Here is a 53,674-nt window from a genome sequence, read left to right as displayed (position 1 = left end):
CGTAGGGGGGGGGGGGGGGGGGGGGGGGGGGGGGGGGGGGGGGGGGGGGGGGGGGGGGGGGGGGGGGGGGGGGGGGGGGGGGGGGGGGGGGTTTCCCCCCCCCCCCCCCCACGGCAGCCCGGACACGCGACCGCCCGGGCCCCGGCGGCCCGCGAACGGGCGGCCGGTCCCGGGCGGACACGGAACCTGCGGACGGGCGGCGGACCGGTCCCGAAGACGGGCACCCGGACCGCCGGGACCCGCCGGACGGGCTCGCCGGCCGGGAAACCCGTGTCGCCGGTCACGGAGGCCGTGGCAGCGAAGGCCCTGTCCGGCAGCCCTGCCGACGAAGACCCTGTCGGCGAAGCCCCGCCGACGAAAGGCCCGCCGGCGAAAGGCCCGTCAGACGGTGGACCCGTCAGACGAACACCGCGAGCGACTTCGCCTTGCCGCCCTTGCTCTCGACCAGGGCCAGCAGCCGCCCGCCGGGACCGAAGACCGCGACCGGCCCGGAGGTGTACTCGTCCGGCATCTCCAGCCGCACCCCGTTCCCGAGCAGCCGGGCCCGCTTCTCGTCGAGGTCCCAGCGCGGGTAGGCCGCGGCGGCCGCCTCGCCGATCGGCATGACGGTCAGCTCCTCCTGGAGCTGGTCCAGGGTGCGGGCCTTGTCCAGCTTGTACGGGCCCACCCGGGTGCGCCGCAGCGCCGTCAGGTGGCCGCCCACGCCCAGGTCCGCGCCGAGGTCGCGCGCGATGGCCCGGATGTAGGTGCCGCTGGAGCAGACCACGGAGACCACGAGGTCGACGACCTTGGTGCCGTCCTCGGCCTCGGCCTCGCGCATGTCGTAGACGTGGAACGAGGAGATCGTGACCGGCCGCGCCGGGATCTCGAAGTCCTCGCCGTCCCGCGCCCGCTTGTACGAGCGCACGCCGTCGATCTTGATGGCGCTGACCTTGGACGGGACCTGCATGATCTCGCCGGTCAGCTTCGCGATCCCCGCGTCCACGGCCTCGCGGGTGATCCCGGAGGCGTCGGCGGACGAGGTGATCTCGCCCTCGGCGTCGTCGGTCAGCGTGTTCTGGCCGAGCCGGATCGTGCCGAGGTACTCCTTCTCGGTCAGCGCGAGGTGGCCGAGGAGCTTGGTGGCCTTCTCGACGCCGAGCACGAGCACGCCCGTGGCCATGGGGTCGAGGGTGCCCGCGTGGCCGACGCGGCGGGTCTTGGCGATCCCGCGCATCTTGGCCACCACGTCGTGCGAAGTGAAGCCGGACGGCTTGTCGACGATGACAAGGCCGTCCGGAGTCTTCGTCCTGTCGGTGCTCATTCTGCGGTGTCGTCCTCGCCCGGCTTCTTGTACGGGTCGGCTTCGCCGGCGTACGTGGCGCCCGAGGAGGCCTGCCGCACCTGGGCGTCGGAGGCGCGCGCCTGGTCGAGGAGGTCCTCGATGGTCTTCGCGGTCTCCGGGAGGGCGTCCGCGACGAAGGTCAGGGTGGGCGTGAACTTGATGCCCGCCGCCTGGCCGACCGCCGAGCGCAGCATGCCCTTGGCGCTCTCCAGGCCCTTGGCCGCGGCCGCCCGCTCCTCGTCGTCGCCGTAGACCGTGTAGAAGACCGTGGCCTCCCGCAGGTCGCCGGTGACGCGGGTGTCCGTGATCGTCACGTGGGAGCCGAGACGCGGGTCCTTGATACCGCGCTGCAGCTTCTGGGCGACCACCTCCCGGATGAGGTCCGCCAGCTTCTTCGCCCGCGCGTTGTCGGCCACTGGTCCGTCTCCTTCTTTCCTTGCATTCAGTCTTCATCACCGTGGAGCCGCCGTCGCACCGACAGCAGTTCCACTTCCGGACGCGCCGCGACCAGCCGCTCGCAGCGGTCCAGCACGTCCGATACAAACCCGGCGTCCCCCGAGACCAGCGCGACCCCCAGCCGGGTCCTGCGATGGAGGTCCTGGTCGCCCACCTCGGCCGCGCTCACAGAGAACTTGCGCTGGAGCTCGGCGACGATGGGCCGCACGACGGAGCGTTTCTCCTTCAACGAATGGACGTCGCCGAGGAGCAGATCGAAGGACAGAGTCCCCACGTACATGCAGTTCCGGATGTCCCGCCGGTTCGGGTTCGGTGGCCTGCCAGCCAGCGCGTGGCAGGGACACCAGAACCGTACACGCAACGGCCGGGGCCGATCGACGGAAATTCCGCCGACCGGCCCCGGTCACGACACGGTACGAACCGCCACGCGTCAGCCGCGCGGCTTCTCGCGCATCTCGTACGTCGCGATGACGTCGTCGATCTTGATGTCGTTGAAGTTTCCGAGGTTGATACCGCCCTCGAAGCCTTCGCGGATCTCGGTGACGTCGTCCTTGAAGCGGCGCAGACCGGAGATGGTGAGGTTCTCGGCGACGACCTTGCCGTCGCGGAGCAGGCGCGCCTTGGTGTTGCGCTTGACCTCGCCCGACCGGACCAGGACACCGGCGATGTTGCCCAGCTTGGACGAGCGGAAGACCTCGCGGATCTCCGCCGTGCCGAGCTCGACCTCTTCGTACTCCGGCTTGAGCATGCCCTTGAGGGCCGCCTCGATCTCCTCGATGGCCTGGTAGATCACCGAGTAGTACCGGACGTCGACGCCCTCGCGCTCCGCCATCTGCGCGGCACGGCCGGCCGCACGGACGTTGTAGCCGATGACGATGGCGTCGGAGCCCATGGCCAGGTCGATGTCCGACTCCGTGACCGCACCGACACCGCGGTGCAGGACGCGGATGTCGACCTCTTCGCCGACGTCCAGCTGGAGCAGGGACGACTCCAGGGCCTCGACCGCACCGGACGCGTCGCCCTTGATGATGAGGTTGAGTTCCTGGACCAGACCGGCCTTGAGCACCTTGTCGAGGTCCTCGAGGGACACCCGGCGGGTGCGCTTGGCGAAGTTGGCGTTGCGCTCGCGCGCCGCGCGCTTCTCGGCGATCTGGCGGGCCGTGCGGTCCTCGTCCACGACGAGGAAGTTGTCGCCGGCGCCGGGGACGTTGGTGAGACCCAGGACCAGGACGGGGGTCGACGGACCCGCTTCCTCGACGTTGTTGCCCTTGTCGTCGAGCATCGCGCGGACGCGGCCGTACGCGTCGCCGACGACCATCGTGTCGCCGATGCGGAGGGTACCGCGCTGCACCAGGACGGTGGAGACGGCACCGCGGCCGCGGTCGAGGTGGGACTCGATCGCAATACCCTGCGCGTCCTGCTCCGGGTTGGCCCGCAGGTCGAGCGAGGCGTCGGCGGTGAGGACCACGGCCTCCAGCAGGGAGTCGATGTGCAGACCCTGCTTGGCGGAGATGTCGACGAACATGGTGTCGCCGCCGTACTCCTCGGCCACCAGGCCGTACTCGGTCAGCTGACCGCGCACCTTGACCGGGTCGGCGCCCTCGACGTCGATCTTGTTGACCGCGACCACGATCGGCACGTCGGCCGCCTTGGCGTGGTTCAGGGCCTCGATCGTCTGCGGCATGACACCGTCGTTGGCCGCCACCACGAGGATCGCGATGTCGGTCGACTTGGCACCGCGGGCACGCATGGCGGTGAACGCCTCGTGACCCGGGGTGTCGATGAAGGTGATGCGGCGCTCTTCGTCGTTGACCTGGGTGGAGACCTGGTAGGCACCGATGTGCTGGGTGATGCCGCCGGCCTCGCCCGCGACCACGTTGGTCTTGCGGATCGCGTCGAGGAGTCGGGTCTTTCCGTGGTCGACGTGACCCATGACGGTCACGACCGGCGGACGCGGCACGAGGAACTCCTCGCCGCCCTCGTCCTCGCCGAACTCGATGTCGAAGGACTCGAGCAGCTCGCGGTCCTCCTCCTCCGGGCTGACGATCTGAACTTCGTAGTTCATCTCGCCCGCGAGGAGCTGGAGGGTCTCGTCGGAGACGGACTGCGTGGCAGTGACCATCTCGCCGAGGTTCATCATGACCGCGACCAGCGACGCCGGGTTGGCGTTGATCTTCTCCGCGAAGTCGGTGAGGGACGCACCGCGCGACAGGCGAACGGTCTCGCCGTTGCCGCGGGGCAGCATCACGCCGCCCACGGACGGGGCCTGCATGGCCTCGTACTCCTGGCGCCTCTGACGCTTCGACTTGCGGCCGCGACGGGCCGGACCGCCGGGACGGCCGAAGGCACCCTGCGTGCCGCCACGGGCACCCGGGCCGCCGGGACGGCCGCCGAAGCCGGGACGGCCACCGCCGCCGGCACCCGCCGGACCGCCGCCGAAGCCGCCGCCGCCGGGACGCGGGCCGCCGAAGCCGCCACCGCCGCCGGGACGGGCGCCCGGACCGGCCGGACGGCCGGCGAAGCCGCCGCCGGGACGACCGGCACCGCCGGGACGGCCGGCACCCGCGGGACCGCGGCCGCCGCCACCGGGGCCACCGCCGGGGCGGGGGCCGGCAGCCGGACGCTGCGGCATCATGCCGGGGTTCGGACGGTTGCCGCCGGGGGCACCGCCGGGACGCGGGGCACCGCCCTGCGGACGCGGCATGCCGGCCGGCGAGGGACGGGGACCGCCCTGGCCGGGACCCTGCGGACGGGGACCGCCCTGGCCGGCGCCCTGCGGACGCGGACCGCCCTGGCCGGCGCCGGGGGCGCCGGGGCGCGGCGCGCCGCCGGGACGGGGCGCCTGCGGGCGCGCCATGCCGGTGGAGCCGCCGGACGTGAAGGGGTTGTTGCCCGGACGCGGGCCCGCGGGACGGGCACCGGGACGCGGAGCCTGGGCGCCACCCGGACGGGGGGCCTGGGCGCCGGGGGTCGCACCGCCGGCCGGACGCGGAGCGCCGGGACGGGCACCGGGCTGGCCGGGAGCCGCGGGACGCGGACCCGGGGTGGCACCGGCCGGACGCGGGGCCGCGGGGGCCGCCGGGGGCGCGGTGAACTGGGGCGCGGCCGGAGCCGGAGCCGCCGGGGCGGGCTTCGGGGCCGGAGCCTTCGGGCCGGGACGCGGGCCGGGGGCGGCCGGGGTCACCGGGGCGGCTGCGGGGGCCTCGGCAGCGGCCGGCTTGGGGGCCGGGGCGCCGGGCTTCGGGGCAGCGGGACGTGCCGCGGCGGCCGGGGAGGGCGCCGCGGGCTTGGCGGGCGCGGCCTTGCGGGGCGCGCCGGGCTTTGCAGCGGACTTGCCGGCGGTGCCGGGCCCCTGCAGTGCGTCAGTCAACTTGCGTACAACCGGCGCCTCGATCGTCGAGGACGCCGAACGGACAAATTCACCGAGTTCTTGGAGCTTGGCCATGACGACCTTGCTCTCAACCCCGAACTCCTTGGCGAGTTCGTATACCCGGACCTTAGCCACTTCGCTCCTTTTAGGTCCGGGTTACGCCGGACCGTCGCTACTTCATGGGCGTACTCATCGCGTACTCATCGAGTGCTCATCGCAATCTCGACCTACTTCCAACTCGCGAGGTACCTGACCGCACGGTGTTCCGTGCCGTACTTCTTCTTACGGTGTCGCCTCGACGGCCTTGCGCAGTTCCGCGGTGTCGAGCGCTCCCGGGCTCCTGAGGGCCCGGGTGAACGCCCGGCGGCGGACCGCCAGGTCGAGGCAGACCTCGGCGGGGTGTACGTACGCACCCCGGCCGGGCAGCGTACCGCGATGATCCGGGACACACTCGTCCTCGATCGCCACGATCCGCAGCAGGTCGCTCTTGGCCGCTCGCTTCCGGCACCCCACACAGGTGCGTTCAGGGCATGCGCGGGCTTGCGTCCGGCCAGACACGCTTAAGTCTACCTCCCCGCACCGACCTCACCCCTTCGGGCGAGAAATCGAACGGATGTCGTCTCTTCTTGTGTACCCGGCGGGAACCTCCGACGGGTACCGGTTTATTCCCGGACCCGGCTCCGGCCCGGGCGGCGGGCTGCCGCTGCCGGGCCGGAACCGGTCTGCTTCCGGGCTTGCGGGGCGGTCCGCCCCGGGCCTCAGGCCTGGCCCTCGCCCGGCTCGGTGTCCGGCCGGATGTCGATGCGCCAGCCGGTGAGGCGGGCGGCGAGGCGGGCGTTCTGGCCCTCCTTGCCGATCGCCAGCGACAGCTGGTAGTCGGGCACGGTCACCCGCGCGGAGCGCTGGGCCATGTCGACGATCTCGACCTTGCTCACCCGGGCGGGTGACAGGGCGTTGGCCACCATCTCCGCCGGGTCGTCCGACCAGTCGACGATGTCGATCTTCTCGCCGTGCAGCTCGGCCATGACGTTGCGCACGCGGCCGCCCATCGGGCCGATGCAGGCGCCCTTCGGGTTCAGGCCCGAACGGGTGGACCGCACCGCGATCTTGGTGCGGTGGCCGGCCTCGCGGGCGATCGCGGCGATCTCGACGCTGCCGTCGGCGATCTCCGGGACCTCCAGGGCGAAGAGCTTCTTCACCAGGTTGGGGTGGGTGCGCGACAGGGTCACGGACGGACCGCGGACGCCCTTCGCCACCCGGACCACGTACGTGCGCAGGCGCAGGCCGTGGGTGTACTCCTCACCGGGGACCTGCTCCTGCACCGGCAGGATGGCCTCCAGCTTGCCGATGTCCACCAGCACGTTCTTCGGGTCCTTGCCCTGCTGGACCACGCCGGCGATGACATCGCCCTCACGGCCGGCGAACTCGCCGAACGTCAGGTCGTCCTCGGCGTCGCGCAGGCGCTGCAGGATGACCTGCTTGGCGGTGGTGGCGGCGATCCGGCCGAAGCCCGACGGGGTGTCGTCGAACTCCTTGGCCTCCTGCCCCTCCTCCAGGTCCTGCGGGTCCTCCTTCGCCCACACGGTCACGTGGCCGTTGGTGCGGTCCAGCTCGACGCGTGCGCGGCGGCGGCTTCCCTCGGTGCGGTGGTAGGCGATGAGGAGGGCCGACTCGATCGCCTCGACCAGCAGGTCGAAGGAGATCTCCTTCTCCCGGACCAGACCCCGCAGGGCGCTCATGTCGATGTCCACGGCTACGCCTCCTCTTCCTTCGTGTCGTTCTTGCGGTTGAACTCGATCTCGACACGCGCCTTGGCGACGTCCGTGAAGGCGATGCGGCGGGCGGTGGCCTTGCGGCCCTTCACGCCCGGGACCTCCAGGTCGAGGCCCTCGTCGTCCACGCCGAGGATGCGGGCGATCAGCTCGCCGCCCTCGGCCAGCTGGAACTTCACGAGGCGGCCTTCGGCCCGTACGTAGTGGCGGTGCTCGGTCAGCGGGCGGTCCGCGCCCGGGGAGCTGACTTCGAGGTTGTACTCGCCCTCGCCCATCGCGTCGGTTTCGTCGAGCAGGTCGGAGATCTCACGGCTCAGCTCGGCACACAGGTCCAGATCCAGGCCCTCGTCGGAGTCCACGATGATCCGGAGCATCCGCCGCTTCCCCGCCCGGGACACCTCGATGTCCTCGAGGTCCAGGTGCTTCGCGGCGACAAGCGGTTCCAGCAGTCCGCGCAGCCTGTCGCTCTGGGTGGTGCTCATCCGGGTGACTCCTCGGCCGCGTGTGCTGTTGTGGTTTCCGTCGCGTGTCAGGTCAAAGGGTATCCGGTCCCGGGGGGTGTTGCCGTCCGCCCCGGGGGCGGCGCCCCCGGGTACGGTGATCACCTGCCTGCCGCCCGTCACCACGAGGACCCCACGTGCCGCTCACCCTGCCTTCCCGGAGAAGCCTGCTCGCCGGTACCGCCGCCGGTGCGGCGGCCGCGCTGCTGACCGGCTGTACGGACGACGGCGGGACCACCCGGGCGGAGCAGCGGGCCCGGTCCCTCGAACTGCGGCTGCGGGAGGCGGCCGTCCGCGACAGCCGGGGACTGCTGGCCCGGTACGAGGCCGCCGCCGCGGCCCACCCCTCCCTGGCGGGCCGGCTCGCCCCGCTGCGGGCCGCGGTGGCCGCCCACGCCCGCGCGCTGGCCCCGGCCGGTGCCCGGACCCCGTCCGCCGCCCCGGCGGCGTCCGGGGCCTCCGCGGCAGCCGCCTCCGGAGCGTCCGCGCCGGCCGGCACCCCGGCCGCCGCTCCCCCGGTCCCGGCCTCCCCGCAGGCCGCCCTCGGGGCCCTCGCCGACGCCGAGCGCAGCCTGTCCGCGGCCCGCGGCGCCGCCCTCGCCGGGGCGCCCGGGGAGCTGGCCCGGCTGCTGGCCTCGGTCGCCGCCGCCGGAGCCGTCCACGCCTACCTCCTCGGCGGACGGGCCGAGCCGGCCCCGGCCCCCGCCCCCGAGTCCGCCCCGGCCGCCGCGGAGGGCGGCGCCGCCCTCCCCGCCGTGCAGGCGGCCCTGGCCGCCGAGCACGCGGCCGTCTACGGCTACGGGGTGGTGGGCGCCCGCACCGCCGAGGACCGCCGCCCCGAAGCCCGGCAGGCGTACGCCGCGCACCTTTCCCGGCGCGACTCCCTCACCCGTGCGGTGCGCTCCCTGGGCGGTGCGCCCCGGCCCGCGGAGGCGGCGTACGCCCTGCCCGCGCCGGTGCGCACGCCCGCGGACGCGACCGCGCTGGCCGCCGGGATCGAGGACCGGATCGCCGGGGTGTACTCCGATCTGGTGCGGGCCGCGCAGGGCCCGCTGCGCCGCTCCGCCTCCGACGCGATGCGCGAGGCGGCCGTGCGGTCGGCACGCTGGCGCGGTGTCGGCGTAGCCTTCCCTGGGCTCGCGGAACGATCGGAACGAGCCGACAAAAGCTGAGAAAAGCTGAAAGGGACCTTGCACGCATGGCTTTCGAACCGCCGGAGCGGCTTGTACGGGCGCTCGGCGAGATGCCCGGGGCCCCTGGAGAGCGCACCGCCGAGTGGCTGGCCGCCCTGCCCGCCCTGACCGAGCAGGCGCTGGAGCGGCGCGCGCTGACGGCCCAGCGGGTCCAGGCCCCCGGGGGCCGCAGCAGCCTGGTGGTGCTGGTCCGGTACGCCGACGGCACGCCCGCCACCCTCAAGCTCGCCCCGCCCTGCGCCGCCCCGGACCGGGAGCTGGCCGCGCTGGCGCACTGGGCGGGCTTCGGCGCCGTACGGGTCCTCGACACCCGCCACCGGGACGGGGCGCTGCTGCTGGAGCGGCTCCAGCCGGAGGTCTCGCTGCGCTCGCTGCCCGAGGCGAAGGCGCTGCTGGAGGCCTCGGGCACGATCCGCCGGCTGTGGGTGCGGCCCCCGCAGGCGCACCCGTTCGAGACGGTGGCCGAGCGCACCGGCCGGGAGGCGGAGCGGCTGCGGCAGGCTCCGGAGGCGCTGCGGCCGCTGGCCTCGGCGGCGCTGGCGGCCCGGGAGGAGCTGGTGGCCGGGTCCGGCGAGGAACTGCTGCTGCACGGCGCCTTCCGGCAGGGGAAGGTGCTGGCGGGCGAGCGGGCGCCGTGGCTGGCGGTGGGCCCGGACCCGCTGGTGGGCGAGCGGGCGTACGACCTGGCGCGACTGGTGCGCGACCGGCTGGACGACCAGGTCGCGGCCACGACGGGGGCCGCCGGGGTGCGGCGCCGGGTGGGCCGGCTGGCCGAGTCCCTGGACGTGGACCCGGTGCGGCTGCGGGGCTGGACCCTGTACCGGGCCGTGGAGTCGGGGCTGCGCGCGGTGGCCGCCGGGCGCCGGCGCGAGGCCGAACTGCTGCTGGAGTTCGCGGCCTGGCTGTAGGCGCCCCGGGTGCCGCGGGCCGCCGCGGCCCGGCGGGCATACCGTGGAGGTAGGCACGCCTGGCAGGGGGCCGTCATGGTCGAGGAACTGCTGACAGCGGCGGTGGCCGGGGCCACCGGCATCGCGGTGTATGTCGGAGCGGCCGCCCGGGTGGTGAAGCAGTACGAGCGGGGCGTGGTCTTCCGCTTCGGCCGGCTGCGGGAGGGGGTCCGGCCCCCGGGGTTCACGATGGTGGTGCCGGGCGTGGACCGGCTGCGCAAGGTGAACATGCAGATCGTGACCCTGCCGGTGCCGGCGCAGGAGGGCATCACCCGGGACAACGTGACGGTGCGGGTGGACGCGGTCGTGTACTTCAAGGTCATCGACCCGGCGAACGCGATCATCGAGGTGGAGGACTACCGCTTCGCGGTCTCCCAGATGGCCCAGACCTCGCTGCGGTCGATCATCGGCAAGAGCGACCTGGACGACCTGCTCTCCAACCGGGAGAAGCTCAACCAGGGCCTGGAGCTCATGATCGACAGCCCGGCCGTGGGCTGGGGGGTGCAGATCGACCGGGTGGAGATCAAGGACGTGTCCCTGCCGGAGACCATGAAGCGCTCGATGGCACGGCAGGCGGAGGCGGACCGGGAGCGGCGGGCCCGGGTGATCAACGCGGACGCGGAGCTCCAGGCCTCGCGGAAGCTGGCCGAGGCGGCCGCGGTGATGTCCGACCAGCCCGCGGCGCTCCAGCTGCGGCTGCTGCAGACGGTGGTGGCGGTGGCGGCGGAGAAGAACTCCACGCTGGTGCTGCCGTTCCCGGTGGAGCTGCTGCGCTTCCTGGAGCGGGCGGCCCAGCAGCAGGGGCAGCCGGATCCGACCGCGGCGCGGCCCGCGGCGCCCCCGCCCACGGCCCCCGCTGCGGACGCCGGACCGGGGATCAGTCCTGCGGACGGCGGCGCAGCGGCAGCGGAGCGCCCATGACGGCGTACGGCTGGGCGGCGCTCGGGAAGTGCACCCGGCGGGCAAGGTCGGTGTAGCCGAGCGAGCGGTAGAGCCCGCGGGCCGGGCTCTCGATGTCGATGGCGGAGAGGATCGAGCGGGGCCGGCCGGACCCGTCCGTGATCCGGGTGATCAGCGCGCGGCCCACCCCGCGGCCCTGGAAGCCGGGGTGCACGTGCAGTTCGGTGATCACGAAGGAGTCGTCGAGCCAGTCCTCGTGCCCGCAGGCGCGCAGGTACGGCTCGACCACGCCGGACCACCAGTGGGACCGGTCGTTGGGCATGCCGTAGACGAACCCGACGAGGGCCCCGTCCTCGGCGTGGGCCCCGAGCGCGCGGGCGCCGGGGCAGGTCATGTGGCGCTGCACGATGTACCGGCGGATGGCGATCTCGTCCTCCGTCAGGCCGAAGGCCAGGGCCTGGACTTCGAGGGCCTCGTCGACCCGCGCGGCCAGGTCCAGCGGCCCGATCGCGACTCCGGCGGGGAGGCGGGGGGTGCCCCCGGGTGCATGCGGCATGCCGTGACCTTACTTCGCCGGTTGCGGCGCCGGTATCGGAAAGTGCGGGCCCGGCCGGGCGCGGCGGGAGCGCCGGGAGGGGCGGCGCACGGAGCTCAGAAGAGCACGCTCATGAAGGCGCCGACCTCGCGGAAGCCGACGCGGCGGTACGCGGCGCGGGCGGCGGTGTTGTAGTCGTTGACGTAGAGGCTGACCACCGGGGCCACGTCGCGCAGCGCGTAGTCGACGACGGCCGCCATGCCGGTCTCGGAGTGGCCCCGGCCGCGGAACTCGGGGTCCACCCAGACCCCCTGGATCTGGCAGGCCCGGGCGGTGGCGGCGCCGATCTCGGCCTTGAAGACCACCTTGCCGTCCTCGAAGCGGGCGAAGGAGCGGCCGGTGCCGACGAGTTCCGCCACCCGCGCCTGGTAGAGCAGCCCGCCGTCGCCGGCGAGCGGGGAGACGCCGACCTCCTCCGTGAACATGGCCACGCAGGCGGGCATGATCAGGTCCATCTCGTTCTTGCGGACCCGGCGGACCAGCGGGTCGGGGGCCACCTCGGCGGAGGACTCCTCGGTGACCATCAGCGGCTGGCAGCCGCGGACCTCGCGGGCCGGGCCCCAGCTGGGCTCCAGGAGCCGCCACAGCCGGGCCGTGGCTTCGGCGGGCCCGACGATGGAGGAGCAGCGGCGGCCGGTGCGCCGGGCCCGGTCGGCGAAGGCGCGTACGGCCTCGGGGGTGGCGCAGACGGGGACCAGGTTGGCCCCGGCGTAGCAGAGCGAGAGCAGCTCGCCGTTCGCGTACCAGCCCCACATCTCGCCGCCCAGGCGCCACGGGTCGAGCCCGGCCACCTGGACCCGCGAGGTGACGAAGGCGTTCGCGACGGGATCGCGGTCCAGCACCTCGAGCGCGGCGTCGAGATCGCTGGGCTCGAGGACCCGGGTGGTGGTCTGCGTCAACACTGTCGGGGCCTCACCATGCAAGTCTGCTGATCTCCGCACTGTACCCGGCGACACGCCGGAGCGCCGCCCCGCCCTGAGCCGGGAAACGCGCCGGCCCCGTCCGCGAGCTGCGCGAACGGGGCCGGCGGGGTGCCGGAAGCCGGCCGGGCGGCCGGCGGCGGATCAGCCCGCGACGGAGACCTGCGGCTCGCCGCTGGGGATGCCGTCCTTCTCCATCTGCTCGGCGATCTTCATCGCCTCTTCGATGAGGGTCTCCACGATCTTGGACTCGGGCACGGTCTTGATGACCTCGCCCTTGACGAAGATCTGGCCCTTGCCGTTGCCGGAGGCCACGCCGAGGTCCGCCTCGCGGGCCTCGCCGGGGCCGTTGACGACACAGCCCATGACGGCGACGCGCAGCGGGACCTCCATGCCCTCCAGGCCCGCGGTGACCTCCTCGGCCAGCTTGTAGACGTCGACCTGGGCGCGTCCGCAGGACGGGCAGGAGACGATCTCCAGGCGGCGCTGGCGCAGGTTGAGCGACTCCAGGATCTGGATGCCGACCTTGATCTCCTCGGCCGGCGGGGCGGAGAGGGAGACGCGGATGGTGTCGCCGATGCCCTGGGAGAGGAGGGCGCCGAAGGCCACGGCGGACTTGATGGTGCCCTGGAAGGCGGGGCCGGCCTCGGTGACGCCGAGGTGCAGCGGGTAGTCGCACTGCGCGGCGAGCTGGCGGTAGGCCTCGACCATCACGACCGGGTCGTTGTGCTTGACCGAGATCTTGATGTCACGGAAGTCGTGCTCCTCGAAGAGGGAGGCCTCCCACAGCGCGGACTCGACCAGCGCCTCGGGGGTGGCCTTGCCGTACTTCTTCAGCAGGCGGGCGTCGAGGGAGCCGGCGTTGACGCCGATGCGGATCGGGGTGCCCGCGTCCTTGGCGGCGCGCGCGATCTCCTTGACCTTGTCGTCGAACTGCTTGATGTTGCCCGGGTTCACGCGGACGGCGGCGCAGCCCGCGTCGATCGCGGCGAAGACGTACTTCGGCTGGAAGTGGATGTCGGCGATGACCGGGATCTGCGACTTCTTCGCGATGACCGCGAGGGCGTCGGCGTCGTCCTGGGTCGGGCAGGCCACCCGGACGATCTGGCAGCCGGAGGCGGTCAGCTCGGCGATCTGCTGCAGGGTGGCGCCGATGTCCGAGGTCCGCGTGGTGGTCATGGACTGCACCGAAACGGGTGCGTCGCCGCCGACGGCCACGGAACCGACCTGAATCTTGCGGCTGACCCGACGGTCGGCGAGCTTCGTCGGCACGGCGGGCATTCCGAGAGAAATCGCAGTCATCTGCTGTGCAACCCCAAGGTGTGGATCAAGGTCCCGATATCGGCGGGCTCCAGCCTTCGAGATTACGCCAATCAGCGCCCGCCCCGTGCAGCCCCCCGCCCGGGCCACCCGAACGCAGGGGGCCGGGCACGAAGCGTGCCCGGCCCCCGGCCCGACGGTGTATGCGCCCGTCCGGACTACGAGATCTTGATCGGGTTGACCACGTCCGCGACCATCACCAGCACCGTGAAGCAGACGAACACGCCGGCCACGACGTACGCGACGGGCATCAGCTTCGCCACGTCGAAGGGGCCCGGGTCGGGGCGGCGGAACAGCCGGGCGGTGTGCCGGCGCACCGACTCCCACAGGGCGCCCGCGATGTGCCCGCCGTCCAGCGGGAGCAGCGGCAGCATGTTGAACAGGAACAGCGACAGGTTGAAGCCGGCCAGCAGCTTCAGGAAGAACTCCAGCTGGTACTGCGGCGGGATGTCGAGGCTGAAGATCTCCCCGCTGACGCGGGCCGCGCCGACGATGCCCATCGGGGAGTCCTGCTCGCGCTCGGCCCCGTTGAAGGCGGCGTCCCACAGGGCGGGCACCTTGCCGGGCAGGGCGACCAGCGAGTCCACGCCCGCCTGGAACATCTCCCCCATCTGGTCGACGGCCTGTCCGAAGGACTGGTCGACGTACCCGACGGCCGGGGCGAAGCCGAGGAATCCGGCGGTGACGTACTGGTCCTTGACGTAGCGGCCGCTGCCGTCGGTCTTGGCGACCTTGTTCTCGATCAGGTTCGCGTGCAGGTCCAGGCGCTGCCCGGCCCGCTCGACCGTGATGGTGGCGGGGCCGATGGTGCTGCGGATGTCCTTCTGGAGCGAGGACCAGTCCTCCACCGCGCGCCCGTTGAAGGCGACGATCTTGTCCCCGGCCTTGAGCCCGGCGGCCTTGGCGGGGGCCTCGCGGTCCTTCGCGGTGCACTCGGTGCGCTTCTCGCTCTGCTGGATCACGCAGGCGGAGACGGAGCTGACGGTGGTGGTCTGGGTGTTGAGGCCGAAGGTCATCAGCACCCCGATGAAGATCACCACGGCCAGGACCAGGTTCATGAACGGTCCGGCGAACATGACGATGACGCGCTTCCACGGCTTGCGCGTGTAGAAGAGCCGCTGCTCGTCACCCGGCTGGAGCTCCTCGTACGCCGCCGAGCGGGCGTCCTCGATCATCGTGCGGAACGGGGAGGTGGAGCGGACGGTGACCTTGCCGTCCTCGCCGGGCGGGAACATCCCGATCATGCGGATGTAGCCGCCCATCGGGATGGCCTTGATCCCGTACTCGGTCTCGCCCTTCTTCCGCGACCATATGGTCGGGCCGAAGCCCACCATGTACTGCGGCACCCGGATCCCGAACATCTTGGCCGTGGACAGGTGCCCCAGCTCGTGCCAGGCGATGGAGACGAGCAGGCCGATCGCGAAGACGACGATCCCGAGGACCGTCATGAGAAGGGTCATGCGCGCGCCTCCACTGCGGCCTTCGCCGCCAGCTCCCTGGCCCGGGCCCGGGCCCAGGTCTCCGCTTCGAGGACGTCCGCGAGGGTGAGCGAAGTTCCCGTACGCGGAATCCCGTGGTCTTCGACCACTGCGGTGACCGTATCCGTGATTGCTGTGAACGGCAGCCGACCGGCGAGGAAGGCGTCCACGCATTCCTCGTTCGCCGCATTGAAGACGGCGGGGGCGGTGCCGCCGAGCGCGCCCACGTGCCGGGCCAGGCCCACGGACGGGAAGGCCTCGGTGTCCAGGGGGAAGAACTCCCAGGTGGAGGCCTTGCTCCAGTCGAAGGCGGGGGCCGCGTCCGGGACCCGCTCGGGCCAGCCGATGCCGAGGGCGATGGGGCCGCGCATGTCGGGCGGGGTCGCCTGGGCCAGCGTGGAGCCGTCCGTGAACTCGACCATGGAGTGGACGTACGACTGGGGGTGGACCACCACCTCGATCCGCTCGAAGGGGATGTCGTAGAGGAGGTGCGCCTCGATCACCTCCAGGCCCTTGTTGACGAGGGTGGCCGAGTTCACGGTGATCACCGGGCCCATCGCCCAGGTCGGGTGGGCGAGCGCGTCCTCGACGGTGACCTGCGCCAGCTCGGCGCGGGTGCGGCCGCGGAACGGGCCGCCGGAGGCGGTGACCACGAGCTTGCGGACGTCGGCGCGGGTGCCCGCGGCGAGGGCCTGGAAGAGGGCCGCGTGCTCGGAGTCCACCGGAATGATCTGGCCGGGCTTGGCCAGGGCCTTCACCAGCGGGCCGCCGACGATCAGCGACTCCTTGTTGGCGAGGGCGAGGGTCCGCCCGGCTTCCAGGGCCGCCAGGGTGGGCGCGAGGCCGATGGAACCGGTGATGCCGTTGAGGACGGTGTGGCACTCGGAGGCGGCGAGCTCGGCGGCCGCTCCGGGCCCGGCGAGGATCTCGGGCAGCGGCTCGCCGGCGTACTGCGCGGCGAGGGCCTCGCGCAGGGCCGGCACGGCCGCCTCGTCGGCCACGGCCACCGTGGCGACGCGCAGCAGGCGGGCCTGCTCGGCGAGCAGGCCCACCCGGCCGCCGGCCGCGGACAGACCGGTCACCCGGAAGCGGTCGGGGTTGCGCAGGACCAGGTCCACGGCCTGGGTCCCGATGGACCCGGTGGAGCCGAGGACCACGATGTCCCGGCGGCCGTCCGCGGCGTCGAAGAGGAGGTGCGGGTCGGCGAGGGGGGCTGGGCTGTCGCTCATCCCCCCATTGTTGCCGGTGCCCGCACTCCTCGTGACCGGGCCTCCCCGGGTTCAGCGGATCGGGCGGTGGACGTTCTTGTGGCGGGACGGGCCGGGGGTGGCGTCGGCGATCCACGGGCCCTCGCCCGAGGGGTCGATGACGCCCTGTTCGAGCCAGGCGTACGTGCCCGACAGCACCCCGTCGACCACCTTGCGGTCGAGGTCGTCGGTGTTCGCCCAGAGCCGCCCGAAGAGCTCCTCCACCCGCAGCCGGGACTGCCGGCAGAAGGCGTCCGCGAGCTGGTAGGCCTCCCGGCCGTGGTCCCCGGAGGCCCGCAGGTGCTCGGCCCGCACGCAGGCCGCGCTCATCGCGAACAGCTCGGCCCCGATGTCCACGATCCGGCCGAGGAAGCCCTGCTTGGTCTCCATGCGGCCCTGCCAGCGGGACATCGCGTAGAAGGTGGAGCGGGCGAGCCGGCGGGAGCTGCGCTCGACGTAGCGCAGGTGCGGGGAGAGGTCGGTGTGCCCGCGCGGGTGGAACTCGCGGAAGGTGCCGGGCAGCTGCCCGGGGCCGGCGGCCAGCTTCGGCAGCCAGCGGGCGTAGAAGCCCGCGGCCCGGGCCCCCGCCTTCGCCTTGTCCCCCAGGTCCTTGTCCGGGTCGATGAGGTCCCCGGCCACCGAGAGGTGCGCGTCCACGGCCTCGCGGGCGATCAGCAGGTGCATGATCTCGGTGGAGCCCTCGAAGATCCGGTTGATGCGCAGGTCGCGGAGCATCTGCTCGGCAGGTACGGCCCGCTCCCCGCGGGCGGCGAGGGACTCGGCGGTCTCGAAGCCCCGGCCGCCGCGGATCTGGACCAGTTCGTCGGCCATCAGGCAGGCCATCTCGCTGCCGTAGAGCTTGGCGAGGGCGGCCTCGATCCGGATGTCGTTGCGGTCCTCGTCGGCCATCTGGGAGGCGAGGTCCACGACGGCTTCGAGGGCGAAGGTGGTGGCGGCGATGAAGGAGATCTTCGCGCCCACGGCCTCGTGCTTCGCGACCGGGCGCCCCCACTGCTCGCGGGCCCCGGACCACTCCCGGGCGATCTTCAGGCACCACTTGCCGGCGCCCACGCACATCGCGGGCAGCGAGAGCCGGCCCGTGTTGAGGGTGGTGAGGGCGATCTTGAGGCCGGCCCCCTCGGGGCCGATGCGGTGGCCGGCGGGCACCCGGACCCCGTGGAAGCGGGTGACCCCGTTCTCCAGCCCGCGCAGGCCCATGAAGGAGTTGCGGTGCTCGACGGTGATCCCGGGCGAGTCCGCCTCGACCACGAAGGCGGTGATGCCGCCCTTGTGGCCCTCGCTGCGCGGCACCCGGGCCATCACGACGAGCAGGTCGGCGACCACCCCGTTGGTGGTCCACAGCTTCACGCCGTCCAGTACGTACGCGTCCTCGCCGTCGGGGACGGCGGTGGTGGCCAGGCGGGCCGGGTCGGAGCCCACGTCCGGCTCGGTGAGCAGGAACGCGCTGATGTCGGTGGTGGCGCAGCGGGGCAGGAAGGCGTCCTTCTGCTCCTGGGTCCCGAAGATCTTCAGGGGCTGCGGCACCCCGATGGACTGGTGGGCGGAGAGCAGCGCGCCGATGGCGGGGCTGGCGGAGCCGACCAGGGCCAGGGCCTTGTTGTAGTAGACCTGGGTGAGGCCGAGACCGCCGTACTTGGGGTCGATCTTCATGCCGAGGGCGCCGAGCTCCTTGAGCCCGCGGACGGTCTCGTCGGGGATGCGGGCCTCGCGCTCGATGCGGGCGCCGTCGATCTCCTGCTCGCAGAAGTCGCGCAGCCGGGCGAGGAAGGCCTCGCCGCGCCGGACGTCCTCGTCGGCGGGGAGCGGGTGGGGGTGGATCAGGTCCAGCCGGAACCGGCCGAGGAACAGCTCCTTGGCGAAGCTGGGTTTGCGCCAGTCCTGTTCCCGGGCCGCTTCCGCGACCTGCCGCGCTTCGCGTTCGGTCACCTTGGGCTGTGCGGGCTGTGTTGCGGACATGAGGGGACTCACCTCGCCGCCGAAGTCGGATGACTTACCGGATCGCCGGATTACCGGCTGGTGCTACCTGTGAGTCGTACCCGTTCTGCCCGCCCGGGAAAAGGGGGACGGCCGGAGCCCCCGCACAGTAGGCTCCGGCCGTCGGCCATGTGGACGTACGAGATCAGAGGTCGAGGCCGGTCAGGACCAGGACTCGCTCGTACGTGTAGTCGTCCATCGCGTAGCGGACGCCCTCGCGGCCCACGCCGGACTGCTTGGCGCCGCCGTACGGCATCTGGTCGGCGCGGTAGGACGGTGCGTCGCCGATGATCACGCCGCCGACCTCCAGCTCGCGGTGGGCGCGGAAGGCCGTCTGGACGTCGTGGGTGAACACGCCGGCCTGGAGGCCGAACTTGGAGTCGTTGACCTTGGCGAAGGCCTCGTCCGTGTTCTCGACCTTGTGGAGGGTCAGGACCGGTCCGAAGACCTCCTCGCAGGCGAGGGTCACGCCGTCGGGCAGGTCGGCGAGGACGGTCGGCTCGTACGAGGCGCCCTCGCGCTTGCCGCCCGCGAGGAGCTTGGCCCCGGCGGAGACGGCCTCGTCCACCCAGGACTCGACGCGCTTGGCGGCGTCCTCGGAGACGAGCGGGCCGACGTCGGTGGCGTCGTCGGACGGGTCGCCGGTGACCTGGGCCTGGACCTTGGCGACGACCTTCTCGGCGAGGCGGTCGTAGACCGAGGCGTCGGCGATCACGCGCTGCACGGAGATGCAGGACTGGCCGGCCTGGTAGTTCGAGAAGGTCGCGATGCGAGTGGCGGCCCAGTCGAGGTCGGCCTCGGAGGCCCAGTCGCCGAGGACCACGGCCGCGGCGTTGCCGCCGAGCTCCAGGGTGCAGTGCTTGTGGGGCACCGACTGCTGGATGGCGTAGCCGACGGTGTCGGAGCCGGTGAAGGAGATGACGGGCAGGCGGTCGTCCTGGACCAGGGCCGGCATCTTGGCGTTGGCGACCGGGAGCACGGACCAGGAGCCGGCCGGCAGGTCGGTCTCGGCGAGCAGCTCGCCGAGGATGAGGCCGGACAGCGGGGTGGCGGGGGCCGGCTTCAGGATGATCGGCGCACCGACGGCGATGGCCGGGGCCACCTTGTGGGCGCACAGGTTCAGCGGGAAGTTGAACGGGGCGATGCCGAGGACCGGGCCCTTGACGAAGCGGCGGACCAGCGCGAGGCGGCCGTTGCCGCCGGCGTCGGTGTCGAGGCGCTGGGCCTCGCCGCCGTTGAAGCGGCGGGCCTCCTCGGCGGCGAAGCGGAACACGGACACCGCACGGCCGACCTCGCCGCGCGCCCACTTGATGGGCTTGCCGTTCTCGGCGGAGATCAGCTGGGCGATCTCCTCGGTGCGCTCGGCCAGGCGCTTGGACACGTGGTCCAGGGCGGCGGCGCGCACGTGGGCGGGGGTCGCGGAGAATTCCGCCGTCACGGCGTGCGCCGCGGCCACGGCCTCTTCGACCTGGGCGTCGGTGGGCACGCTGACGGTGCCGACGAGACGGCCGTCCCACGGGTTGTGGACGTCGAAGCTGTCCTCGCCGGTGGCCTGGCGGCCGGCGAGCCAGAAGGCGTGGGTGGAAGTCATGCGAATCCCGGCCCTTCGGATCTGTGCGGTGGGGTTCCTGTCCCTCCCACCGTAGGGGGATCCGCCGTTTTCGGCGCTTGTCCGCTCTGGAGCACCCTGCGGGGCGCCCGCTCCGGTTTGTCACTGTCCGGGCGGGCGCCTTGATGAGCTAAGTGCCGCTCCCGCCGGGTGCGGCCGGCCCCGTGGCCGCGGCGGCGGGGGCGGAGGCCGGGAGGGGGGTGCTGGTGGCCTTCAGGGCGAGCCACAGCTCCATGCGGACGTCCGGGTCGTCGAGGGAGCGGCCGAGGATCTCCTCCACGCGCCGCATCCGGTAGCGCAGGGTGTGGCGGTGGACCCCGAGGTCGGCGGCGGCGGCGTCCCACTGGCCGTGCCGGGAGAGCCAGGCGTGCAGGGAGGCGACGAGGTCCCCGCGGCCCTTCTCGTCGTGCTCGCGCAGGGCGCGCAGGGTGCCGTCGGCGAAGGCCCGTACGGCCTCGTCGGCGAGCAGCGGCAGCACCGAGCCGGCCGCCAGCTCCTCGTGCTCCACGAGCTTGCGGCCGCGCCGGCGGGCCACCGCGAGCGCCTGGTCGGCCTGGGTGAAGGCCTCGGGGGCGGTCTCGGGGCGGGCGGGGGCGGACAGGCCGACGACCAGGTCCTCCTGGGGGCCGTTGGCCGGGTCGGCGCCTTCGAGGGATTCGGTGTGGTCCACGCAGGCCTGGACGGCGGCCCCGCCGTCGGCGGCGAGCACCACGAGCCGGCCGGCGGCGGGTTCGGGGACCACGAGCACGGGCTCGCCGGCCCGGGCGGCGGCCGATTCGACCGCGTCGGCGAGCAGGGCGAGGGGCTCGGGGGTGGTGGACTGGGCGAGGACCAGCCGGAAGGGGCCGTCCAGGAGCCCGCCGTGCAGGGCGGCGGCCACCGGCCGGGCGTGCTCGTGCTGCCCTTCGAGGAGCATGTGGAGCACGGCCGCGGCGAGCCGGGCCTCGGCGTCGTGCAGGGACCGGGAGCGCTCGGTGGTGAGGGTGAGCAGGGCCACCGCGGAGTGCACCGCGTACCGCTCGGCCGTGCCCAGGGGGGCGCCGGTGCCGACCGCGAGGGCGCCGCGGGCGCGCCGGCCGGTGCCGAGGGACTGGAGCTCGACCCGGTCCTCGGTCCCGCCGACCACGGCGCTGGCGGGGGCGGGCCGCTCGCGCAGCCGCTCCACGTCGGCGGTGAGCCGGGCGGCGCGGCGGGCCGCCCACTCGGGGGCCGCCGCGACCACCATCCCGGAGGCGTCGTAGAGGGCCGCCCAGCCCTGGACGTGGGCGGCGAGCCGGCTCAGGAGCTCGGTGGGCCCGTCGGCGGACAGGGCGGCCCGGGTCAGCTCGCGCTGGGCTTCGAAGCCCGCGGTCACGGCCCGGTACTGGTCGGCGGCCAGGGCGGCGGAGACGGCCTTGCTGATGGCGAGGAAGGGGGTGCGCCGGGGCACCTCCAGGAGCGGCAGGTCCTCGGCGCGGGCCGCGTCGAGGAGGGCCTGCGGGATGTCCTCGTAGTTCACGCCCACCGCGAAGCCGATCCCGACCACCCCGGCGGCGGCGAGCCGGCGGACGTAGCGGCGCATCTCCTCGGGGTTCCCGGCGTCCAGCTTCATCGCGGTGATCAGCAGGAGCTCCCCGCCCTCCATGTAGGGGACGGGGTCGGCCAGCTCGCTGACGTGGGCCCAGCGGACGGGGGTGTCCAGCCGGTCCTCCCCCGCCCGGACGCGCAGCTTGAGCGCCGAGTGCTGGACGAGCGAGGCGAGGGTGAGCGGCATCGGTACCGGCGCTTTCGGCAGGAGGTGGCGGCAGGGCGGGAGCTACGGGCTTTTCGCCGTGGCGTATGAACTCCGTAGCTCGATTCTGCCACCTCGTAAGGGTGGGGGCCTCAGCCGTCCAGATCCACGAGCAGCGGGGCCGTGCGCTCCCCGCGCACCGAGGTCAGCGAGAGCACGGCGTGGCCGGCGGGCACGGCGTGCGCGAGCTCCGAGGCGGACCAGCGCTCGCGCTCGACCTGGCGCACGGTGACCGCGTCGGTGGTGACGGCCTTGCCGGTGACCAGCTTGCGGAAGGAGTTGACCATGCGGGTCAGCGGCTGGTCGGCGTACACGGTCCGGCTGGTGACGTCGCGGGTCTCCACCCACTCGGTGCCCCAGGCCTCGGCGAACCGCTTGCCGTCCCAGGTCGTGACCCCGGAGAAGGCCATCCGGCAGCCGACCGCCCCGAGCAGCGGGGTGCGCAGCTGCTCCGGTACGTCGTCCAGGGTGCGCAGCGGCAGGACCACGCCCGCGTGGGCGGAGCGCAGCCGCTGCACGGCGCGGACGGTCTCGGCGGTGAGGGTGTGCGCCGCGTCGTCGAGGACCAGGCAGGCGAACAGGGAGCGGTCGGTGCGGGCGGCGGCGCTCGCGGCGAACTGGGCGAGGAGCAGCCGGGCCAGCATCCGGGAGGCCTCGGCGTGCCCGCGTTCGGGCAGGTCGATGCGGACCCGCAGCGGGTGTTCCAGGGCGCGCAGGGAGAACGGGCGGCCGCGGCCCGAGGTGTCGAAGAACCCGGCGAAGGCGGGGCGGTCGAGCAGGGCGACCCGGTCGGCGAGGAGGGCGGCGGGGTCGCCGGCGGCCCCGGCCTGCCGCTCGCGGGCGTCGAGCTCGCGCAGCATGGCGTGCGCCCCGGCCCGCTCCAGGGCGGCCCGCAGGGCGGCGTGCGCGGCCGGGCCGCCGTCGAGGAGCTCGCGCAGCTCGGGGACGGCGGGGAAGCGGCCGTGGGCGGCGCGGAAGGGGCCGAGCAGCTGGGCGAGCACGGTGGCGGCCCGGCGGGTGCCCTCGCCCGGGGCGTCTCCGGCCAGGCCTTCGGCGAGCAGGGCGGCGGCCTCGTCGGGGTCGGTGGTGCCGCCGTACAGGTCGAGGTCGTAGACGGAGCCGGGGTCCCCGATGCGGACGACCACGTCGTACGCCTCGTCGGGGCCGAGCGGGGTGCCGGCGGCGGCCACCGCGACCACCGCGGCCTGCCCGGCCAGGGCCTGGAGGGCGAGGGACTCCACCACGGGCCGCACCAGGTGCCGGGTCTTGCCGGCGCCGGAGGGGCCGACGGCGAGCAGGGAGGTGCCCAGGACCTCGGGGTCGAGGGCCAGGCCGGTGCCGCGGCGCGGGTAGGGGTTGCGCACGCCGGGGTCGGCGGCGCCGATGCGCACCTGCCGGACGGCGAGGTCGTGGCGGGCGGCGCGGACCGGCAGGTCGCGGGCGGTGGAGGGGTGCACGCAGGCGGCGGCCCCCCGGTCGCGGACGGCCTCGGTGAAGGCGCGCAGCCGGGTGGGGTCGGCCTGTACGGACTGCCAGGCGCGGCGGATGCGGACGTAGTCCACGTCGTTCATGCGGCCGGAGCCGGTCTCGGCGGCGAGCCGGTCGGCTTCCGCACCGAGTCCGGCGGCGCGCAGCTCGGGCCAGTCGGCGGGGTCGGCGGGCGCGGCGGGGGCGGCCGCCGGCCCGGTTCCGACGGCGGCCGGGCCGCCGGCCGGGGCGGCTGCCTTCCGGCGCAGGGCGGCGCGCAGCGGCGCCGCCAGGCCGGCCAGCCAGAGGAAGGGGAGGGCCAGGAGCACCTGGACGACGAGCTCGGCCCGCTCGATCAGCTCCTGGTTGTACTGCATGACGGTCTGCATCTCGGCCGCCGTGCCGGGCCGGGTGTAGTCGAAGGGCAGGAACCCGTAGGCGACCTGGTTCAGGGGCAGGGTGCCGGCCCGGACCATGGCGTAGACCGCGGTCGCGGCCACGAGGGCGAAGGCCGCCCGGGCGGCGGTGCCGCGGGCGGCGACCAGCCGCCGGAAGGCCTCGGGCCAGCTGCCGAGCCGCCCGAAGCCGTAGAGGAGGCCGCCGGTGATCAGGAGCTCGTAGACGGCGAGGGCGGTCAGGCCGCCGGTGGCCTTGGCGGGGGCGCCGGTGGCGGTCCACCACTCGCCGGGGGTGAACAGCCGCAGCGGCAGGTCCCAGTGCGGGATGTAGTGGTTGTGGACGAGCGACCACACCAGGACGCAGGTGAGGAAGGAGATCGCGGCCCCGCTGAGCAGCGCCCGGACGGGAGTGAGCTGGACCTCCCGGTCGGGTCGCGGGACGTGCCCGTACCGCCAGACGCCCGGCTCGGCCTCGGGGCGCGGCACCCGCAGCCAGTCGGCGAGGGAGGGGCCCGCGCCGGGGGCGTGGGCGGGCCGGGGCGGCAGCGCGGGCGGCGGCCCGGCCGGGCGGGGTACCTCCGCGCGCCGGACTGCGTCGTACGTGCCTTCGGTGTCCATGAACCCCTGCCCCCTGCCCGCGATCCCTTGCTGCGCCGCTCAATCTAGCCGCCGGGCGCGGCCGCGGTGCGGGACCCGCGCACGAGCCGCCGTGCGGTGCCCGGGCACGGGCGGCCGCGCACTCCCTATGGCCGCAGCGGACAAGGACACGCGGACACCACTCCCTGATGGAGCATGCCTCGGGCCCCCGGCCGGGCCTAGCCTGCGGACAAAGAACAAGTGCGTCCGAAACCCCCCAGGAGCCCCCATGAGCGCTGTCCCGCAGGAGCGTCGCATCGTCACCGCGATTCCCGGCCCGAAGTCGCAGGAGCTGCAGGCCCGTCGCCTGAACACGGTGGCCGGCGGCGTGGGCTCCGTGCTCCCCGTCTTCACGGCCCGCGCGGACGGCGGCATCATCGAGGACATCGACGGCAACCGCCTGATCGACTTCGGCTCCGGCATCGCCGTGACCTCCGTCGGCGCCTCCGCCGAGGCCGTGGTGCGCCGCGCCTCCGCCCAGCTGGCCGACTTCACCCACACCTGCTTCATGGTGACCCCGTACGAGGGCTACGTGGAGGTCTGCGAGGCCCTGGCCGAGCTGACCCCGGGTGACCACGCGAAGAAGTCGGCGCTGTTCAACTCCGGCGCCGAGGCCGTCGAGAACGCCGTCAAGATCGCCCGCGCGTACACCAAGCGCCAGGCCGTCGTCGTCTTCGACCACGGCTACCACGGCCGCACCAACCTGACCATGGCGCTGACGGCGAAGAACATGCCGTACAAGCACGGCTTCGGCCCGTTCGCCCCCGAGGTCTACCGGGTGCCGGTGGCCTACGGCTACCGCTGGCCCACCGGCCCGGAGAACTGCGGCCCCGAGGCCGCCGCCCAGGCCATCGACCAGATCACCAAGCAGGTCGGCGCCGAGAACGTCGCCGCGATCATCATCGAGCCGGTCCTCGGCGAGGGCGGCTTCATCGAGCCGGCCAAGGGCTTCCTGCCGGCGATCGTGAAGTTCGCCAACGACAACGGCATCGTCTTCGTGGCCGACGAGATCCAGTCCGGCTTCTGCCGCACCGGCCAGTGGTTCGCGTGTGAGGACGAGGGCATCGTCCCGGACCTGATCACCACCGCCAAGGGCATCGCGGGCGGTCTGCCGCTCGCCGCCGTCACCGGCCGCGCCGAGATCATGGACGCCCCGCACGCGGGCGGCCTCGGCGGCACCTACGGCGGCAACCCGGTGGCCTGCGCCGGTGCGCTCGGCTCCATCGAGACCATGAAGGAGCTCGACCTCAACGCCAAGGCGAAGAAGATCGAGGCCATCATGAAGGCCCGTCTGACGGCCATGCAGGAGAAGCACGAGATCATCGGCGACATCCGCGGCCGCGGCGCCATGATCGCCATCGAGCTCGTGAAGGACCCGGCCGCCAAGACCCCGAACCCGGAGGCCGCGGCCGCGCTCGCCAAGTACTGCCACGCGGAGGGCGTCCTCGTCCTCACCTGCGGCACGTACGGCAACGTGCTCCGCTTCCTGCCCCCGATCGTCATCGGCGAGGACCTGCTGAACGAGGGCCTGGACGTCATCGAGGCCGCGCTCGCGGCCATCTGATCGAACGTCTGGAACGGTTGTCCGGACGCCATCGGGCGGTACCGCCGGTAACCGGCGGGCGCTGTGAAGATGGTGTGGGGGGCCGATGGCGGGTGCGCGTTCCCGCTGTCGGTCCCCTTTCCACTGCCGTACGGTTTCTGCAGATGAGTGAAACAACTCGCCCGCAGGGCACTGCGGGCGACACCGGCACCGGGCTTCCCCAGCTCCGTACCGGACGTGCGCTCGCGCACACTCCTCACCGATCGGACGGCCGTCCGCCCCACACCCCCCGGGGCGCACGGCAGACCGGTCCGGCCGGCCGTCCCGGAACCATCCCCCCTGTTCCGGGACGGCCGGCCCACCTCCTCCTCGCGGTGCTCGCCGCTCTGGCCCTCTTCGCCCTGACGACCTGGCAGGTCCTGGTCTCGGGCCCGCTGCTCGGCCCGGACGAGCGCCTCAGCCGCGCCCTGGTGCGCACCGTGCCGGACGCGGTGACCGAGCGGCTCGCGGACCTCGGCAACGTGCCGGTCGCGGTGCCCGTCCTGGCCCTGGCGATGGCGTACGCGGCCTGGCGCGGGCGGGGCCTCGGGCACGGCGTGCGGGCCCCGCTGGCCGCCGGGCTGGCGATGGCCCTGGTCCCGGCGGTGATCGTGCCGCTGAAGGAGTGGACGGGGCGGCCGGGTCCGCTGGAGCCGTGGGCCGCCGGCTACTACCCGTCGGGGCACACGGCCACGGCGGCGGTCGCGTACGTCGGTGCGGCGCTGCTCGTACGGCCGTACGTCCGCCGGGCCTGGCCCCTCCCCGCCGCCCTCCTCCTCACGGCCGCCACCGCGGTGGGCCTGGTCCTGCGCGGCTTCCACTGGCCCCTGGACGTCCTGGCCAGCCTCCTCCTCGGCGGGATCCTGCTCTCCCCCCTCCCGGGGCTCCGCCCCGGACCCCGCGCCTCACCCGCCGGCGAGGCTTGATTCGCCGCCGGCATCCAGCCGCCGGGCACGGAGTCCCGGCCGGGGCGCGGCCCCGTTACAGGGGGTCGTCGGCGGACCGGGCCGCCGCTTCGTGCATCGCCAGTTCCAGCAGGACCGGATCGGTCAGGAGGCCGGAGCCGTCCGGGGGGACCACCCAGTGGACCCCGCCCGCCCCGCGCGCCGGGTGCGGCACCGCGATCCACGTCCCGGTCCCGGCCGCCCGGACCCCCGTGCCCAGCCACCGCGCCGCCGTCCCCGCCGGGACGAAGAAGCCCAGCCGGTCCTCCCCGAAGTCCGCGAGCACCGGCCCGTGCCGGACCACCAGCCGGGTCAGCACCTCGAACGCGGGCCGCGCCAGCTCCCCCGGCAGGATCAGCACGTCCCAGCGCCGCCCGGCGGGCAGCAGGGCCACCCCCAGCGGGTTGCGCTCCCACTCCCAGCGGCAGGCGTCCGGATCCGGCGCCGCCGCAGCCAGCCATTCCACCGCGCTCCTGGCCCCCGCTGTGTTCATCTCCCGGTCTCCTTGCTCGTAGAGGCAGTCCTACGGGCGAGAGCGCGCCGGGCCGGGAACGTGACGCGGGTTGGGACGGCGTCCGGTGGTGCGGGGGATCGCGGACGCGCCGGGGTGGTGCGCCCCGCGGACGGGGGCGCACCACCCTGGATGATCGGATCAGCTGTCGAGTGGGATCAGCTGTCGAACCCGAGGCCGAAGCGGTCCAGCGTCTTCAGCCAGAGGTTGCGCCGCCCGGCCCGCTCGTCCGCCCGGGCCAGCGACCACTTGGTGAGCGAGATGCCGGTCCACTTGAAGGGCTCCGGCGGGAAGGGCATCGGCTTCTTGCGGACCATCTCCAGCTCGGTCCGCTCCGTGCGCTCCCCGGCGAGCATGTCGAGCATGACGTCCGCGCCGAAGCGCGTCGCGCCGACCCCGAGCCCGGTGTACCCGGCGGCGTACGCGACCTTGCCGGAGTGCGCGGTGCCGAAGAAGGCCGAGAAGCGCGAGCAGGTGTCGATCGCGCCGCCCCAGGCGTGGCTGAAGCGGATCCCCTCCAGCTGCGGGAAGCAGTGGAAGAAGTGCCCGGCGAGCTTCAGGTAGGTCTCGGGACGGTGGTCGTACTCCGAGTCCAGCTTGCCGCCGTACGGATAGATGGCGTCGTAGCCGCCCCACAGGATGCGGTGGTCCGGGGTGATCCGGAAGTAGTGGAACTGGTTGGCGCTGTCGCCCAGCCCCTGCCGCTTCTTCCAGCCGACCGCGTCGAGCTGCTCCGGGCTGAGCGGCTCGGTCATCAGCGCGTAGTCGTAGACCGGCACGGTGTACGGCCGGATGCGCTTGACCAGGGAGGGGAAGATGTTGGTGCCGAGGGCCACCCGGCGGGCCAGGATCCGGCCGTACGGGGTGCCCACGGCCATGCCGGGCCCGCTGGACTTCAGGCTCAGCCCGCGGGTGTTCTCGTAGATCCGCACCCCGAGGCCGAGGCAGGCCTCCTTGAGGCCCCAGGCCAGCCGCGCCGGGTTGAGCATGGCCACGCCGTCCCGGTCCCACAGCCCGCCGAGGAAGGTGGGCGAGTCGATCTCGGCGCGCAGCGCGTCGCGGTCGAGGAACTCGTACCCGCCGGCCAGGCCCAGGCGTTCGGCCTCGGCGTGCAGTTCCCTGAGCTCCTCCACCTGGTGGGGCTCGGTGGCCACGTCGATCTCACCGGTGCGCTCGAAGTCGCAGTCGATGCCGTAGCGGGCCACCGCCGCCTCGATCTCGTCGAGGTTGCGGGCCCCCAGCTCCTCCAGCCTGGCGAGCTCGCCGGGCCAGCGGGTCAGCCCGTTGTAGAGCCCGTGGGTGAGGGAGGCGGCGCAGAAGCCGCCGTTGCGGCCGGAGGCGGCCCAGCCCACCTCGCGGCTCTCGATGAGGACCACGTCCCGCTGCGGGTCGCGCTCCTTGGCCAGGAGCGCGGTCCACAGTCCGCTGTAGCCGCCGCCGATGACCAGGAGGTCGCAGTGCTCGTCCCCGGTGAGGGCGGGCAGCGGGGCGGGCTTGCCGGGGTCGTCGAGCCAGTACGAGACCGGCAGTGCTTCGGAAAGGGATGAGGCAACGGTACGCATGGCGACTGGGGCCATGGTTTCCAACTCCTTACGGAACTGCTTGCTCAGTGCTGCTGCTTCTTCCGCCGGCTGGTCACGACCTGGCCGGCGAGGACCACCAGCACCGCGATGACGAACATCGCCGTGCCGATGACGTTGATCTGCACGGGCGTACCCCGCTGCGCCGATCCCCACACGAACATGGGGAAGGTGACGGTGTTGCCCGAGTTGAAGTTCGTGATGATGAAGTCGTCGAAGGACAGGGCGAAGGAGAGCAGGGCGCCGGCGGCGATGCCGGGGGCCGCGATCGGCAGGGTCACGCGCAGGAAGGTCTGCACGGGCCCGGCGTACAGGTCGCGGGCCGCCTCCTCCAGCCTCGGGTCCATCGACAGCACGCGCGCCTTGACGGCGGCGACGACGAAGCTGAGGCAGAACATGACGTGGGCGATCAGGATCGTCCAGAAGCCCAGCTCGATGCCCATGTTGAGGAACAGGGCGAGCAGCGAGGCGGCCATCACGATCTCCGGCATGGCCATCGGCAGGAAGATCAGCGAGTTGACCGCGCCGCGGGCCCGGAACCGGTAGCGGACCAGGGCGAAGGCGATCATCGTGCCGAGCACGGTGGCGCCTATCGTCGACCACAGGGCGATCTGGAGGGACAGCGAGAGGGAGCCGCACATGTCGGCGACCCCGCACGGGTCCTTCCAGGCGTCCAGCGAGAACTCCTGCCAGGCGTAGTTGAACCGCCCGGTGGGGTTGTTGAAGGAGAAGACGGTGACCACGACGTTCGGCAGGGTCAGGTAGGCGAGGGTGCCCAGACCCGCGATGACGACGAGGTTGCGGCGGAGCCAGCCCACGGGAGCGCTCATCAGACCAGGTCCTCCGTCCCCGCTCGGCGGATGTAGATGGTGACCATGATCAGCACGATGGCCATGAGGATGAACGACAGCGCGGCCGCCGTCGGGTAGTCGAGGATGCGCAGGTACTGCGACTGGATGACGTTTCCGATCATCCGGGTGTCCGTGGAGCCGAGCAGCTCGGCGTTGACGTAGTCGCCGCTCGCCGGGATGAAGGTGAGCAGGGTGCCCGAGACCACGCCCGGCATGGACAGCGGGAAGGTCACCTTGCGGAAGGTGGTCGCGGGGGTGGCGTACAGGTCCCCGGCGGCCTCGTGGAGGCGGGTGTCGATCCGCTCCAGCGAGGTGTACAGCGGAAGGATCATGAACGGCAGGAAGTTGTACGTCAGACCGCAGACCACGGCGAGCGGGGTGGCGAGCACCCGGTTGCCCTCGGTCATGCCCAGCCAGCTGGTGACGTCGAGGACGTGCAGGCCGTTCAGGGCGCCGACCACCGGGCCGCCGTCGGCGAGGATCGTCTTCCAGGCCAGGGTGCGGATCAGGAAGCTGGTGAAGAACGGCGCGATGACCAGGATCAGCAGCAGGTTGCGCCAGCGGCCGGCCCGGAAGGCGATCAGGTAGGCCAGCGGGTAGCCCAGCAGCAGGCAGAGCACGGTGGCGGTGCCCGCGTACAGCAGGGAGCGCAGGAACTGCGGGTAGTACTCGGTGAAGGCGTCCCAGTAGGTCTGGAAGTGCCAGGTGACCTCGAACCCCTCTTCGAGGGAGCCCGTCTGCACGGAGGTCGAGGCCTGGTAGACCATCGGGAGGACGAAGAACACCAGCAGCCACAGGATGCCGGGGAGCAGCAGCCAGTACGGCACCAGCCGCTTGCGGGCCGAGGGCCTGTGGACGGGGGGCTCGGCGGCCGGGGCGGCGGCGGTCACGCGCTCTCCTCGACGGTCTCGATGCCCGCGTCGATGTCCTGGGCCGCGTCCAGCCCGAACGTGTGCGCCGGGTTCCAGTGCAGGACCACCTCGGCGCCCGCGGTCAGCCGGGTGTCGCGCTCGATGTTCTGCACGTACACCTCCAGCTCGGGGCAGACCGGGCTGTCGACGACGAACTGGGTGGAGACGCCGATGAAGGAGGAGGCGGTGATCCGGCCGGTGACCTTGTTCCGGCCGGCCGCGACGGTGTGCTCCTCCTCGGCGGGAACCAGCGAGACCTTCTCCGGGCGTACGCCGACGAGCAGCTTGCCGCCGGTGCGCGGGGTGGTCGAACATCGCTCCCCCGGCAGCCGGAGCCGGGTGCCGGCGGCGGAGACCACGACCTCGTCCCCGGCGGCCTCGACGGAGGCCTCGATCAGGTTCGAGGTGCCGAGGAAGTTGGCGACGAAGGTGGTGCGCGGGTTCTCGTAGAGCTCGGCGGGGGCGCCCATCTGCTCGACCCGGCCGCCGTTCATGACCGCGACCGTGTCGGCCATGGTCATGGCCTCCTCCTGGTCGTGGGTGACGTGCACGAAGGTGATGCCGACCTCGGTCTGGATGCGCTTGAGCTCCAGCTGCATCTGGCGGCGCAGCTTGAGGTCGAGCGCGCCGAGGGGCTCGTCGAGGAGCAGCACCTGCGGGTGGTTGATGAGCGCGCGGGCCACGGCGACGCGCTGCTGCTGGCCGCCGGAGAGCTGGTGCGGCTTCTTGCGGGCGTGCTCGCCGAGCTGGACGAGCTCGATCATGTCGTCCACCTGCTTCTTGACCGACTTGATGCCGCGGCGGCGCAGTCCGAAGGCGATGTTCTCGGAGATGTCCATGTGCGGGAAGAGCGCGTAGCTCTGGAAGACGGTGTTGACCGGGCGCTTGTACGGCGGGAGGTGGGTGACCTCCTGGTCGCCGAGGAAGACGGTGCCGGTGGAGGGCTCCTCCAGGCCGGCGATCATGCGCAGGGTGGTGGTCTTCCCGCAGCCGGAGGCGCCGAGCAGGGCGAAGAAGGAGCCCTGCGGGATGGTCAGGTCGAGCGGGTGCACCGCGGTGAAGGAGCCGTAGTGCTTGCTGATGCCGGTGAGGCGGACATCGCCGCCTGCGGTCTTGTCAGTCATGGGTCGCGGTCCCAAGGGTGGTGTCGGAAGGGGAGCGGGAACGCCCGTCAGGCGCCGATGAGCTTGGCGAACTTCTCTTCGTACGCCGTCTCTTCCGCGCTGGTGAGGGAGCGGAAGGCATGGGACTTCGCCGCCATGGCCTTGTCCGGGACGATCAGGGTGTTGTTCGCGAGCTCCGGGTCGATCTTGGCGAGCTCGTCCTTGACCCCGTCGACGGGGCAGACGTAGTTGATGTACGCGGCCAGCTGGGCGGCGACGGGGAGCTCGTAGTAGTAGTCGATGAGCTTCTCGGCGTTGGCCTTGTGCCGGGCCTTGGCGGGGACGAGCAGGTTGTCGCTGGAGGTGATGTATCCGGCGGCGGGGATCGCGAACTTGATGTCCGGGTTGCCGGCCTGCAGCTGGATGACGTCGCCGGCCCACGCGACGCAGGCGGCGAGGTCGCCCTTGTCCAGGTCGGCGGTGTAGTCGTTGCCGGTGAAGCGGCGGATCTGCTTCTTGTCCACGCCCTTCTGGAGCCGGCCGATGGCCGCGTCGTAGTCGGCGTCGGTGAAGTGCGCCGGGTCCTTGCCCATGTCGAGCAGGGTCATGCCGACCGTGTCGCGCATCTCCGTCAGGAAGCCCACCCGGCCCTTGAGCGAGGGGTCGTCCAGGAGCTGGGTGACCGAGTCGACCTTCTTCCCGCCGGTCGCCTTCGCGTTGTAGGCGATGACGGTGGAGATGCCGGTCCACGGGTACGAGTACGCCCGTCCCGGGTCCCAGTCGGGGCTGCGGAACTGCGGGGACAGGTTCGCGAAGGCGTGCGGCAGGTGCGCGGGGTCCAGCTTCTGCGCCCAGCCCAGCCGGATCATGCGGCCGGCCAGCCAGTCGGTGACCACGATCAGGTCGCGGCCGGTGTCCTGGCCGGCGGCGAGCTGCGGGCGGATCTTGCCGAAGAACTCGACGTTGTCGTTGATGTCCTCGGTGTACTTGACCTTGATCCCGGTGCGTTTGGCGAACGCGTCCAGCGTGGGGCGGCTCTTCTCGTCCTCGCTGATGTCCATGTACTCGGTCCAGTTGGAGAAGTTGATCACCTTCTCCTGGGCCGAGTGGTCGTCGGAGGCCGGTGCGTCGCCGCCCTCGCGCTTGGCGGGCGGGATCCCGCAGCCGGCCAGGCCCGCCAGGCCGCCGACCGTGAGCGCCCCGACGCCCGAGGCGCGCAGCAGCGAGCGGCGGGTCAGGGCCCCGCGGCCGCTTTCGAGGCTGCGCCGCATCGCGGCAAGCTGTACCGCGGAGAGGCGGTCGGGCTCGTACTGCTCCATGCGCTGTGCCCTTTCGGGTGTGGTGTGTCCGCTGGTCGGGCGGAGCGCTGCTATCGGTCCCCGAAGATCGTGCGGTGCCAGTCCTTGGCCGCCACCGCGGTGTTGTCGTACATCACGTGCTTGACCTGCGTGTACTCCTCGAAGGAGTACGCCGACATGTCCTTGCCGAAGCCGCTGGCCTTGTAGCCCCCGTGCGGCATCTCGCTGATGATCGGAATGTGGTCGTTGACCCAGACGCAGCCCGCCTTGATCTCGCGGGTGGCGCGGCCGGCCCGGTAGACGTCGCGGCTCCAGGCGGAGGCGGCGAGCCCGTAGGGGGTGTCGTTGGCGAGGCGGATGCCCTCGTCGTCGGTGTCGAAGGGCAGCACGACCAGGACCGGGCCGAAGATCTCGGACTGGACCACCTCGCTGTCCTGGGCGGCGCCGGTGATCAGGGTGGGCCGGTAGTAGGCCCCGTCGGCCAGCTCGCCCTGCGGGGCCTCGCCGCCGGTGACCACGGTGGCGTAGCCGCGGGCGCGCTCCACGAAGGCGGCGACGCGGTCGCGCTGCACGTGGGAGACGAGCGGGCCGAGGTCGGTGCCGGGGGCGAAGGGGTTGCCCAGCCGTACGGTCTCCATCAGCTCGGCGGTGCGGGCGACGAAGGCCTCGTAGACCGGGCGCTGGACGTAGGCGCGGGTGGCGGCGGTGCAGTCCTGGCCGGTGTTGATGAGGGAGCCGGCGACCGCGCCGTGGGCGGCGGCCTCGATGTCCGCGTCGTCGAACACGACGAAGGGGGCCTTGCCGCCGAGCTCCAGGTGGAGCCGCTTGACGGTGGCGGTCGCGATCTCGGCGACCCTCTTGCCGACGGCGGTGGAGCCGGTGAAGGAGGTCATGACCACGTCGGGGTGGCCGACCAGGTGCTCGCCGGCGGTGCGGCCCGCACCGGTGACGATGTTGATCACACCGTCCGGGATCCCGGCCTCCTTCGCCGCCTGGGCGAACATCAGCGAGGTCAGCGGGGTCAGCTCGGCGGGCTTGAGCACGATCGTGTTGCCCGCGGCGACCGCCGGGAGGATCTTCCAGGCAGCCATCTGGAGCGGGTAGTTCCACGGGGCGATGGAGCCCACCACCCCGATCGCCTCGCGGCGTACGTACGAGGTGTGGTCGCCGGAGTACTCGGCGGCGGCCTGGCCCTGGAGGTGCCGGGCGGCGCCCGCGAAGAAGGCGGTGTTGTCGATGGTGCCCGGCACGTCGAACTCGGTGGTGAGCTTCAGCGGCTTGCCGCACTGGAGCGACTCTGCGAATGCGAAGTCCTCGGCCTGCTCGGCGAGCACGGCGGCCAGCCGGTGCAGGGCGTCGGAGCGCTCGCCGGGGGTGGCGGCGGACCAGGCGGGGAAGGCGGCCTTGGCCGCGGCGACCGCCGCGTCCACGTCGGCCGTGGAGGCCAGCTCGTAGGTGAGCACGTCCTCTCCGGTGGCCGGATCGACCACCGTGTGCGAGTGTCCCGAGGTACCGGACCTCAGGCGCCCGTCGATGTACTGCGCGCCGTCTGCGAAGCGGTCCTTAACCTGGAAGCGGTTGCCCATCACGCTCTCCGTAGCTCCAGCTCGAATTGAGTGCCGATCCTGACAGAGGCATTCGTCTCCGCCAAGTGATTCCGTTGTTGCCTTTTGATTACGCGACGGAATCGGTCGACCATGTGTCGCGTCGATCCGTAAATCCCGTACGAAGTGTCCGTGGCGACTGCCAGACTCGCGTGCATGGAGAAGATCGACAAGCTGATCGAGCAGGTCAACCGTGGTGTCCGGGTGAAGTACCTGCCGTTCTGGGGCCACCGGCCGCGGCCGGACGGCTCCCTCGGCCCGAGCTGCCTCAGCCAGTGGTGGCCCTCTCCCTTCACCGTCGGTGACGTCACGTATGCAACCGCCGAGCACTGGATGATGGCCGGCAAGGCGCGGCTCTTCGGGGACCCGGAGGCGGAGGCCGCCGCCCTGTCCGCGCGGACCCCGGCGGAGGCGAAGAAGGCCGGGCGGCTGGTGCGCGGTTTCGACGGCCCGGTCTGGGAGCGGGAGCGCTTCGGGATCGTGGTGGCCGGAAGCGTGCACAAGTTCGCCTCCTCCCCGCAGCTCACCGCCTACCTGCTGGGCACCGGGGAGCGGGTCCTGGTGGAGGCCTCCCCGATGGACCGCATCTGGGGCATCGGCCTGGCCGCGGACGACGAGCGCGCGCTGGATCCGGCGCGCTGGCGCGGGCTGAACCTGCTGGGCTTCGCCCTGATGGAGGCGCGCGAGCGGCTGCGGGCGGGGGCGGGCGGCGCGGGGTGACCCCCCGGGCGCGGAGGCCGCGGCGGGCTTGTCGCCCCGCCGCGGCCCGCGCGCTTCCCGCTCCCGTGTCCGGCCGCGGCTCAGGCGGCCGTCCGGCGGTGCACCTGGGTGATCTCCAGCGGCTCGGGGGTGCCCCCGTCCTCGTCCCCGCCCACCTCACCGTTGACCACGCCGACGACGAGCAGGGCGACGAGGACGAGTCCGAGGACGGTGCCGATCGAGCCGAGGATGATCCCGGCCAGCGCCTGTCCGGGGTTGGTGGCCTCCCCGCGCCGGACCCGGCCGCGGCCGAGGACCCCGCAGACCAGGGCCGAGATGCCGAGGATCACCGCGAGGAAGCTGGTGCAGAACAGGCACACGGACAGGATGCCGAGCACCATCGCGACCGTGCCGAGCGTGTTGTCCGCCTGCGGCACACCCCAGCCCGGCTGACCGGCGTACGGGCTGCCGGGGTACGGCTGCCCGGGGTACGGCTGCCCCGGATACCCGTACCCGGGTGCGCCCGGGGCGCCGTACGGCGTCGTCTGCTGCGGCGGGACCGGGTACGCCGGGATGAAGTTCGGCGGAACCTCCGGCCCGGCCCCGGGTGTCCCGGCCGTCGTCGGCTGGTGCCCCCAGGGACCGGGCTGCCCGGGCGCGGCATACGGAGGCGGAGCGGAACCGGACGCCCCGGGCGGCGCGAACGGGTTCGGTGCCCCGGGCTGACCGGACGGCCCGGGCGGCGCGAACGGATTCGGTGCCTCCCCGGCCCCGCCCTGCGGGCCCGCCCCCGCCCCGGGCACGCCGTAACCGCCCGCCGGCACCCAGTCCCCACCGGGCACCTGCTGCCCGCCGAGGGGCGCACCGGACGGCGCGGGGGCCGCACCGGCGGCCTTGGCGAACGGATCGGCCGCCGGGGCCCCGCCCGTGGCGGCGGACTGGGCGAACGGATCGGCGGGCGCACCGGCCGCATCGGCGGGGGCACCGGACGGCGTTCCCCCTGCGGCTTCGTACGCCGGCGGGGCGGCGGGGTTGCTCGCGGGAGCGCCGCTCGTGGCGGCGGGGGCGGCCGCCGGGCCGGGCTCCGCTGCGCCCGCGGGCGCCGGGCCGGGCGCGGAGTCCGGCGCGGGCACGGGCGCAGGCGGTGCGGGGTCGGGGTCGGGCCGTGTCGCGGGGGTCCGGCCTTCGGCCCGTTCCTTGCCCAGCCGGACCTTCGGCGGTTCCGGTGGTGCCCACGGGTCCCGGGACGGCTCCTGCTCGGGCCCCGGATGCTGGTCGGACATGTGTTCAGGCCCCCTCTCGTACGGCCATGCTACGGGCTGCCCCCGACGGCACTCCGGCCTGCCTACGATGATCCCGAACCGCCCCTACCCCTCGACCGGAGGCCCTCATGCCCGATCTGCACGCGTTCATCGCGGGGCTGCCCAAGGCGGAGCTCCACGTCCACCACGTCGGCTCGGCCTCCCCGCGCATCGTCGCCGAACTCGCTGCCCGACACCCCGACTCCAAGGTGCCCACCGACCCCGAGGCGCTCGCCGACTACTTCGTCTTCACGGACTTCGCCCACTTCATCGAGGTCTACCTGTCGGTCGTCGACCTCGTGCGCACCCCCGAGGACGTCCGGCTGCTCACCTACGAGATCGCCCGCGACATGGCCCGGCAGAACATCCGCTACGCCGAGCTCACCATCACCCCGTACTCCTCCACCCGCCGCGGCATCGAGGAGAAGGCCTTCATGGCCGCGATCGAGGACGCCCGCAAGGCCGCCGAGGACGAGCTCGGCGTCGTGCTGCGCTGGTGCTTCGACATCCCCGGCGAGGCCGGCCTGGAGGCCGCGGCCGAGACCGCCCGGCTGGCCGTGGACCTGCGCCCGGAGGGCCTGGTCTCCTTCGGCCTCGGCGGCCCCGAGATCGGCGTGCCGCGCCCGCAGTTCAAGCCGTACTTCGACCAGGCCCGCGCGGCCGGCCTGCACAGCGTGCCGCACGCGGGCGAGACCACCGGACCGGAGACCGTCTGGGACGCGATCCGCGAGCTCGGCGCGGTGCGCATCGGCCACGGCACGAGTGCGACCCGGGACCCGGAGCTGCTGGCGTACCTCGCCGAGCACCGGATCGCGCTGGAGGTCTGCCCCACCTCGAACATCGCCACGCGCGCCGTCGCCGACCTCGACGAGCACCCCGTCAAGGAGATGGTGGCCGCCGGGGTGCTGGTCACCATCAACAGCGACGACCCGCCGATGTTCGGCTCGGACCTCAACAACGAGTACGCGGTCGCCGCCCGGCTGCTGGACCTCGACGAGCGGGGTCTCGCGCAGCTCGCCAAGAACGCCGTGGAGGCCTCCTTCCTCGACCCGGCCGGCAAGGCGGAGCTCAGCGCGGAGATCGACACGTACACCGCCGCCTGGCTCGCCCGCTGACGACCGCCCAGAATGGGCCCATGCGCACCCTGACGGCCGTCGGCCACCGCGGAGACCCGTACGCCGCCCGTGAGAACACCCTGCCCTCGCTGCGCTCGGCCCTCGCACGGGGTGCGGACGCGGTCGAGATCGACGTGCGGCTGACCCGCGACGGGGTGCCCGTACTGATGCACGACGAGGACCTGCGCCGGCTGTGGCGGCACGAGGTGCGGCTGGACGCGATGACCGCGGCCCAGCTGCGCGAGCTCACGGCCGGCGAGGTCCCGACCCTGCGGGAGGCCCTGATGGCCGTCGGGGCCGCCCGGGTCATGATCGACCTGCCGGGGGCCACGGCGGAGTCCGTCCGCGCGGTGGTCGGACTGGTGCGCGAGTGCGGGGCGCGGGAGCGGACGTACTACTGCGCGGGCGCGGACACGATGCTGGCCGTGCGGGCGGCCGACCCGGGGGCGGAGATCGCCCTGACGTGGACCAGCCTGAGCCCGCCGCGGCGGGTGCTGATCGACGCGCTGGCGCCGCGCTGGCTGAACTACCGCTGGGGGCTGCTGAGCCGGGGCCTCACGGATGCCGTGCACCGGGAGGGGCTCCTCGTCTCGGCGTGGACGGCCGACACGAAGCGGACGATGCGGCGGCTGGTCGCAGCGGGCGCGGACTCCATCACCACGAACCGCCCGGACGCCCTGGCGGCGGTCCGCACCGAAGCGGGCCTGCGGGACGCATGAGGAAGTTTCGGCCCTGCCCCGTAAGCAGTCGGCCTCCGACAGGGCGGCCCCGCCCCCACCTGTGCGCATAAGATCCCTTATTGCGGAGGGCCGGGAGGAGCCGAGGGGTTGGCGGAAAACGTCCCGCCACCAGTCACCACCTACTAGCCTGGCGCAATGGTAGACGTGGGGGTCAGCGAGCTGCGGCGAAGCCGCGACCGGCTCGCAAAGCGGGGAGCAGCAGCCGAGAGCGACGGGGACCAAGCCACCTGCGGGCTCCTCCTCTTCTACGCCGCCGAGAATGCCTTGAAGGCAGAGATCTTGCGCCGGATCCTCCGACGGCAGGACACGTCGGGCCTTCCCGGCCATCTACGCTCGCACAACCTTCGCGGCTTGGCCAAGGCTCTGAACCTTCGCGACCCCACTTCCGGCCCCGATCCGTTGCGCTGCCGTCGACACAAGGGCGGCTCTTGGATCGAGCCCCATGAGCTTCACGAAGCATGGCGTTATGGTGCAGAACTGCACCCGAGTGATCAAAAATCGGCGTTGGAAGCTCTCAAAGCACTGGTGGAGGACGCCAGGAAAGGATCTTGAGCGGTATGACTGGGAAGCTCTTCACGTGGGTGGACATCGATTCCCAGCTGGCGGAGGCAGCTGTCGAGGGCAAGTGGCCGGCCTGGCTGCTGGAAGTGGACGCGTGGTGGGACGCACTCGAGCTAACGGTCCTGCCGGGCACCAAGGCTCTCGACGTGCGGAGCTGGCTCGATGGCCAGTTCGGCCTCGGCTCGGCAGCAGACCGCGGCCTCGGACTGGAGTTGGCGCTGGACCGCCCTCCGGCACACGCACCTCGCTCCTTGCCCGTCCGCCTTGTGGAATCGGCTGGTTCAGCGGCCCCGGATCGTCGGCCACGGCTGAGCGAGCGTCGCATCACCGCGGCCTTGGCGGATCCCCTACCCCGCCCGGCGTCTGCTCAGTTCGCCAGCGAGAAACAGCTGGTTGCCTTCTACTCGTTCAAGGGCGGCGTCGGACGCACCCTCCACGCTGTGGCGCTCGCGGATTCCCTGGCCGCACAGGGCCAGCACGTCCTCCTGGTAGACGCGGACCTGGAGGCTCCTGGAATCAGCTGGATGTACCAGGCGCAAGGGGGCCGCTGCGACATCTCCTATGAAGACCTTCTGTCGCTCCTGCATTCCTCCCACCAAGGCGATCCCACCCCCGCCGTGCAGATCGCCGCCGCCTACCTGCCAAACCAACGGGTCTCCCACTATCCGGGAAGCGGCCGTGTAACTGTTCTCCCAGCCAGTCGACGCGCTCGATTGGGGCCACCGCACATCACGCCGGCTGACCTCTTGACCGAGGACCGCTCCCCCTATTTCTTGAGCGAGTCACTAGCCGCACTGGCAGTTGCAGCAGAAGCCGACACCGTCGTCCTCGATCTTCGTGCCGGGGCCTCCGAGCTGGCAGCTCCCATCCTCATGGACCCGCGTGTGATGCGGATCTTCGTTACCACGGTCAGCAGCCAGTCCCTGCAGGGCACCGAGACCATGATCCGCCAGCTCGGCGTCCACTCCCCCGCCGCAGCCGCCACCGACCCAACACCGGGCGCAATCGTCACGCAATACCGGCTCGACGTCCACGATGCACACGCCGAGGACGCACGCGTCAGGCTCTCCACGGCACTCTCTTCGGCGATCACGCGGGAAGCTCCAGCCGACTACACGCCGGAAGACCTGGCTGTGGACGAACAGATCTTGACCGAGCCACTGCTCAGCCCGTTTCGCGACGAGCTACTGGCCCTGCCGCAGAGTTGGGACTCTGTGGTCGAGGTCGTCCGCCGCTGTGGTCTCTCGGACTTGCTGAGCGACTTCGCACCCGGTGTTGTCCAGCCTGCCTCCGCTGTCGGTGTGCCGGACACCCCTCTGCACGAACGTCGGCGCGCCCTCGAAAGGACTGCGCGCCAACTCATCTTTGCCGAACGACAGGGCATGGACTCGGGCCTCGGCTTCTTGACCACCGAACCAGTGCGTCGCCTGATCTCAGACCACAGCACCGACCTGCCCGTCACGGTAGTTGTGGGATCGAAGGGCGCGGGCAAAACCTTCACGTTCGCCAGAATGTGCACGGCAGGCAGCTGGGACGCCTTCGCACAAGAGAACGGCCAGCACATTCAGCGGTCGGCGATGATGGTTCCGGTCCTCGACCCGGCCAATATCTCTGAGTCCTCAACCGGAATTTCGCCCCAAGGCCTGAGAGACCGAGCGGCAGGCGGATCGGGTATCACCGCTGACGCCATCCGGAGCCATCTGAACGCCGGCCTCCGAAACGAGAGCGCCGAGGATTCGGATTTCTGGCTGCAGCGATGGCTGGAGTGCCTGGCCTGGGCAGCTGGCGCCGAGCGCGACGAGTCGGCCGAGGAGTTCCTCATCCGGCGAACCTTCAGTACGACCGGCGCCCACCTGTTCATCATCGATGGCTTGGAGGACTGGCTGGAGCTGCTGGATTCGGAGGCAAAGCGAATTGCCCTCCGAACGCTGCTGATCGAAGTGCCGGCCTGGCTTCGCCGCTTGCGCAACCGTTCTCTCGGCATGGTGGTCTTCGTACGCCAGGACCTGGTCCGTGCAGCCATCAAACAAAACCTCGGCCAGTTCTTGGACCGCTATGCGCCCTACGAACTCCGGTGGGACACCGAAGACGCACTGCGTCTGTCGTTGTGGGTCGCAACGAACGCAAAAGCTGTGGCTGCTCCAGTGCTTCCCATGGCAGACATGACCTTTGACGGCATCGTGCAAGCGTTGCTCCCTCTGTGGGGAGCGAAACTCGGCACAGAGAACTCACGCGAGGCGGGCACTGACCGGTGGGTCCCAGCAGCTCTCGCCGACTTCAACAAGCAGATCCAGGCACGCGATGTCGTCCGCTTCCTGTGTGAAGCAGCAGCCGCCTCTCAGGATGACGAGCGCTGGGGTGACCGGGTACTGACTCCGGCAGCGATGCGCCATGCCCTCGGAGAGTGCAGTCGACAGAAGATCGATGAGATCAACCAGGAAAATCCGCGTCTGGGCAAACTGCTAAAGGACATGGCCAACTTCGCGGACACCGTCAAGATGCCCTTCGAAGCCGCGGATGTGGCTCTGAGCACCGACGACGTGGAGGCCCTGAAGCAGTGGGGGGCATTGGCCAGGGACTCGGACGGCCGCTACCGCATGCCCGAGATCTACCGGCACGCCCTCGGGTTTCGGACCCTCGGCAGAGCACGCGTGGTGAAGGACCTCTGAACCTTTTCACGTGATGACGTTTGAGCCCGTTCATTGGAAGGTGAACGGGCTCAAACGTTACAGGCCCACGATCGCGTTCCAGCGTTTCGCGAACGGGCGCCGCTCCGCGGCCGAGATGTCCCGCGCGATGGCGAGCCGCTTGCGCATCTCCCCGTCCGGGAAGACGAGCGGGTCCTCGGCCAGCGCAGCCGTGTCCGCGTCGTCGGAGTCGGCCAGGACGTCCCGCGCGGCCGGCACCGGGCACACGTAGTTGACCCAGGCCGCCAGCTCCGCGGCCACCTCCGGCCGGTAGTAGTGGTCGATCAGCGCCTCCGCATTGGCCTTGTGCCGCGCGAGGTTGGGCACCAGCAGGCTCTCCGCCCAGAGTTCGGCCCCCTCCTCGGGGACGACGAACTCGATGTCGGGGTTGTCGGCCTGGAGCTGGATCACGTCCCCGGAGTACGCCTGGCAGGCGAGCACGTCCCCCGTGGACAGGTCCTTGATGTAGTCGTTGCCGGTGAAGCGCCGGATGTGCTTCTTGCGCACCAGCCCCTCCACCCGGTCGCACACCCGGTGGAAGTCCGCCTCGGTCCACCGCGTGACGTCCACCCCGTCCCCCTGCATGAGCAGCGCGAAGGACTCGTCCAGCCCGGACAAGAGGGTGACCTTGCCCGCGAGTTCGGGCCGCCACAGGTCGGCCGTCGACTTCAGCTCGCGGCCCAGCTTCCGGCGGTTGTACGCGATGCCCGTGATCCCGCACTGCCAGGGCACGGTGTGCATCCGGCCCTGGTCGAAGGCGGGCGAGCGCAGCTGCGGGTCCAGGTGCTCGGCCACGTTCGGCTGGGCCGTGCGGTCCATCTCCTGCGCCCAGCCCAGCCGGACGAACCGGGCCGCCATCCAGTCGCTGACGACGAGCAGGTCCCGCCCGGTCTCCTGGTGGTTCATCAGGGAGGGGCTGACCTTGCCGAAGAACTCGTCGTTGTCGTTGATCTCCTCGGTGTAGCGCACCTGCACCCCGGTGCGCTCGGTGAACGCGTCCAGCGTGGGCCGGCGCGACCGGTCCTCGTCGTCCGTGTCGATGTACAGCGGCCAGTTGGCGAAGGCGACGCTCCGGTCGGCGGCCGACCGGTCGGCCGCGGCGCGCCGCCCCTCCTCGACGTACGCCGCGGGCACGCCGCAGCCGGTGAGGGCGGTCAGGAGACCCGCCGCGCCGAGGCCGCGCAGCGCCGCGCGGCGGGAGATCGTGGGGGGTGCGATGCGTGGGGCCATGCGCACACCTTCGGCGGAACGCGGAGGGGCGGGCAATAGACAGTCTGTCTACTGCCCGCCCCTCCGGGGAACGGACGTGATCAGCCGGCCGGGGTGCCGGCCGCGGCTCAGCCGTCGAGCGAGGTCATCACGTGCTTGATGCGGGTGTAGTCCTCGAAGCCGTACGCGGAGAGGTCCTTGCCGTAGCCGGACTTCTTGTAGCCGCCGTGCGGCATCTCGGCGACGAGGGGGATGTGGGTGTTGATCCACACGCAGCCGAAGTCGAGGTTCTTGGACATGCGCATGGCGCGGGCGTGGTCCTTGGTCCACACGGAGGAGGCGAGGGCGTACTCGACGCCGTTCGCGTACTCCAGGGCCTGGGCCTCGTCCGTGAAGGACTGGACGGTGATGACCGGGCCGAAGACCTCGTTCTGGATGATCTCGTCGTCCTGCTTGAGGCCGGAGACGACGGTCGGGGCGTAGAAGTAGCCCTTGTCGCCGACCTGGTGGCCGCCCGCCTCGACCTTGGCGTGCGCGGGGAGGCGCTCGATGAAGCCCGCGACCTGCTTGAGCTGGTTCGGGTTGTTCAGCGGGCCGTAGAGCACGTCCTCGTCGTCCGGCTGGCCGGTCTTGGTGTCGGCGGCGGCCTTGGCGAGGGCGGTCACGAACTCGTCGTGGACGGACTCGTGCACGAGCACGCGGGTGGCGGCGGTGCAGTCCTGGCCGGCGTTGAAGTAGCCGGCGACCGCGATGTCCTCGACGGCCTTGGCCAGGTCGGCGTCCTCGAAGACGACGACGGGGGCCTTGCCGCCGAGCTCCAGGTGGACGCGCTTGACGTCCTTGGAGGCGCTCTCGGCGACCTGCATGCCGGCGCGGACCGAGCCGGTGATGGAGGCCATCGCCGGGACCGGGTGCTCGACCATGGCCTTGCCGGTCTCGCGGTCGCCGCAGATCACGTTGAAGACGCCCTTGGGCAGGACGGAGTCGATGATCTCGGCCATGAGCACGGTGGAGGCCGGGGTGGTGTCCGAGGGCTTCAGCACCACGGTGTTGCCCGCGGCGATGGCCGGGGCGAACTTCCACACGGCCATCATCATCGGGTAGTTCCACGGCGCGACCTGGGCGCAGACGCCGACCGGCTCGCGGCGGATGATCGAGGTCATCCCGTCCATGTACTCGCCGGCCGAGCGGCCCTCCAGCATGCGCGCCGCGCCCGCGAAGAAGCGGATCTGGTCGACCATGGGCGGCAGCTCCTCGCTGGCCGTGAGGCCGAGCGGCTTGCCGGTGTTCTCGGACTCGGCGGCGACGAGCTCGTCGGCGCGGGCCTCGAAGGCGTCCGCGATCTTCAGCAGGGCCTTCTGGCGCTCCGCCGGGGTGGTGTCGCGCCAGCCCGGGAAGGCGGCCGCGGCGGCGGCCATGGCCGCGTCCACGTCGGCCTGGCCGGACAGCGGAGCGGTCGCGTACACCTCGCCGGTGGCGGGGTTGACCACCTCGGTGGTCCGCCCGTCGGCGGCGTCCCTGAACTCTCCGCCGATGTAGTTGCGCAGACGACGCAGTTCGGTGGTCACTACAGCCACTCTCCTGATCACATGTCCAATGGTTGAGACAGTCCCCCAGCCTAGTCCCTCGGGTGACGCTTTCGACAGAGCCAGACCCCACCAACTACGAAATCAGTGTCTTTGGATCACCACAACAACGGATTTCATTGATTTCGGGTTGCGGAACTGTCGAGTCCTCGTGCACAGTGAGGTCGTGGTCAGTCGAAGCACAGATGCCAGGAACAGACAGCCGTCCCCTTCGGTCGATGCTGTGTCGCTGGCGATCATCGAGCAACTGCAGGAGGACGGACGCCGTCCGTACGCAGCAATCGGCAAGGCCGTCGGCCTGTCGGAGGCCGCCGTGCGCCAGCGCGTGCAGAAACTGCTCGACCAGGGCGTCATGCAGATCGTCGCCGTCACGGACCCGCTCACGGTGGGCCTGCGGCGCCAGGCGATGGTCGGCATCAACGTCGAGGGGGACCTCGACCCGGTGGCCGACGCGCTGACCGCGATGGCCGAGTGCGAGTACGTGGTGATGACCGCGGGCTCGTTCGACCTGATGGTGGAGATCGTCTGCGAGGACGACGACCACCTGCTGGAAACGATCAACAAGCGGATCCGCACGCTCCCCGGCGTGCGATCCACCGAAAGCTTCGTCTACCTGAAGCTGAAGAAGCAGACCTACATGTGGGGAACCCGATAGCCGTGACCCAGGACCTGTCCAAGACCGCGTACGACCACCTGTGGATGCACTTCACCCGCATGTCCTCGTACGAGAAGTCCCCCGTCCCCACCATCGTGCGTGGCGAGGGCACCTACATCTACGACGACAAGGGCAAGCGCTACCTCGACGGTCTCGCCGGACTGTTCGTGGTCAACGCCGGCCACGGCCGCAAGGAGCTGGCCGAGGTCGCGTACAAGCAGGCCCAGGACCTCGCGTTCTTCCCCGTGTGGTCCTACGCCCACCCGAAGGCCGTCGAGCTGGCCGAGCGCCTCGCCGACTACGCCCCGGGCGACCTGAACAAGGTCTTCTTCACCACCGGCGGCGGCGAGGCCGTCGAGACCGCCTGGAAGCTCGCCAAGCAGTACTTCAAGCTCAAGGGCAAGCCCACCAAGTACAAGGTCATCTCCCGCGCGGTCGCCTACCACGGCACCCCGCAGGGCGCCCTGTCGATCACCGGCCTGCCGGCCCTCAAGGCCCCCTTCGAGCCGCTGGTCCCCGGCGCCCACAAGGTGCCGAACACCAACATCTACCGCGCCCCGATCCACGGCGACGACCCCGAGGCCTTCGGCCGCTGGGCCGCCGACCAGATCGAGCAGCAGATCCTCTTCGAGGGCCCCGACACCGTCGCCGCGGTCTTCCTGGAGCCCGTGCAGAACGCCGGCGGCTGCTTCCCGCCGCCGCCCGGGTACTTCCAGCGGGTCCGCGAGATCTGCGACCAGTACGACGTGCTGCTCGTCTCCGACGAGGTCATCTGCGCCTTCGGCCGCCTCGGCACGATGTTCGCCTGCGACAAGTTCGGCTACGTGCCGGACATGATCACCTGCGCCAAGGGCATGACCTCGGGCTACTCCCCGATCGGCGCCTGCATCGTCTCGGACCGCATCGCCGAGCCGTTCTACCAGGGCGACAACGTCTTCCTGCACGGCTACACCTTCGGCGGGCACCCGGTGTCCTCCGCGGTGGCGCTGGCCAACCTCGACATCTTCGACAAGGAAGGCCTCAACCAGCACGTGCTGGACAACGAGGGCAACTTCCTCTCGACGCTGCAGAAGCTGCACGACCTGCCGATCGTCGGCGACGTCCGCGGCAACGGCTTCTTCTACGGCATCGAGCTCGTCAAGGACAAGAACACCAAGGAGTCCTTCACGGACGAGGAGACCGAGCGCGTGCTCTACGGCTTCCTCTCCAAGGCGCTCTTCGACAACGGCCTCTACTGCCGTGCCGACGACCGCGGCGACCCGGTCATCCAGCTGGCCCCGCCGCTGATCGCCGACCAGGGCACCTTCGACGAGATCGAAGGCATCCTGCGCTCGGTGCTCACCGAGGCGTGGACCAAGCTGTAACCACCCCCAGACTCCCAGGCCAACCGTCCCGGCCTGGCGAGCCAGGCTCTCCCAGGACGTTGCGGGTCCTGCTGAGCCCATGACAGCCACCCTCACCGCTGTCATGCCCCACGGCCCGGATGCGCCCGTTCGAGTGAGAACGGGCGGGTCCGGGCCGTGTGCCGTCCGCCCCGCGCGCCTCCCGCTCCTTACGGTGCCTCGTGACCGATCGGCCGCAGCTTCGTTCCCCCGTACGGGGGAGCCGGGCAGCGAGTCCGGTCCGCAGTCGATGTGAACCGAGGTGTACGCCATGGTGGCCCCGCCCGACAACGATGTGCTCTGGGCACGCTCCCTGCACCACTCCCACCGCGGCTCCCCCGCACTGAGCGGGGTGTCCGTCGGGGTCCGCGCCGCCGAGGTCCTCGCCGTCACCGGCCCCCGCGGCAGCGGCAAGACCACCCTGCTGCGCTGCCTGTCCGGACAGCTGCGGCCCGACGAGGGCGAGGTCTGGTTCAACAGCCTCCCCGTCCACACCATGGGCCCCCTCGCCCGGGAACGGCTCCGCCGCGACCGCTTCGGCTGGATCGGCCCCGAACCGCAGCTCGTCCCCGAGCTCACCGTGTGGGAGAACGCCGCCCTGCCGCTGCTCCTCGCCGGCACCCCGCACCGCACCGCCAAACGAGCCGCCGCCGAATGGCTGGACCGGCTCGACATCGGCCCCGCCGCCCGCCGCCGCCCCGCCTCCCTCGGCCGCGCCGACGCCCAGCGGGTGGCCCTCGCCCGCGCCCTGGTCGCCCTGCCCGCCGTGGTCTTCGCCGACGAGCCCACCGCCCCCCTGCACCGGGCCGAGGCCGCCCAGCTGCTGCGCACCCTCACCACCGCGGCCCGCTCCCACGAGATCACCGTGGTCCTCGCCACCCACGACGAGGAGACCGCCGCCCACGCCGACCGCCGGGTGGCCCTCCTCGACGGCCGGACCGCCGGCGCCGCAGGCCCGCACCCCACCGACACGGAGGGCCGGGCCCCGTGCTCACTCTCCGTCTGACCCGCGGCTCCCGGCCCCTGGTCCAGCTGCGCCGGCTCCTCGTCGCCGCCGCCTCCGCCGGGACCGGCTTCCTCCTCCTGTACGTCCTCGCCGGGGCCGTGGCCCGGCCGCAGGGCTCCGCCCCCCGGCTGCTGTGGTGCCTCGTGCCCCTCGCGCTGACCGTGCAGTTCGCCGTCGCCGTCGCCCGCACCGACCCCGCCACCCGGACCCGCGAGGGACTGTCCGCCATGGGCCTGGGCCGGGTCCGGCTCACCGTGGTCGCGGCCCTCTCCACCGCGATCTCCTGCGCCCTCGGCAGCGCCCTCGCCCTGCTGGTCTTCCTGCACCTGCGCGGGGACATCGCCGGGCTCCCCTTCGACGGGGCCGCAGCCCGGGCCCTCCACGCCGACCGGCCGTTCCCCGTACCCGCCGCCCTCACCCTGCTGGCCCTGGTCCCCCTCGCCGGAGCCCCCGCGGCCGCCCTCGCCCAGCGGCCGCGCGCCGCCCGCCCCCCGCAGCAGCTCCTCCCCTGGGGGGTGGCCCTGCTCGCCGCCGGATTCGCCGTCCTCCTCTACGGCGGCCGGCACCCCGCGGGCGCCCTCGCCGGCTGGTCCCTCACCACCGCCGGACTCGCCCTGGCCGGACCGGCCGTCACCCACGGGGCCGGCGCCCTGGTCCGGCTCGTACGGCCCGGCGCCGCCCGGCTGCTCGCCGGCCGCGCCCTCCAGGAAGAGGCCGCCCGCATCGGCCCGCCGCTCGGCGTGCTGTGCGCGATGGCCGCCGCCGCCCTCGCCCTCCCCGCGCTGCGCGACCGCGTCGGAGTGCCGCTCGGCCCGCTCACCGCCCCCGCCGCGGCCCTCGCCGCCCTCTGCGCCGCCGCCACCCTCCTCGTCACCGCCGTGGAATCGCGCCAGGCCCGGCAGGCCACCCGCGAGGCGGTACGGGACCTCGGCACCGCCGGACCCGTCCTGCGCACCGCCGCCTGCCTGCGCGTCCTCGCCCTCCTCCTGTGCTGCGCCCCCCTGGTCTGGGCGGTGGCCCGGCTGACCACGCTCGCCCTCACCCGCTGAGCGGCCCCGCGGAAGGGCGCCGTAGGGTGGCCGGGTGGGCACGCGACAGGCAGCAGGCTTCGAAATAGAGACCCTGGCCGAGTTCGACCGGGTGGCGGCCGGCGGCTCGCTCTGCGGCTACCGCATCCAGTCGGTCGACCTCCGGGAGCGCACCCTCGCGCTGCTGTCGCTGGACACCTCGGCCGCCGTCTTCCTGGGCTGCCCCATGGAGGCCGACGCCGCGGCGAAGGTCCGGGCGGACGGGGCGCTGGTCTTCCCGCCCATCCCCGACCTGCCCTTCAACCCGTACCGCGCGCTGCTCTACACCCCCGGGGAGCTCTTCGACGGACTGTCCGAGGGGTACGAGGCCACCCCGGACTTCCTCGCGTACGACTGGTTCCAGGAGACCAGGGCCGACGGGGACGTCCTGTCCTCGATGCTGCGCTCCCTCCACGACGACGCCATCTCCGACGCCCTCGACGAGCTCCTCGACGGCGCCCGCGTGGTCGGGGTGATGGGCGGGCACGCCATGGCCCGGGGCGGCGAGCCGTACGCGGGCGCGGCCCGGCTGGGCCGGACCCTGGCCCGCACCGGCCTGACCGTCGCCACCGGCGGCGGCCCCGGCGCGATGGAGGCCGCCAACCTCGGCGCCTACCTGGCCCCCTTCGAGGACGGGGCGCTGGCGGAGGCACTGGAGCGGCTGGCCGGCTGCCCGTCCTTCACCCCCTCGGTCACCGACTGGGCGGGCGCGGCCTTCGCGGTGCGCAAGCAGTGGCCGGGCGGCGGTGACTCGGTCGGCATCCCCACCTGGTTCTACGGCCACGAGCCGCCCAACGCCTTCGCCGGCCACATCGCGAAGTACTTCGCCAACGCGACCCGGGAGGACGGACTGCTCGCCCGCTGCAACGCGGGCGTGGTGTTCCTGCCCGGCGCGGCCGGCACCGTACAGGAGATCTTCGACAACGCGACCCCGAACTACTACGGGTCGCGCGGCGAGCCGACCCCGATGGTGCTGGTGGACCGGGCCCACTGGACCGAGCGCCTGCCCGCCTGGCCCCTGCTGCGGACCCTGGCCGCGGGCCGGCCCATGGCCGCGCGGATCGCGCTGGTCGACTCGGTGGACGAGGCCCCGGCGGCCCTGGCCGCCATGGCCTGACCCGGACCGGCCGCCGCTCCGAGGCAACCCCGGAGCCCCCGGACACGTCTGGCATGCGGAGCGCAAAACATGCGCAGCAACCGCAGAACCCGCAGAACCTGCCAGAAGTGAACGGAGCCCCCTGTGCTCATAGGCCTGCTGACCGCCGTCGCGGCGTCGATCTGCTACGGCACGGGATCGGTGCTGCAAGCCGTGGGCTCCCGCCGGTCCGCCCGCGCCGAAGCCGGCTCGGGCACCACCCAGCACGGCGGCCCCAACCTGTCGTCCACCGCCAAGGCGGCGATGACCTGGGAGTTCATCGTCGGCACCGTCCTCGACTTCGTCGGCTTCGGGCTGGGCGCGCTCGCCGCCCGACTGCTGCCCCTCTTCCTCTCCCAGACCGTGATCAGCGCCAACCTCGTGATCACCGCCGTGCTGAGCGTCAGGATGCTCGGCATCCGGCTCAGCCGCAGGGAATGGGCCTCGATCGGCGTGGTCTGCGGGGCGCTGGTGCTGCTGGCGACGGCCGCGGGCCACGAGGGCGGCCACCACGCGGACCGCTCCACGCACTGGTGGCTGCTGGCCGTCACCGTGCTCCTGATGCTCGGCGGCACGGTCGCCGTCCGCCTCCTCGGCGCGCGCGCCGCGATCCTCGCCGGCCTGCTGTCGGGCCTGGGCTTCGGCGCCCTGGGCGTCGGCGTCCGCATCCTCGACGGCATCGACCCCTTCGACCTGACGGCCCTGCTCACCGACCCGGCCCTGTACGCGATCGTGATCGCGGGCGTCGGCGGCATGTACCTGCACACGGTGGCCCTCCAGATCGGCTCCGTCAACGGGGCCACGGCGGCGCTGGTCGTCGGCGAGACGGTGCTGCCGGGGGCGATCGGCGTCCTGTGGCTCGGCGACGCGTCCCGGGCGGGCTTCGGGTGGCTGGCGGTCCTCGGGTTCGCGCTGGCCGTGGCCGGTGCGGTGGCCGTCGCGTGGTACGGCAACCACGACCCCGCCCCCGCCCCCGCCCCCGCCCAGGCGGAACCCCGCCCGCCGGTCCCGGTCCCGTAACCCGGCGCCCGTCCCGGGGGCTCTGCCCCCGGACCCCCGCGCCTCAAGCGCCGGCGGGGCTTGATCCTGCCCGGCAGGATCCAGATCCCGAGCCGGGTTGTGCCCCGCACTCGACACGCGGCCGGGGCCCAATCAAGCCCGTCCGGCGATTGAGGACCGGGGGTCCGGGGCCAGAGCCCCCGAAACCAGCCCGCCGCGTTGAGGCGTGCGGGCCCGGGGCAGAGCCCCAACACCCAGCCCCGCCAGCGCTTGAGGCGCGCAGGCCCGGGGGCAGAGCCCAGCCCAGCCCCGCCGGCGTTTGAGGCGCGCAGGCCCGGGGGCAGAGCCCAAAAACCAGCCCCGCCGGCGTTTGAGGCGCGGGGGTCCGGGGCGGAGCCCCCGAGGCAGTTCCAGCCCCGCCGGCGTTTGAGGCGCGGGGTCACGGGGCGGAGCCCCGTGCAGCTACGGGGTCGGCAGCGGCACGACCTCGGACGCCGCGAAGGCGACACCCACCCGCGCCCCCACATCCGGCGCACCCACCAGCTCGCACTCCGCCTCGAGCCCCGGCCCCCCGGCCCCCGGCCGCAGCCCCAGCGCCACGTGCGCCCCCCGGAACGTCCGCGAGACCACCTCGCACTCCAGCCCGTCCGCCACCGCGACGACCCGCACCCCCGCCGGCCGCACCAGCAGTCGGCAGTCCCCCTCGGCCGTCCCCTCCGGAACGGGGATCTTCCCCCAGGGCGTGTCCGCGCAGGGCCCCGTCACCCGGCCCGGCACCACGTTGTCGAAGCCCAGGAAGCGGGCCACGAACTCCGACGCCGGCCGCTGCCACACCTCCAGCGGCGTACCCGCCTGCGCGATCCGCCCCTCCTGCATCACGATCACCCGGTCGGCGAGGGCGAAGGCCTCGCCCTGGTCGTGCGTCACGGCCAGCACGGTCGTGCCCAGCGCCGAGAACAGCGCCCGCAGCTCGACCACCAGCCGCTCCCGCAGCCCCCGGTCCAGCTGCCCCAGCGGCTCGTCCAGCATCAGCAGGCGCGGCCGCGGCGCCAGCGCCCGCGCCAGCGCCACCCGCTGCTGCTCCCCGCCGGACAGCGCGGCCACCGCCCGGCGGCCCGCGCCCGGCAGCCCCACCAGCTCCAGCAGCTCGGCGACCCGGGCCTCCCGCTCGGCCCGCCCGACCCCGTGCATCCGCAGCCCGAAGGCGACGTTCCCGGCGACGTCCCGCTGCGGGAACAGCTGGTGGTCCTGGAACATCAGGCCCACCCCGCGCCGGTGCACCGGCACCCCGCCCTGGTCGGCCCCGTCCAGCCGCACCCGCCCGGCGGCCGGCTGGAGCCCGGCGATCACCCGCAGCAGCGTGGACTTCCCGCTGCCGCTGGGCCCGAGCACGCAGACCGTCTCGTGCGCGTCCACCGTCAGGTCCACCGCGTCGAGCACCGTACGCGCCCCGAAGCGGACCGAGATCCCGTCCAGTTCCAGCAGCGCCATCAGAACTCCCCGGATGATCGCTCGGGCCGCAGCCGCTCCAGCACCAGCAGGGACACCGCGCACACCCCCATCAGAATCGTGCTCAGGGCCATCGCCTGCCCGTAGTTCAGCTCCCCCGCCCGCCCGAGCAGCCGGGCCACGGCCACCGGCAGCGTGGGCCGGTCCGGCCGGGCGATGAAGACCGTGGCGCCGAACTCGCCGAGCGAGACGGCGAACGCGAACCCGGCGGCCACCAGCAGCGCCCGGCGCACCAGCGGCAGGTCCACCTCCCGCCAGGCCCGCAGCGGGGAGGCCCCGAGCACCGCCGCGGCCTCCCGCAGCCGCCCGTCCACTGCCCGCAGCACGGGCAGCATGGTGCGCACCACGAACGGCACCCCGACCAGCGCCTGCGCCAGCGGCACCAGGATCCACGAGGTCCGCAGGTCCAGCGGCGGCTCGTCGAGGGTGATCAGGAAGCCGAAGCCGACGGTGACCGCGGACACGCCCAGCGGCAGCATCAGCAGCGCGTCGAACCCGCGGACCAGCGGTCCGGCCCGCCGGGTGAGCGCGGCGGCCGCCAGCCCGCCGACGAGCAGGGCGATGGCGGTGGCGGCCAGCGCGTACTCCAGGGAGTTGCCGATCGCCTCCAGCGGCGGCACCAGGAAGGTCCCGCCGCCCGCACCCTCGTCCCCGAGGGCCCGGTAGTAGGCGGTGCCGTACCCGCCGGGGGTGTCGAAGGACCGTTCCACCAGCACCCCGAGGGGCAGCAGGAGCAGCAGGGCCACCGTCAGCAGCACCCCGCCCAGCAGGGCCCGCTGCCCGGCGCCCCGCACCCGGTGCGCGGTCCCCGCCGGGTCCACCAGCCGCAGGGCGGTCTCCCGCCGGCGGACCGTGCGGGCGTGCACGGCGAGGATCAGCCCCACGGCCGCGAACTGCACCAGGGTCAGCACGGCCGCCGTCGGCAGGTCCAGCAGCTGCGCCGTCTGCCGGTAGACCTCCACCTCCAGGGTGGAGTACGCGGGCCCGCCGAGGATCTGGACGACGCCGAAGGAGCTGAAGGTGAAGAGGAAGACCATGAGGGCGGCGGCGGCCACGGACGGGCCGAGCGCGGGCAGGGTCACCCGCCGCCAGGCCCCGAACCGGCTCGCGCCCAGCACCCGGGCGGCCTCCTCCTGCCGCGGGTCGAGCTGGGCCCACAGGCCGCCGACGGTCCGCACCACGACGGCGTAGTTGAAGAAGACGTGGGCGAGCAGGATCGCCCACACGGTGGTGTCGAGCCGCACCCCCCACAGCTCGTCGAGCAGCCCGCCGCGGCCGACGAGGGCGAGGAAGGCGCTGCCGACGACCACCGTGGGCAGCACGAAGGGCACGGTGACCACGGCCCGCAGCAGCTGCTTGCCGGGGAAGTCGAACCGGGCGAACACGTACGCCCCGGGCAGCGCGACGACCAGTGTCAGCGCGGTGGAGGCCAGCGCCTGCCAGGTCGTGAACCACAGCACCTCGGCGATGTCCGGGCGGCCCAGCACCTCGCCGATCCGCCCGAACCGCCAGCCGGCGCCGGTGTCGAAGCCGCGGCCGACGATCGCGGCCACGGGATACGCGAAGAACAGCCCGAAGAAGGCGAGCGGCAGGGCCATCAGGGCCAGCCGGGCCGCGAGGGCGCGGGTGGGGGGGGGGGGGGGGGGGGACCCCCCCCCCCCCCCGGCTGATGCCTGGGATGGCAACACCGCAAGGCACAAAGAGATCCGACGCCTCACACCCGCCCCCCTGTTCGCCGTCT

General features: G+C 72.7%; 43 protein-coding genes. 15 read left to right on the top strand and 28 right to left on the bottom strand.

The window, feature by feature from the left end; translation table 11 throughout:
- Positions 1-397: 397 nt before the first annotated feature.
- From truB to rimP, 7 genes are all read right to left on the bottom strand, one after another.
- On the bottom strand, positions 398-1,303 hold the full coding sequence (gene truB / locus ACZ407_RS26875; RefSeq protein ID WP_468132543.1) for a tRNA pseudouridine(55) synthase TruB: 906 nt from the start codon (positions 1,301-1,303) through the stop codon (positions 398-400).
- A complete protein-coding gene (rbfA, locus tag ACZ407_RS26870) occupies positions 1,300-1,740 on the bottom strand; it encodes a 30S ribosome-binding factor RbfA (RefSeq protein ID WP_468132541.1) in 441 nt (146 codons plus the stop codon). Before rbfA ends, truB begins: the two co-directional genes overlap by 4 nt.
- 26 nt (positions 1,741-1,766) lie before the next feature.
- Positions 1,767-2,060, bottom strand: a complete 294-nt coding sequence (locus ACZ407_RS26865; protein ID WP_468132539.1) for a DUF503 domain-containing protein — start codon at positions 2,058-2,060, stop codon at positions 1,767-1,769.
- Positions 2,061-2,210: 150 nt separating this feature from the next.
- Complete coding sequence (infB, locus tag ACZ407_RS26860; RefSeq protein WP_468132537.1) at positions 2,211-5,285, bottom strand: translation initiation factor IF-2; 3,075 nt, start codon at positions 5,283-5,285, stop codon at positions 2,211-2,213.
- A 147-nt stretch (positions 5,286-5,432) separates the two neighbouring features.
- The gene (locus tag ACZ407_RS26855; RefSeq protein ID WP_468132535.1) at positions 5,433-5,708 is read right to left on the bottom strand and encodes a YlxR family protein; all 276 of its coding nucleotides are present in this window, start codon (positions 5,706-5,708) and stop codon (positions 5,433-5,435) included.
- Between the two features lie 200 nt (positions 5,709-5,908).
- Entirely contained in the window at positions 5,909-6,901 is a 993-nt protein-coding gene (nusA, locus tag ACZ407_RS26850; RefSeq protein WP_468132533.1) for a transcription termination factor NusA, read from the bottom strand.
- 2 nt (positions 6,902-6,903) lie between these two features.
- Positions 6,904-7,404, bottom strand: coding sequence for a ribosome maturation factor RimP (gene rimP / locus ACZ407_RS26845; RefSeq protein ID WP_468132531.1), 501 nt, complete (start codon positions 7,402-7,404; stop codon positions 6,904-6,906).
- A gap of 773 nt (positions 7,405-8,177) precedes the next feature.
- Between rimP and ACZ407_RS26840 the strand changes: the two genes are divergently transcribed.
- The 3 genes from ACZ407_RS26840 (at position 8,178) to ACZ407_RS26830 (ending at position 10,483) form a co-directional block, all read left to right on the top strand.
- Entirely contained in the window at positions 8,178-8,594 is a 417-nt protein-coding gene (locus tag ACZ407_RS26840) for a ferritin-like domain-containing protein (protein ID WP_468132603.1), read from the top strand.
- A gap of 26 nt (positions 8,595-8,620) precedes the next feature.
- Positions 8,621-9,523 (top strand): aminoglycoside phosphotransferase family protein, encoded by a 903-nt coding sequence (locus ACZ407_RS26835; protein WP_468132529.1) that lies wholly within the window; start codon positions 8,621-8,623, stop codon positions 9,521-9,523.
- A 75-nt stretch (positions 9,524-9,598) separates the two neighbouring features.
- Positions 9,599-10,483: a slipin family protein gene (locus ACZ407_RS26830; protein WP_468132527.1), complete on the top strand. Its 885-nt coding sequence runs from the start codon at positions 9,599-9,601 to the stop codon at positions 10,481-10,483.
- On the opposite strand, the gene ACZ407_RS26825 is transcribed toward ACZ407_RS26830, so the two are convergent.
- The 9 genes from ACZ407_RS26825 to ACZ407_RS26785 form a co-directional block, all read right to left on the bottom strand.
- Positions 10,440-11,018, bottom strand: a complete 579-nt coding sequence (locus tag ACZ407_RS26825) for a GNAT family N-acetyltransferase (protein ID WP_468132525.1) — start codon at positions 11,016-11,018, stop codon at positions 10,440-10,442. The genes ACZ407_RS26830 and ACZ407_RS26825 overlap by 44 nt on opposite strands.
- 95 nt (positions 11,019-11,113) lie before the next feature.
- Positions 11,114-11,956 carry a GNAT family N-acetyltransferase gene (locus ACZ407_RS26820; RefSeq protein WP_468132601.1) on the bottom strand — a complete coding sequence of 281 codons (843 nt, stop codon included), beginning with the start codon at positions 11,954-11,956 and terminating at the stop codon, positions 11,114-11,116.
- 165 nt (positions 11,957-12,121) lie between these two features.
- Complete coding sequence (ispG, locus tag ACZ407_RS26815) at positions 12,122-13,279, bottom strand: flavodoxin-dependent (E)-4-hydroxy-3-methylbut-2-enyl-diphosphate synthase (protein WP_468132523.1); 1,158 nt, start codon at positions 13,277-13,279, stop codon at positions 12,122-12,124.
- 176 nt (positions 13,280-13,455) lie between these two features.
- Positions 13,456-14,757: a M50 family metallopeptidase gene (locus ACZ407_RS26810; protein ID WP_468132521.1), complete on the bottom strand. Its 1,302-nt coding sequence runs from the start codon at positions 14,755-14,757 to the stop codon at positions 13,456-13,458.
- Positions 14,754-16,004 (bottom strand): 1-deoxy-D-xylulose-5-phosphate reductoisomerase, encoded by a 1,251-nt coding sequence (gene dxr / locus ACZ407_RS26805; protein ID WP_468132519.1) that lies wholly within the window; start codon positions 16,002-16,004, stop codon positions 14,754-14,756. The genes ACZ407_RS26810 and dxr overlap by 4 nt, the downstream gene beginning before the upstream one ends.
- Before the next feature lie 51 nt (positions 16,005-16,055).
- Positions 16,056-17,999 (bottom strand): acyl-CoA dehydrogenase family protein, encoded by a 1,944-nt coding sequence (locus ACZ407_RS26800; protein ID WP_468132517.1) that lies wholly within the window; start codon positions 17,997-17,999, stop codon positions 16,056-16,058.
- 163 nt (positions 18,000-18,162) lie between these two features.
- Positions 18,163-19,608 carry an aldehyde dehydrogenase family protein gene (locus tag ACZ407_RS26795; RefSeq protein WP_468132515.1) on the bottom strand — a complete coding sequence of 482 codons (1,446 nt, stop codon included), beginning with the start codon at positions 19,606-19,608 and terminating at the stop codon, positions 18,163-18,165.
- A gap of 148 nt (positions 19,609-19,756) precedes the next feature.
- Positions 19,757-21,379 carry a PucR family transcriptional regulator gene (locus ACZ407_RS26790; protein WP_468132513.1) on the bottom strand — a complete coding sequence of 541 codons (1,623 nt, stop codon included), beginning with the start codon at positions 21,377-21,379 and terminating at the stop codon, positions 19,757-19,759.
- 110 nt (positions 21,380-21,489) lie between these two features.
- Entirely contained in the window at positions 21,490-23,880 is a 2,391-nt protein-coding gene (locus ACZ407_RS26785) for an ATP/GTP-binding protein (protein ID WP_468132511.1), read from the bottom strand.
- Positions 23,881-24,127: 247 nt separating this feature from the next.
- On the opposite strand from ACZ407_RS26785, the gene gabT reads away from it, so the two are divergent.
- Positions 24,128-25,462: a 4-aminobutyrate--2-oxoglutarate transaminase gene (gabT, locus tag ACZ407_RS26780; protein ID WP_468132509.1), complete on the top strand. Its 1,335-nt coding sequence runs from the start codon at positions 24,128-24,130 to the stop codon at positions 25,460-25,462.
- A 143-nt stretch (positions 25,463-25,605) separates the two neighbouring features.
- On the top strand, positions 25,606-26,406 hold the full coding sequence (locus tag ACZ407_RS26775; RefSeq protein ID WP_468132507.1) for a phosphatase PAP2 family protein: 801 nt from the start codon (positions 25,606-25,608) through the stop codon (positions 26,404-26,406).
- 55 nt (positions 26,407-26,461) lie between these two features.
- Here ACZ407_RS26775 and ACZ407_RS26770 read toward each other — a convergent pair whose 3' ends face one another.
- From ACZ407_RS26770 to ACZ407_RS26740, 7 genes are all read right to left on the bottom strand, one after another.
- The gene (locus ACZ407_RS26770) at positions 26,462-26,917 is read right to left on the bottom strand and encodes a hypothetical protein (RefSeq protein ID WP_468132505.1); all 456 of its coding nucleotides are present in this window, start codon (positions 26,915-26,917) and stop codon (positions 26,462-26,464) included.
- A gap of 176 nt (positions 26,918-27,093) precedes the next feature.
- Positions 27,094-28,512 (bottom strand): NAD(P)/FAD-dependent oxidoreductase, encoded by a 1,419-nt coding sequence (locus ACZ407_RS26765; protein ID WP_468132503.1) that lies wholly within the window; start codon positions 28,510-28,512, stop codon positions 27,094-27,096.
- Positions 28,513-28,541: 29 nt separating this feature from the next.
- Positions 28,542-29,345, bottom strand: coding sequence for an ABC transporter permease (locus ACZ407_RS26760; RefSeq protein ID WP_468132501.1), 804 nt, complete (start codon positions 29,343-29,345; stop codon positions 28,542-28,544).
- Positions 29,345-30,256, bottom strand: a complete 912-nt coding sequence (locus ACZ407_RS26755) for an ABC transporter permease (protein ID WP_468132499.1) — start codon at positions 30,254-30,256, stop codon at positions 29,345-29,347. The genes ACZ407_RS26760 and ACZ407_RS26755 overlap by 1 nt, the downstream gene beginning before the upstream one ends.
- Positions 30,253-31,401: an ABC transporter ATP-binding protein gene (locus ACZ407_RS26750; RefSeq protein ID WP_468132497.1), complete on the bottom strand. Its 1,149-nt coding sequence runs from the start codon at positions 31,399-31,401 to the stop codon at positions 30,253-30,255. Before ACZ407_RS26750 ends, ACZ407_RS26755 begins: the two co-directional genes overlap by 4 nt.
- 47 nt (positions 31,402-31,448) lie before the next feature.
- Entirely contained in the window at positions 31,449-32,699 is a 1,251-nt protein-coding gene (locus ACZ407_RS26745) for a polyamine ABC transporter substrate-binding protein (protein ID WP_468132495.1), read from the bottom strand.
- Between the two features lie 50 nt (positions 32,700-32,749).
- Positions 32,750-34,264, bottom strand: a complete 1,515-nt coding sequence (locus ACZ407_RS26740; protein WP_468132493.1) for a gamma-aminobutyraldehyde dehydrogenase — start codon at positions 34,262-34,264, stop codon at positions 32,750-32,752.
- A gap of 174 nt (positions 34,265-34,438) precedes the next feature.
- On the opposite strand from ACZ407_RS26740, the gene ACZ407_RS26735 reads away from it, so the two are divergent.
- Positions 34,439-35,002 (top strand): NADAR family protein, encoded by a 564-nt coding sequence (locus tag ACZ407_RS26735; RefSeq protein WP_468132599.1) that lies wholly within the window; start codon positions 34,439-34,441, stop codon positions 35,000-35,002.
- A gap of 80 nt (positions 35,003-35,082) precedes the next feature.
- Here ACZ407_RS26735 and ACZ407_RS26730 read toward each other — a convergent pair whose 3' ends face one another.
- Positions 35,083-36,264: a DUF4190 domain-containing protein gene (locus ACZ407_RS26730; RefSeq protein ID WP_468132491.1), complete on the bottom strand. Its 1,182-nt coding sequence runs from the start codon at positions 36,262-36,264 to the stop codon at positions 35,083-35,085.
- Between the two features lie 107 nt (positions 36,265-36,371).
- Between ACZ407_RS26730 and ACZ407_RS26725 the strand changes: the two genes are divergently transcribed.
- From ACZ407_RS26725 to ACZ407_RS26715, 3 genes are all read left to right on the top strand, one after another.
- Positions 36,372-37,397, top strand: a complete 1,026-nt coding sequence (locus ACZ407_RS26725) for an adenosine deaminase (RefSeq protein WP_468132489.1) — start codon at positions 36,372-36,374, stop codon at positions 37,395-37,397.
- Positions 37,398-37,417: 20 nt separating this feature from the next.
- Positions 37,418-38,116, top strand: a complete 699-nt coding sequence (locus ACZ407_RS26720; RefSeq protein ID WP_468132487.1) for a glycerophosphodiester phosphodiesterase — start codon at positions 37,418-37,420, stop codon at positions 38,114-38,116.
- A 578-nt stretch (positions 38,117-38,694) separates the two neighbouring features.
- The gene (locus ACZ407_RS26715) at positions 38,695-41,367 is read left to right on the top strand and encodes a MinD/ParA family ATP-binding protein (protein WP_468132485.1); all 2,673 of its coding nucleotides are present in this window, start codon (positions 38,695-38,697) and stop codon (positions 41,365-41,367) included.
- Between the two features lie 57 nt (positions 41,368-41,424).
- On the opposite strand, the gene ACZ407_RS26710 is transcribed toward ACZ407_RS26715, so the two are convergent.
- Together ACZ407_RS26710 and ACZ407_RS26705 are read right to left on the bottom strand one after the other, a co-directional pair.
- Positions 41,425-42,615: an ABC transporter substrate-binding protein gene (locus tag ACZ407_RS26710; protein ID WP_468132483.1), complete on the bottom strand. Its 1,191-nt coding sequence runs from the start codon at positions 42,613-42,615 to the stop codon at positions 41,425-41,427.
- Positions 42,616-42,722: 107 nt separating this feature from the next.
- Complete coding sequence (locus ACZ407_RS26705; RefSeq protein ID WP_468132481.1) at positions 42,723-44,162, bottom strand: gamma-aminobutyraldehyde dehydrogenase; 1,440 nt, start codon at positions 44,160-44,162, stop codon at positions 42,723-42,725.
- Positions 44,163-44,331: 169 nt separating this feature from the next.
- Here ACZ407_RS26705 and ACZ407_RS26700 point away from each other — a divergent pair, with 169 nt between their 5' ends.
- The 6 genes from ACZ407_RS26700 (at position 44,332) to ACZ407_RS26675 (ending at position 50,445) form a co-directional block, all read left to right on the top strand.
- On the top strand, positions 44,332-44,835 hold the full coding sequence (locus tag ACZ407_RS26700) for an Lrp/AsnC family transcriptional regulator (protein ID WP_226739912.1): 504 nt from the start codon (positions 44,332-44,334) through the stop codon (positions 44,833-44,835).
- A complete protein-coding gene (locus ACZ407_RS26695; RefSeq protein ID WP_468132479.1) occupies positions 44,820-46,199 on the top strand; it encodes an aspartate aminotransferase family protein in 1,380 nt (459 codons plus the stop codon). Before ACZ407_RS26700 ends, ACZ407_RS26695 begins: the two co-directional genes overlap by 16 nt.
- Positions 46,200-46,488: 289 nt before the next feature.
- Entirely contained in the window at positions 46,489-47,223 is a 735-nt protein-coding gene (locus ACZ407_RS26690) for an ABC transporter ATP-binding protein (RefSeq protein WP_468132477.1), read from the top strand.
- Complete coding sequence (locus ACZ407_RS26685) at positions 47,205-48,272, top strand: hypothetical protein (RefSeq protein ID WP_468132475.1); 1,068 nt, start codon at positions 47,205-47,207, stop codon at positions 48,270-48,272. The genes ACZ407_RS26690 and ACZ407_RS26685 overlap by 19 nt, the downstream gene beginning before the upstream one ends.
- A 34-nt stretch (positions 48,273-48,306) precedes the next feature.
- Positions 48,307-49,407 carry an LOG family protein gene (locus ACZ407_RS26680; protein ID WP_468132473.1) on the top strand — a complete coding sequence of 367 codons (1,101 nt, stop codon included), beginning with the start codon at positions 48,307-48,309 and terminating at the stop codon, positions 49,405-49,407.
- Positions 49,408-49,530: 123 nt separating this feature from the next.
- On the top strand, positions 49,531-50,445 hold the full coding sequence (locus ACZ407_RS26675) for a DMT family protein (protein ID WP_468132471.1): 915 nt from the start codon (positions 49,531-49,533) through the stop codon (positions 50,443-50,445).
- 441 nt (positions 50,446-50,886) lie between these two features.
- Here ACZ407_RS26675 and ACZ407_RS26670 read toward each other — a convergent pair whose 3' ends face one another.
- Both ACZ407_RS26670 and ACZ407_RS26665 read right to left on the bottom strand, forming a co-directional pair.
- Complete coding sequence (locus ACZ407_RS26670) at positions 50,887-51,915, bottom strand: ABC transporter ATP-binding protein (protein WP_468132469.1); 1,029 nt, start codon at positions 51,913-51,915, stop codon at positions 50,887-50,889.
- Positions 51,915-53,531 (bottom strand): ABC transporter permease, encoded by a 1,617-nt coding sequence (locus ACZ407_RS26665; protein WP_468132467.1) that lies wholly within the window; start codon positions 53,529-53,531, stop codon positions 51,915-51,917. Before ACZ407_RS26665 ends, ACZ407_RS26670 begins: the two co-directional genes overlap by 1 nt.
- Between the last annotated feature and the right edge of the window lie 143 nt (positions 53,532-53,674).

Source organism: Streptomyces sp. NPDC030809 (assembly GCF_055572195.1).
This window is presented reverse-complemented; position numbering and strand designations above follow the sequence as displayed.

Coding starts and splice junctions, on each gene's coding strand:
- truB (WP_468132543.1), bottom strand. CDS start 1,303: ATGAGCACCGACAGGACGAAGACTCCGGACGGCCTTGTCATCGTCGAC.
- ACZ407_RS26865 (WP_468132539.1), bottom strand. CDS start 2,060: ATGTACGTGGGGACTCTGTCCTTCGATCTGCTCCTCGGCGACGTCCAT.
- rimP (WP_468132531.1), bottom strand. CDS start 7,404: ATGAGCACCACCCAGAGCGACAGGCTGCGCGGACTGCTGGAACCGCTT.
- ACZ407_RS26835 (WP_468132529.1), top strand. CDS start 8,621: ATGGCTTTCGAACCGCCGGAGCGGCTTGTACGGGCGCTCGGCGAGATG.
- ACZ407_RS26830 (WP_468132527.1), top strand. CDS start 9,599: ATGGTCGAGGAACTGCTGACAGCGGCGGTGGCCGGGGCCACCGGCATC.
- ACZ407_RS26825 (WP_468132525.1), bottom strand. CDS start 11,018: ATGCCGCATGCACCCGGGGGCACCCCCCGCCTCCCCGCCGGAGTCGCG.
- ispG (WP_468132523.1), bottom strand. CDS start 13,279: ATGACTGCGATTTCTCTCGGAATGCCCGCCGTGCCGACGAAGCTCGCC.
- ACZ407_RS26810 (WP_468132521.1), bottom strand. CDS start 14,757: ATGACCCTTCTCATGACGGTCCTCGGGATCGTCGTCTTCGCGATCGGC.
- dxr (WP_468132519.1), bottom strand. CDS start 16,004: ATGAGCGACAGCCCAGCCCCCCTCGCCGACCCGCACCTCCTCTTCGAC.
- ACZ407_RS26800 (WP_468132517.1), bottom strand. CDS start 17,999: ATGTCCGCAACACAGCCCGCACAGCCCAAGGTGACCGAACGCGAAGCG.
- ACZ407_RS26795 (WP_468132515.1), bottom strand. CDS start 19,608: ATGACTTCCACCCACGCCTTCTGGCTCGCCGGCCGCCAGGCCACCGGC.
- ACZ407_RS26790 (WP_468132513.1), bottom strand. CDS start 21,379: ATGCCGCTCACCCTCGCCTCGCTCGTCCAGCACTCGGCGCTCAAGCTG.
- ACZ407_RS26785 (WP_468132511.1), bottom strand. CDS start 23,880: ATGGACACCGAAGGCACGTACGACGCAGTCCGGCGCGCGGAGGTACCC.
- gabT (WP_468132509.1), top strand. CDS start 24,128: ATGAGCGCTGTCCCGCAGGAGCGTCGCATCGTCACCGCGATTCCCGGC.
- ACZ407_RS26775 (WP_468132507.1), top strand. CDS start 25,606: ATGAGTGAAACAACTCGCCCGCAGGGCACTGCGGGCGACACCGGCACC.
- ACZ407_RS26770 (WP_468132505.1), bottom strand. CDS start 26,917: ATGAACACAGCGGGGGCCAGGAGCGCGGTGGAATGGCTGGCTGCGGCG.
- ACZ407_RS26765 (WP_468132503.1), bottom strand. CDS start 28,512: ATGGCCCCAGTCGCCATGCGTACCGTTGCCTCATCCCTTTCCGAAGCA.
- ACZ407_RS26760 (WP_468132501.1), bottom strand. CDS start 29,345: ATGAGCGCTCCCGTGGGCTGGCTCCGCCGCAACCTCGTCGTCATCGCG.
- ACZ407_RS26750 (WP_468132497.1), bottom strand. CDS start 31,401: ATGACTGACAAGACCGCAGGCGGCGATGTCCGCCTCACCGGCATCAGC.
- ACZ407_RS26745 (WP_468132495.1), bottom strand. CDS start 32,699: ATGGAGCAGTACGAGCCCGACCGCCTCTCCGCGGTACAGCTTGCCGCG.
- ACZ407_RS26740 (WP_468132493.1), bottom strand. CDS start 34,264: ATGGGCAACCGCTTCCAGGTTAAGGACCGCTTCGCAGACGGCGCGCAG.
- ACZ407_RS26735 (WP_468132599.1), top strand. CDS start 34,439: ATGGAGAAGATCGACAAGCTGATCGAGCAGGTCAACCGTGGTGTCCGG.
- ACZ407_RS26730 (WP_468132491.1), bottom strand. CDS start 36,264: ATGTCCGACCAGCATCCGGGGCCCGAGCAGGAGCCGTCCCGGGACCCG.
- ACZ407_RS26725 (WP_468132489.1), top strand. CDS start 36,372: ATGCCCGATCTGCACGCGTTCATCGCGGGGCTGCCCAAGGCGGAGCTC.
- ACZ407_RS26720 (WP_468132487.1), top strand. CDS start 37,418: ATGCGCACCCTGACGGCCGTCGGCCACCGCGGAGACCCGTACGCCGCC.
- ACZ407_RS26715 (WP_468132485.1), top strand. CDS start 38,695: ATGACTGGGAAGCTCTTCACGTGGGTGGACATCGATTCCCAGCTGGCG.
- ACZ407_RS26710 (WP_468132483.1), bottom strand. CDS start 42,615: ATGGCCCCACGCATCGCACCCCCCACGATCTCCCGCCGCGCGGCGCTG.
- ACZ407_RS26690 (WP_468132477.1), top strand. CDS start 46,489: ATGGTGGCCCCGCCCGACAACGATGTGCTCTGGGCACGCTCCCTGCAC.
- ACZ407_RS26670 (WP_468132469.1), bottom strand. CDS start 51,915: ATGGCGCTGCTGGAACTGGACGGGATCTCGGTCCGCTTCGGGGCGCGT.
- ACZ407_RS26665 (WP_468132467.1), bottom strand. CDS start 53,531: ATGGCCCTGCCGCTCGCCTTCTTCGGGCTGTTCTTCGCGTATCCCGTG.